38 protein-coding genes and 1 tRNA gene are annotated in these 41,951 nt (G+C 70.3%); 29 read left to right on the top strand and 10 right to left on the bottom strand.

Features of this window, described 5'->3' with window-relative positions; all coding sequences use genetic code 11:
- The first annotated feature begins 313 nt into the window (after positions 1–313).
- Together ABZ622_RS35765 and ABZ622_RS35770 are read left to right on the top strand one after the other, a co-directional pair.
- Positions 314–547, top strand: a complete 234-nt coding sequence (locus ABZ622_RS35765; protein WP_360550544.1) for a hypothetical protein — start codon at positions 314–316, stop codon at positions 545–547.
- Positions 548–681: 134 nt separating this feature from the next.
- Positions 682–993: a hypothetical protein gene (locus ABZ622_RS35770; protein ID WP_360550546.1), complete on the top strand. Its 312-nt coding sequence runs from the start codon at positions 682–684 to the stop codon at positions 991–993.
- A 35-nt stretch (positions 994–1,028) separates the two neighbouring features.
- Here ABZ622_RS35770 and ABZ622_RS35775 read toward each other — a convergent pair whose 3' ends face one another.
- Positions 1,029–4,121, bottom strand: a complete 3,093-nt coding sequence (locus ABZ622_RS35775; RefSeq protein ID WP_360550548.1) for a BTAD domain-containing putative transcriptional regulator — start codon at positions 4,119–4,121, stop codon at positions 1,029–1,031.
- 406 nt (positions 4,122–4,527) lie between these two features.
- Here ABZ622_RS35775 and ABZ622_RS35780 point away from each other — a divergent pair, with 406 nt between their 5' ends.
- Entirely contained in the window at positions 4,528–5,781 is a 1,254-nt protein-coding gene (locus ABZ622_RS35780; RefSeq protein WP_360550550.1) for a hypothetical protein, read from the top strand.
- Positions 5,782–6,202: 421 nt separating this feature from the next.
- Here the strand turns inward: ABZ622_RS35780 and ABZ622_RS35785 are convergent, their stop codons facing one another.
- Positions 6,203–8,413, bottom strand: a complete 2,211-nt coding sequence (locus tag ABZ622_RS35785) for an NB-ARC domain-containing protein (RefSeq protein WP_360550552.1) — start codon at positions 8,411–8,413, stop codon at positions 6,203–6,205.
- Positions 8,414–8,679: 266 nt separating this feature from the next.
- On the opposite strand from ABZ622_RS35785, the gene ABZ622_RS35790 reads away from it, so the two are divergent.
- Complete coding sequence (locus ABZ622_RS35790; protein WP_360550554.1) at positions 8,680–9,072, top strand: hypothetical protein; 393 nt, start codon at positions 8,680–8,682, stop codon at positions 9,070–9,072.
- A gap of 120 nt (positions 9,073–9,192) precedes the next feature.
- Here the strand turns inward: ABZ622_RS35790 and ABZ622_RS35795 are convergent, their stop codons facing one another.
- The 7 genes from ABZ622_RS35795 to ABZ622_RS35825 form a co-directional block, all read right to left on the bottom strand.
- A complete protein-coding gene (locus ABZ622_RS35795; protein WP_360550556.1) occupies positions 9,193–10,617 on the bottom strand; it encodes an MFS transporter in 1,425 nt (474 codons plus the stop codon).
- A gap of 3 nt (positions 10,618–10,620) precedes the next feature.
- The gene (locus tag ABZ622_RS35800; RefSeq protein ID WP_360550561.1) at positions 10,621–11,478 is read right to left on the bottom strand and encodes an ABC transporter ATP-binding protein; all 858 of its coding nucleotides are present in this window, start codon (positions 11,476–11,478) and stop codon (positions 10,621–10,623) included.
- Positions 11,468–12,073 (bottom strand): iron ABC transporter permease, encoded by a 606-nt coding sequence (locus ABZ622_RS35805; RefSeq protein WP_360550563.1) that lies wholly within the window; start codon positions 12,071–12,073, stop codon positions 11,468–11,470. The genes ABZ622_RS35800 and ABZ622_RS35805 overlap by 11 nt, the downstream gene beginning before the upstream one ends.
- Positions 12,034–12,657, bottom strand: a complete 624-nt coding sequence (locus tag ABZ622_RS35810; RefSeq protein ID WP_360550565.1) for an iron chelate uptake ABC transporter family permease subunit — start codon at positions 12,655–12,657, stop codon at positions 12,034–12,036. Before ABZ622_RS35810 ends, ABZ622_RS35805 begins: the two co-directional genes overlap by 40 nt.
- A complete protein-coding gene (locus tag ABZ622_RS35815; protein WP_360550567.1) occupies positions 12,654–13,682 on the bottom strand; it encodes an ABC transporter substrate-binding protein in 1,029 nt (342 codons plus the stop codon). The genes ABZ622_RS35810 and ABZ622_RS35815 overlap by 4 nt, the downstream gene beginning before the upstream one ends.
- Positions 13,683–13,829: 147 nt before the next feature.
- Positions 13,830–14,870 (bottom strand): AraC family transcriptional regulator, encoded by a 1,041-nt coding sequence (locus ABZ622_RS35820; RefSeq protein WP_360550569.1) that lies wholly within the window; start codon positions 14,868–14,870, stop codon positions 13,830–13,832.
- 182 nt (positions 14,871–15,052) lie between these two features.
- Positions 15,053–15,124: transfer RNA gene (locus tag ABZ622_RS35825), tRNA-Arg, on the bottom strand.
- A gap of 240 nt (positions 15,125–15,364) precedes the next feature.
- On the opposite strand from ABZ622_RS35825, the gene ABZ622_RS35830 reads away from it, so the two are divergent.
- From ABZ622_RS35830 to ABZ622_RS35950, 25 genes are all read left to right on the top strand, one after another.
- Entirely contained in the window at positions 15,365–15,778 is a 414-nt protein-coding gene (locus tag ABZ622_RS35830; protein WP_360550571.1) for a response regulator, read from the top strand.
- A 55-nt stretch (positions 15,779–15,833) separates the two neighbouring features.
- The gene (gene nrtL, locus ABZ622_RS35835; RefSeq protein WP_360550573.1) at positions 15,834–16,832 is read left to right on the top strand and encodes an ArgS-related anticodon-binding protein NrtL; all 999 of its coding nucleotides are present in this window, start codon (positions 15,834–15,836) and stop codon (positions 16,830–16,832) included.
- Between the two features lie 24 nt (positions 16,833–16,856).
- Positions 16,857–18,248, top strand: coding sequence for a diaminopimelate decarboxylase (gene lysA, locus ABZ622_RS35840; protein WP_360550575.1), 1,392 nt, complete (start codon positions 16,857–16,859; stop codon positions 18,246–18,248).
- Positions 18,249–18,343: 95 nt separating this feature from the next.
- The gene (locus ABZ622_RS35845) at positions 18,344–19,699 is read left to right on the top strand and encodes a homoserine dehydrogenase (RefSeq protein ID WP_360550577.1); all 1,356 of its coding nucleotides are present in this window, start codon (positions 18,344–18,346) and stop codon (positions 19,697–19,699) included.
- Between the two features lie 6 nt (positions 19,700–19,705).
- Positions 19,706–20,776, top strand: a complete 1,071-nt coding sequence (gene thrC / locus ABZ622_RS35850; protein ID WP_360550579.1) for a threonine synthase — start codon at positions 19,706–19,708, stop codon at positions 20,774–20,776.
- Between the two features lie 306 nt (positions 20,777–21,082).
- Complete coding sequence (thrB, locus tag ABZ622_RS35855) at positions 21,083–22,000, top strand: homoserine kinase (protein WP_360550581.1); 918 nt, start codon at positions 21,083–21,085, stop codon at positions 21,998–22,000.
- Positions 22,001–22,384: 384 nt separating this feature from the next.
- Positions 22,385–24,412: a transcription termination factor Rho gene (rho, locus tag ABZ622_RS35860; RefSeq protein ID WP_360550583.1), complete on the top strand. Its 2,028-nt coding sequence runs from the start codon at positions 22,385–22,387 to the stop codon at positions 24,410–24,412.
- Positions 24,413–24,783: 371 nt separating this feature from the next.
- Complete coding sequence (locus ABZ622_RS35865; RefSeq protein WP_360550585.1) at positions 24,784–25,887, top strand: LCP family protein; 1,104 nt, start codon at positions 24,784–24,786, stop codon at positions 25,885–25,887.
- A 142-nt stretch (positions 25,888–26,029) separates the two neighbouring features.
- Positions 26,030–26,254: a 50S ribosomal protein L31 gene (gene rpmE / locus ABZ622_RS35870; protein WP_003966263.1), complete on the top strand. Its 225-nt coding sequence runs from the start codon at positions 26,030–26,032 to the stop codon at positions 26,252–26,254.
- A 317-nt stretch (positions 26,255–26,571) separates the two neighbouring features.
- Positions 26,572–27,648: a peptide chain release factor 1 gene (gene prfA, locus ABZ622_RS35875; protein WP_360550588.1), complete on the top strand. Its 1,077-nt coding sequence runs from the start codon at positions 26,572–26,574 to the stop codon at positions 27,646–27,648.
- 41 nt (positions 27,649–27,689) lie between these two features.
- Positions 27,690–28,535 carry a peptide chain release factor N(5)-glutamine methyltransferase gene (prmC, locus tag ABZ622_RS35880; RefSeq protein ID WP_266912138.1) on the top strand — a complete coding sequence of 282 codons (846 nt, stop codon included), beginning with the start codon at positions 27,690–27,692 and terminating at the stop codon, positions 28,533–28,535.
- Between the two features lie 64 nt (positions 28,536–28,599).
- A complete protein-coding gene (locus ABZ622_RS35885; protein WP_360550590.1) occupies positions 28,600–29,247 on the top strand; it encodes an L-threonylcarbamoyladenylate synthase in 648 nt (215 codons plus the stop codon).
- Positions 29,244–29,885, top strand: coding sequence for a protein-tyrosine-phosphatase (locus tag ABZ622_RS35890; protein WP_360550592.1), 642 nt, complete (start codon positions 29,244–29,246; stop codon positions 29,883–29,885). The genes ABZ622_RS35885 and ABZ622_RS35890 overlap by 4 nt, the downstream gene beginning before the upstream one ends.
- Positions 29,886–30,196: 311 nt before the next feature.
- Positions 30,197–31,462 carry a serine hydroxymethyltransferase gene (gene glyA / locus ABZ622_RS35895; protein ID WP_360550594.1) on the top strand — a complete coding sequence of 422 codons (1,266 nt, stop codon included), beginning with the start codon at positions 30,197–30,199 and terminating at the stop codon, positions 31,460–31,462.
- Between the two features lie 119 nt (positions 31,463–31,581).
- Positions 31,582–32,967, top strand: a complete 1,386-nt coding sequence (locus tag ABZ622_RS35900; protein ID WP_360550596.1) for an MraY family glycosyltransferase — start codon at positions 31,582–31,584, stop codon at positions 32,965–32,967.
- A gap of 264 nt (positions 32,968–33,231) precedes the next feature.
- Positions 33,232–33,669, top strand: a complete 438-nt coding sequence (locus ABZ622_RS35905) for a hypothetical protein (RefSeq protein ID WP_360550598.1) — start codon at positions 33,232–33,234, stop codon at positions 33,667–33,669.
- A 210-nt stretch (positions 33,670–33,879) separates the two neighbouring features.
- Positions 33,880–34,716, top strand: a complete 837-nt coding sequence (gene atpB / locus ABZ622_RS35910; protein ID WP_360550605.1) for a F0F1 ATP synthase subunit A — start codon at positions 33,880–33,882, stop codon at positions 34,714–34,716.
- Between the two features lie 72 nt (positions 34,717–34,788).
- Positions 34,789–35,016 carry an ATP synthase F0 subunit C gene (atpE, locus tag ABZ622_RS35915; protein ID WP_030386954.1) on the top strand — a complete coding sequence of 76 codons (228 nt, stop codon included), beginning with the start codon at positions 34,789–34,791 and terminating at the stop codon, positions 35,014–35,016.
- Between the two features lie 38 nt (positions 35,017–35,054).
- A complete protein-coding gene (locus tag ABZ622_RS35920; protein WP_259931890.1) occupies positions 35,055–35,603 on the top strand; it encodes a F0F1 ATP synthase subunit B in 549 nt (182 codons plus the stop codon).
- Positions 35,600–36,415, top strand: coding sequence for a F0F1 ATP synthase subunit delta (locus tag ABZ622_RS35925; RefSeq protein ID WP_360550600.1), 816 nt, complete (start codon positions 35,600–35,602; stop codon positions 36,413–36,415). The genes ABZ622_RS35920 and ABZ622_RS35925 overlap by 4 nt, the downstream gene beginning before the upstream one ends.
- Positions 36,416–36,553: 138 nt before the next feature.
- Positions 36,554–38,125, top strand: coding sequence for a F0F1 ATP synthase subunit alpha (atpA, locus tag ABZ622_RS35930; RefSeq protein WP_360550601.1), 1,572 nt, complete (start codon positions 36,554–36,556; stop codon positions 38,123–38,125).
- A gap of 3 nt (positions 38,126–38,128) precedes the next feature.
- Positions 38,129–39,043: a F0F1 ATP synthase subunit gamma gene (locus tag ABZ622_RS35935; protein WP_360550602.1), complete on the top strand. Its 915-nt coding sequence runs from the start codon at positions 38,129–38,131 to the stop codon at positions 39,041–39,043.
- Positions 39,043–40,485 carry a F0F1 ATP synthase subunit beta gene (gene atpD, locus ABZ622_RS35940; RefSeq protein WP_360550603.1) on the top strand — a complete coding sequence of 481 codons (1,443 nt, stop codon included), beginning with the start codon at positions 39,043–39,045 and terminating at the stop codon, positions 40,483–40,485. The genes ABZ622_RS35935 and atpD overlap by 1 nt, the downstream gene beginning before the upstream one ends.
- Positions 40,486–40,595: 110 nt before the next feature.
- Positions 40,596–40,970 carry a F0F1 ATP synthase subunit epsilon gene (locus ABZ622_RS35945; RefSeq protein ID WP_148839239.1) on the top strand — a complete coding sequence of 125 codons (375 nt, stop codon included), beginning with the start codon at positions 40,596–40,598 and terminating at the stop codon, positions 40,968–40,970.
- A gap of 141 nt (positions 40,971–41,111) precedes the next feature.
- A complete protein-coding gene (locus tag ABZ622_RS35950; RefSeq protein WP_360550606.1) occupies positions 41,112–41,558 on the top strand; it encodes a DUF2550 domain-containing protein in 447 nt (148 codons plus the stop codon).
- A 144-nt stretch (positions 41,559–41,702) separates the two neighbouring features.
- Here ABZ622_RS35950 and ABZ622_RS35955 read toward each other — a convergent pair.
- The coding region (locus ABZ622_RS35955; protein ID WP_360550604.1) for a glycosyl hydrolase family 18 protein at positions 41,703–41,951 on the bottom strand (249 nt) is incomplete at its 5' end.

Below are 41,951 nucleotides of genomic sequence, written 5' to 3' on the forward strand. Positions count from 1 at the left end.
GCACCCCGCTACGACGTCGGCAAAACCGTCAAACGTCCCGAGACCCTCAAGGCCATCGGCAGGCCTGGCCGTTCTTGGTAGATAAAGAACAAGCTAAGAGCGTCACCATGTGCCTGATCGTAGGGGAAGTGCTGCCTACGAGCCCGGGCATTGCTTCGTGTAAGCCGCAATTAACGCCGACACGACCATGCGCAGTTGGTGGTGTGCGTCGGACTCGGGACCGGCAACCTTGCTTCCCAAGGTGCCTTCCAGATGTACTCGGTGGGTGCACCTTGAGCTATGCCAGAATTGAAAACAGCGGTACGTCTGCCGATTGATCACCGCGCGCTCGGCTGCGCGCCTATGCTCGCCGGATGGAGCAGGGCGAAGTGGTGAAGCGGGTGGTGGCATCCTCCCGGAGGCGGTCGAGGTATGTCGGCTGCTCGAAGAGAACGTCGACTGCGACGGCCTGGAGACAGATCCCGACGTGGTGACCATGCTTCAGGACCTGGCACTGCGGGCCGAACAGACCGGCTCCGACGAGCCGGACGATCTGGGGTCGAAGTAGCCCGCATATACCACGTTCCGCACCTCCATGAATTCGAATGGTCTGCCGTGCATCTGACCTACTAAGGTCACCTCTGTGAACAAGGCATTCAAGAATGCCTGGTCGAAAACACCTAGCGTATGAGGAGTTTGCACGTGCTCAAGCTCAAGGCTGTCGTTGCATTAGCAACGCTTGCCTCCGCCGCTATTGCCGCCAACGTCGGAGAGTCGGTGTCGACGGCCCCCCGTGCCGTCGAATCGCCTCGCGCGACGCCTTCGGCCCTGATCGCCACCCCGGTGCGGGAGGCGGTCGCTCGTCCGGTCGTCGCGCAGCCGACGATCGGGCGTCCGACCGCTGTCATACCTGTACGCACCGGAACGGATCAGTGGATGTGGATAGTCCCGGCGGTTGCCGGTAGCGGCCCGGCGGCGCCGGAAGGTGCCGCGGACGTCCTGGTCGAGGTCTGACAAGACCCGCCGCGCCGACTCCGGGGTGCATGCGCTCAGGAGTCGGCCACCTGTTGATGGTCCCGCAGCAGGCGCCGCAGGTCATCTGCCTCCTCCCACATCTCAAGCCGTGAGTACAACGCCACGCCCAGCCTCGCGTGACGTCCCGCCGATCGCCGGTCGCCCGTGCTCAGAGCCGTGCGGGCCAGCCCCGCGGCCGCTTGGGCGCAGCCTGTTAGCGAGCCGGCCTTTCGGGCGACCGCCAGGGTTTCCTCGTATGCCTGCCTTGCGGCGGCGAACTGCCCTGACGCGTACTGGACGTCGGCCGCACCGAGCAGGGCGCGCTGGTACTCGTAGGGGCTGTCGATCCTGCGGGCCACTTCCACCGCCGCGAGGAGATGCGACAGCCCTTCGTCACGACGCCCCATCTCCGCGTATGCCTTGCCCAGTTGGACGAGAGCGTTGGCCTCACCCAGGGAATCACCGTGGCCTCTGTGCGATGCTAACGCGCGCCGGAAGCAGGCCAGGGCCCGCGCGGTCTGCCCGGTCGCCTGGTACACCGCCCCCATGTTCGTGTCCAGGATGTCCAGTTCCTGTCGGCCGCCGTGCCGTTCCGCCAGCGCCCGGGAGCGTTCGTAGTGGGCGAGGGCCTCCCCGTACCGACCCTGGCTCTGATAGAACTCGCCCAGATTGTTCTGGGCGTAGATCTGCCCGAGCAGGTTCCCGGTCTCCTCGTAGATGCCGAGAATCGCCCGAGCCCTGTCCAGCGCCTCCCCGTGACGGCCTGCCTGGAAGAAGGCCGCGCCCTGGACGTTCAGCGCGCCCGCCTCGCCCTCGCGGTCCCCGACCTTCCGGTACCCGGTCAGGGCCTCGTCGATGACGCGCAGGGACGCCCCGCCGCGCCCCGCTGCCAGATGTGCCCGGCCCGCCTGGAAGAGGGCGTCCGCGCAGCCGTGCGGATGGCCGAGACCGCGGAACAGCTCCAGTGCCTCGCCCGCACAGTTCAACGCCTCGTCGGGACGGGTCTGCGCCAGTACGTCGGCGGCCTCGGCCAGCGTCTGCGCGAGGGCGTACGGGGTGCCGAGGGCGCGCAGGGCGTGCACGGCCGCTCCGTAGAGCTCGTTGGTGACGGCCCAGGTGCCCCAACGCTTGAGTACGGGGGCGAGCACGTGCGGGAAGAGAGCCGCGTACGCGGGAGCCTCGTCGGCTGCCGTACGGGCGACCGCGAGGAGGTTGGCGTGCTCCTGGACCAGCCACGCCGAAGCGCTGTCGGCGTCGCTGAATCCGGGGGCGTACGCCGAGGCGCACTCCGGCCCCGCGGGCAGTCTCCGGCGGTGCGGCCGGGTGTGCAGGTCGGCGCGGTGCGCCGTTGTGAGGTAGTGGCCGAACAGCCTGCCGACCGCCTGGGCCCGGGACTCCTCCGGCTCGGCCCGGCCGAACATGCGCAGCGCGAAGGCCCTGGTGAGATCGTGCAGCCGGAACCGGCCGGGGGTGGGCTCCTCAAGGAGGTGGAAATCGTGGAGTTCGTCCAGACCGCGGCGGATCCGGGTGCCGTCCGGGGGCGCGCCGACCAGTGCCGTGGCGGCGGTGGCCGTGATGTCCGGACCGGGATGCAGCGCCAGGTGACGGAGCAACTTCTGGGTGGGGGTCGTCAGTTCGTTGTACGAGAAGCGGAACGCGGAGACGAGTTCGCCGTCGTCGAACTCGTCCAGCGGGTCGGCCGCCGCGGCCAGCCGGTCCAGCAGATGGCGCAGGGTCCAGGACTCCCGGTGCCGGAAGCGGCTGGCGAACCAGTGGAGGAGCAGGGGGTGGCAGCCGCCGGCCCGGACCACGAGCGCGAGCGCCTCGGGGTCGGCGGAGACCCGGTCGGCGCCCGCGATCCGGGTGAAGAGGACGGCGGCCTCCTCTTCGGACAGCCCCTCCACCAGGAGCGAGGAGGCGCCGTCCAGCCCGGCGAGCCGGCTCCGGCTGGTCACGATCGCCCGGCAGGTCGCGGCGCCGGGCAACAGCGGACGCACCTGGGTGGCGTCCCGCGCGTTGTCCAGCACCACGAGCACCCGGTGGCGGGCCGTCCACTCACGCCACCGAGCCGCCCGCGCGTCCAGTGAGTCCGGCAGGTCGCCGCCGGCCCCGGCCGCGTGCAGCAGCACCGCGAGGGCCTCGGCGGGGTCGTACGGCGCCTGCCCGCCGAACCCGTGCAGATCGACGTAGAGCCGGCCTCCCGGATAGGCGTCGTGGAGGCGGTGGGCGGCGTGCACCGCGAGCGTGGTCTTGCCGATGCCGGGCATGCCGTGGATGACGGTGAGCGGCATGGCGTACGTGGCGGAGCCGTCCGGCCGTGCCGATTCGCCTAGCAGCAGCCGGAGTTCGGCGGCGCGGCCGGTGAAGTCGCGGCTGTCGCGCGGAAGGTTGCTGCGCGGCCCGGGGCCCGCCGGCCGGTCGACGCGTACCGCCGTCTCCAGGAGCGTACGGTCCTGTTCGAGGATGCGCTGGTGGAGCTCCCGAAGGTCCGAACCCGGTTCGATGCCGAGCTCCGTGCGCAGCCGGGTCCGCGTGGTGCGGAAGACGGCGAGTGCCTCGTCGTGCCGCCCGGACCGGTACAGCGCCAGCATCAGATCGGCGATCACCCGCTGGGCCAGCGGATTCTCCGAAGCCAGCCCCTGCAGTTCACCGACGACATCGGCGTGCCGCCCCAACTCCAGCTCCAACCCGATGCGTTCCTCCCGCACCCGGCGCAGGTCCTCGACCAGGCGGCCCCGTACCGAGGTGGCCCAGTCGCTCCTGGACTCGGGCAGCGGATCGCCGCGCCATCGGTCCTCGGCCGTGCGCAGCAGACCGATCGCCAGCTCCCGCTTGCCCTGCCCGGCCGCCGCGCGGGCCTCCTTGCGCAGCCGCTGGAAGTGCGAGACATCGACCTCGGTACGGGCGTCGACGCTGAGCTTGTACTGACGCGGCGACGGGCGGTCCACCTGGATGAGGTCGCCGACCGAGTCGTACAGCAGCCTGCGCAGCTTCGATACGTAGCTCTGCATGGTGTCCACCGGCGACTTGGGCTGATCATCGCCCCAGACCCGGTCGATCAACGCGTCCATGGAGACCGGCTCACCGAGCGAATGCACCAGAACGGCCAGTACGCAGCGCGTTTTCACCGATCCGAGCCCGCACTGCTGTCCTTGATGCCATAGTTCAAGAGGTCCCAGAGCAAGAAGTTCCACATCGCCCCCGCTGGGTGCGCTGCTTCCTGCCGTCGACGGCAGCGCCCGCACCTGTGTGCAGGACCTTCCACTGTCACCCCGGGGGCGGGTAGCAGACAGGGGCGCACGGGCGCGTACCGGGCGCACCTCCCCACTGCCGTTCCGAACGCCCGGGAGCCGCTCGGGAGATGTCGGCAATCGGCCCCCGGAGCCGGCCCGGAACCGCCCGCACCCGGAGTGCAGGATTCCTGCAAGCGACCCGTCAAGCGCGTCGGGCATGACTTCGGCGTGCGCCGCGAAACGACGCGGCGTCTCGGACGGGGCCACCGGTCCGAGGACGAGGAATCGGGGGAACGATTCTATGAGTCTGACATTGGCCGAAACGCATCGGCCGCATGTGCCGATGCGTCTGGACGTGGACCGCTGGGCCACCCGGCAGATCCGCCGGAGGGTGCTGGCCGTCGTGCATACGGTGACTGCCGGACAACGGCTGCTGGACGCGGTACGGCTGCTGGAGGGCGACGCCCGGGTACAGGTCTTCTTCACCTCGGCGCCCGACGTGTTCAGTCACGGGGTGGACTCCTTCCTGGAAGAGCTGGGCGGGCTGGTCCTGCCCTGGCACCAGGCGGTCCAGATGCCCTTCGACCTGGCGCTGTCCGCAGCCCACGGCGGGCTGAACGACCTGCACGCCCCGGTGATCGTGCTGCCGCACGGTGCCGGGCACAACAAGCTGGTGCCGGCCGGGCAGCGCGGACGCCAGGTCGCGGAGCGCGGGGTGTACGGGCTGAACCGGCAGTGGCTGGTCCAGGACGGCAGGCTGGTGCCCGAGTCGATCGTGCTGGCGCACCACGAGGAGCTGACTCGGCTCGGCCGCGAGTGCCCCGAGGCGCTGCCCGCGGCGGAGGTGGTGGGCGACCCCTGCTTCGACCGCATCGCCGCGAGCCTGCCGCTGCGGGCGCTCTACCGCGAGGCACTGCACACCACGGCCCGGCAGCGGCTGGTGCTCGCCTGCTCCACCTGGGGGCCGCGCTCCCTGTTCGGGCAGAGCCCGGAAGTCCTGGAACGGCTGGTCACCGAACTTCCCCGGGACGACCACCGGATCGCGCTCCTGCTCCACCCCAACGTCTGGAACGCCCACGGGGAATGGCAGATCCGCAGCTGGCTGGCGCACCTGGGCAGGACGGGCCTCACGGTGATCAGCCAGCACGCGGACTGGGTCGGTGCCCTCGTCGCCGCCGACTACATCGTCGGTGACCACGGATCCGTCTCGCTCTACGGATCGATGACCGGCGTCCCCGTCCTGATGGCGGGCGCGCCGGAGGCGGACGTGGACCCGGGATCCCCGGTGGCCGAACTGGCCTCCCTCGTCCCCAGGCTGCACCGCGACCGGCCGCTCGGCCGCCAGCTCGCCCGCTCCTCGGCGCTCTACCGGCGGCAGCGGTACGAGCGGATCGCGGACCGCATCACCTCCGAACCCGGCCGGTTCGCCACCCGGATGCGCACGCTGATCTACCGCAAGCTGCGCCTGCGGGCCCCCGCGGTGCGACTCGCCGCCGAGCACGCGCCGCTGCCGTTCGGCGTGCGGTACGACGAACGTGGCGGGGCAGTGCGATGACCGCGCTCACCGTGGCGCTGTACGAGGATCCCCGGGCCCGGGGGCCGGTCCGCCGCACCGAGGTCATCCTGCTGCACCCGGCCGCCGGCGCCCCGGTCGTGGACGAACACGTACGCGTCCGGCTGCCCGCCCCGTCCCCGCTGCCGCTGCTCGCCGATGTGCTGGTGGCCGGGGGAGACGGGCCCCGGTCCGCGACGGCGCTGGCGGGCCGTCACCCCGGAGCCCTGGTGGTGGCCGTGCACCGCGGCCCCCGGTGCTGGCTGCTCCTCGGCGGTGCGGGCCGCCCGGTGACGCTGGACGCGCGCCGGACGGACGCGCCGTGGGCGATCTGGGCCTCGGTCGCCCACGCCTGGCTGGTGGCCGGGCTGCCCGTCGCGGAGTTCGGCACGACGGCGCTACGGATCGTCGGGAGCACGCGCACTCAGCCGGCGGCGCCGCCGTCGTCCGCGGTGCCGTTCTCCCGGGCCTCCGGTCCCAGCGCGTCCAGCCTGTCCCGCACCTCCTGCGCGTCGGCCGAGTCCGGCCCACCGACGCCGGAGTACAGGACCAGCGCCTCCCGGTAGCACTGCCGGGCGAGTCCGGGCTGCCCGCGCCGTTCGGAGACCAGGGCCAGACCTCCCAGCGCGCGGGCCGTCTCGTGGTCGGCGGACATGGGCCGAAGTGTGTCCAGCGCCCCCCCCCGCAGACCGGCCTCGGCCCGGTCGAGCAGTCCCAGGCCGAGGTACGCCCGCCCGGCCAGCGCGTCGGCGCGGGCGGTGTTGTACGTGTCACCGGCCTCCAGCAACACGGCTCGGGCGGCCTCGGTTTCACGGGCGGCGTCCTCGTACAGCCCGCGCGACAGCGCGACATCCGCGAGGTTTAACCGCGCCAGCGCACCGGCCCTGCGGTCCCCGCAGTCCGGCAGCTCGGCGGCCGCCCGGCCGAAGAACTCGGCGGCCCGGTCCGGCTCACCGAGCCGCTGGTGGGCCAGACCCCGGTAGTTGAGCGTCCGGGCGTGCCCGAGCGCATTGTCGGTGCGCAGGAAGGAATCGGCGGCCCGCTCGAACATCACCAGCGCCTGTTCCGGGCAGCCCATGTCGAGTTCGCCCAGGCCGCCCGAGGTGAGCATCCGGCACGCCGCCGCCGCGTCGTTGCACTCCTCCGCCGCGAGCAGCCCCTCCCGGTGCGCCTCGCGCCACTCCGCGTAGAACTTCCGCCGCAGGAACAGCGGCCACAGGGCGTCGGCCAACTGCCAGCCCAGCGCCGGAATCCCGGCCGGACGGGCGATCCGGAGCACCGCCATGAGGTTGGGCAGCTCGTGTTCGAGCCAGTCCAGCGCGGCGTCCGCCGCACCCGTGCCGTCACCCGTGCCGCCGTCACCGAACTCCGCGACCACGACCGGGTCGGGGCCGTAGTCCCGGGCCATGGTGCGGTGCTGGGGGTCGATGACCTCCTCCGCGTGGGTGGCGTTGGCCAGGTAGTGGTAGCCGATGCGGCGCAGCGCCGCGGCCCGAGCCCCGGGGGACTCCTCCCGGTCCGCCTGCGCCACCGCGTGCAGCCGTACCAGGTCGTGGAAGCGGTAGCGCTCGGTCCCGGCCGCCTGGCCGGCGTCGATGAGCAGACTCGCGTCGTACAGCACATCGAGCGCATCGGCGGCGTCCGAGCCCAGGACCGCGTCGGCCACCGGTCCGCCGAACTCCCGCCCGGGGTGCAGCCCCAGCAGCCGGTAGAGGTGGGCGGCCCCGGCCGGCAGACCCTGGTAGGAGAGGTCCAGCGCCGCCCGCACATCGTGGTCGCCGTCGATCGCCAACGCCTCCAGCCGGTCGTGCTCCTCGGTCAGTGCCCGGACCATCGTGGTGATGCCGTGCCGGGGGCGCGCCGCAAGCCGGGCCCCGGCGATACGCACCGCGAGCGGCAGCCCCGCACACAGATCGACCAGGGCCCGCGCCTCCTCGGGCTGCTCGGCCACCCGGCCGTCCGCCAGGGTCGAATCCAGCAGCTCCACCGCGGCTTCCCGGCCGAGCGGCTCCAGATGGATGACATGGCCCCCGTCGACGCTCAGCCCCGGCAGCCGCCGCCGGCTGGTCACCGCGGTCACGCACTGCCCCGCCGGTAACAGCGGCCGGACCTGTGCCGCGGTCGCCGCGTCGTCCAGCATGACCACGAGCCGCCGGTCCGCGGTCAACGACCGGTACAGCGCGACCCGTTCGGCCAGGACCGGGGGCACCTGCGGGGTTGGCACACCCAGGGCCCGCAGGAACCGCCCGACCACTTCTCCCGGGTCGACCGGGCCGCCGGGCGACTGGGCCCCCAGATCCGCGTACAGCTGGCCGCCGGGAAAGTGCGGGCGGATGGTGTGCAGCCAGGCCAGCGCGACCGCCGTCTTGCCGACGCCCCCCAGCCCGCTGACCGCGGCCAGCGTCGGATGCCCCTCCCTGGTGGCACGGGCGCGGTGCCCCTCCAGCGTGCTCACCTCCGCCGAACGGCCGGTGATCCGGATCGAGGGCGGGAGCTGCCAGGGCGGCCTCGGCCCGCGGGCCTCCGGCGCGGCCTCCCCGTGGAAGTGAATGCCGCCGTACACCTTGCCCGACTGGATCGCGGGGCCGTGCACCGTACCGCTCAAGTCGTTGCCACTGTGCTCGTGCCCCAGCACCGGTCCCCCTCCGGACGGTCACCCGGCCGTCTCCTGGAGAACATCCTTTCCGCACAGGCGAGCGAAAAATCCGGCTCGCCGGGGGTCGGACCCTCCCGCATGTCCTGATATTGCCCAGGGTGCCGTTCACGGATGTGTCGGAGGCATATTCCAGACAGCCCGCGACGCCCCCCGGAGCCGCGGCGAACGCCCCCGTCCGGCCCGGACCGCCGACGGGAAGCGTCGATTGATCACCACCCGCACAGCTGCGCGCCTATGCTCGCCGGATGGAGCAGAGCGAAGTGGTGAAGCGGGTGGTGGGCATCCTCACGGAGGCGGGCGAGATCCGTCGGCTGCTCGAAGAGAATGTCGACCGCGACGACCTGGAGACCGATCCCAGCGTGGTGACCGTGCTCCTCAACGAGACGATGCCCCGGATCTCCGTCCCCGAGGACGCCTCGATCGAGGAGATCGCGACGCTCGTCGGCCGGGAGGTCGGCGGTGCGGTGGAGCAGCTGGTCGGCGCGTTCACCCTGGCCTTCGCGATGCTGGCCCAGGTGCACGACTCCGGGCAGACGGACGTGACCTCCGCCGATGTGCTCCAGGACCTGGCGCTGCGGGCCGAACAGATCGGCTCCTCCGGCCCGGACGACACGGGACCGGAGGAAGCGGGCGCGTAGGCCGCGCGGATTTCGCCCGGCGACACTGGATCCTCGGAACACTGGCCTGCACTTCATCGGCCTACGGCTCGGCTCACCGGTCTGAGGCTCACCGGCTTACGGCTCGGGTGACTTCCTGGCTTACGACTCACCGACCTGCGTTTCACCGGCTCCCACCCCGGAACGGGCCCCGCGCGCCCCGCGCACGCCCGCGTTCGCCCGCCGCAGCAGTACCACCGCCACCACCGCAGCGGCGAGCGCGACCAGTGCCGCGACGGCACCGACCTCGCCGACCGCCGTCGTGTACTCCCGTCGCCCGGGGGCGGAGAGGCCGATGAACAGCCCGCCGCACACCGCGGTGCCCAGCGCGAGGCCCACCTGGCGGGCGGTGTTGGCCACGGCCGCGGCCGTGCCCGCGCGGGCCGGGTCGGCGTCCCGCATGGCCGCGGACGGAAGCACCGGCGACACCATGCCCGCACCGATCCCGGTCAGCAGCAGCGACGGCACGAGCGCCGCCGGCCCGTAGGAGACGCCCAGCAGCGCGAAACCCGCACACCCCGCGGCGCAGAGCGCGGTGCCGGCACCCAGCGGGATCCACAGCGGTACGCGCTGGAGCACCGCCCCGCACGTGGCGGAGACGACGAAGAAGACCGCGGGCTGGAGGGCCAGCAGCAGCGAGGTGTCGACCGCGCCCAGGCCCGCACCGTCCTGGAACCACGACGACACCACCGTCAGCGGCCCGAACGCGGCGAAGTAGTAGCCGAACGCCACCACGACCACGGCCAGGAACCTGGGATGGCGGAACAGTGCCGGATCGATGACGGGATCCGGCGTACGGCGCTCGTACGCGACGAAGGCGAGCACCGCCACGGCCGCCACGACGGCGGCGAGCCTCGGACCCGCCCCCGCCCCGTGCTCGCCGAAGAGGAGCGTCCCGACGACCAGGGCGGCGATGCCCGTGCTCAGCAGGGCCGACCCCGGCACGTCCATCCGCCCGGCCGCGCGCTCCGGGTCGCGGGGCAGGAACACGAGGGCGAGCACCATCCCGGCCGCCCCGACCGGCACCGCGAGCAGAAAGATCCAGCGCCAGCCCAGGGCCTCGGCGAGCAGCCCGCCGCAGACATTGCCGACCGCGGCGGCCAGCCCGGCCACGGCGCCCCACACGGCGAAGGCCCGGTGCTGTTCCCGGCCCTGGTACGACGCCTTGATCAGCGGCAGCGTGGTCGCGAACATGGCCGCCCCGCCGACCCCCTGCGCACCCCGGAACACGATGAGTTCCCGCACCCCGGGTGCCAGCCCGCAGGCCAGCGAGGACACCGTGAAGAGAGCGAACCCGGCCAGGAAGACCCTGCGCCGGCCGATCGCGTCGCCCACCGCCCCGCAGACGATCAGGAGCGCCGCGAGCGCCAGCGTGTAGAGGTCCACGACCCACTGCAACGCCGCGAAGTCGGTGTGCAGATCGGCGGCGATCGCCGGAATGGCGACGGTGACGACCGTGGCGTAGGCGAGCAGCAGAAAGGTGGCCGTGCAGGCGACGACCAGGGGAGCGAAGTGACGCAGTTTCACGGTTCAGTTCCTTCCGGACGGCCGGGCGTACGCGTCCAGGCAGCGGTTGCGTTCATCGAGGTAGGCGATGGCGAGGCGGCCCGTCACCGGGTTCCGGTAGGTCTCGCACTCGACCTCGTACACCTCGTGGATGAGATCTCGCGTGAGCACCTCGTCCAGCGGCCCGTGGGTCACCACGGCACCTTCCTTGAGGACGTACAGCTCGTCGCAGTAGCCCGCCGCCATCGGCAGGTCGTGCAGCGCGGCGAGCACCCCGATGCCGAGTTCCTTGACGATCGAGAAGATCTCCAACTGGTGCTTGATGTCCAGGTGGTTGGTGGGTTCGTCGAGGATGAGGAAGGCCGGTTCCTGGGCAAGTGCCCGCGCGAGTACCACGCGCTGGCGCTCGCCGCCGGACAGGGTCCGGAAGCTCCGTTGCGCGTACTCGCCCATGTGCACCCGGCGCAGCGCCCGCCGGACGATCTCCCGGTCCCGTTCGCCGGTCGTCTCCAGCAGCCGCTTGTGCGGGGTGCGCCCCATCGCGACCATCTCCGCCACCGTGAAGTCGAAGCTCAGGTCGTTGAACTGGGCGACCACCGCGAGCCGGGTGAAGACCGCGCCGGGACGGCTCGCGAGCAGGTCCAGTCCGTCGAGCACCGCGGTCCCGGAGTCGGGGGTGACGACCTTGTAGACGCTCTTGAGGAACGTGGATTTGCCGCACCCGTTCGGCCCGACCACACCGACGAACCGGCCGTCGGCCACTTTCAGGCTCAGGTCGCGCACGACCCGTGCGCCGCCGAGCGTGACCGAGATGTGCTCCGCGCTCAGTCCGCGGTGGCCCGAGGCGCCGTCATGTGCCCTCGCGGCACGGTCATTTGTCACCGAACCCGTACTCCTTACGGATCAGCATGTGCAGGAAGAGAGGGGCGCCGAGAACGGACGTCACGATGCCGATCGGCAACTCGGCGTTCGGGACCGCGACGCGTGCGGCCACATCCGCCCAGATCAGGAAGAGCGCTCCGGACAGCACTGCGACGGGGAGCAGCCCGCGATGGTCCGGCCCGATCACACTGCGCACCACATGCGGGACGATCAGGCCGACGAAGCCGATGATTCCGCAGGTGGCGACCAGCATTCCGGTGACCACGGCGGCCAGCACCAGATGGATCCGCCGGTGCAGCCCGGGATCGATGCCCAGGGTGACCGCGGCCTCGTCGCCCATGAGCAACGCGTTCAGGACCCTGCTCCGGAAGAGGAAGAAGGCCGTGGCGATCAGCACCACGGTGCTGACGGCGGGCAGCGAGGCCCATTCCGCGGAGGCGAGGCTGCCCATGCTCCAGAACGTGACCGAGCGGACCCCCTCGGAGCTGTCGGCGAAGTACACCAGCGCACTGGAGGCCGCACCGCACAGGGCGTTGACCGCGGTACCGGCGAGGATCAGCTTGACCGGTGACGTACGGGAGCCTCCGCTGCCCACACCCAGTACCAGGGCGGCGGCGGCCAGTGCCCCGATGAACGCCCAGAACGGCACGCCGAGTCCGGCGACGGCCCCACGGCCCCGGCTGCCCCGAACCCGGTCAGGATCGCGAACGCGGCGCCGAGGGACGCCCCCGAGGAGATGCCGAGGACGAAGGGATCGGCGAGCGGGTTCTGGAGGGTGGCCTGCATGACGGTGCCGCACAGCGCGAGCCCGCCACCGACGACCGCGGCCAGCAGAACCCGCGGGAGGCGGATGTTCCAGATCACGTCCACGAACATGGGGTCACCGGGACCGCCGATCCCGGTCAGCCCGTCGAGCAGCACCCGCGCGGACTCACGCACCGGGACGTCGACCTGACTGATCGAGACCGACAGGACGGCTGAGCCGGCCAGCAGGAGCAGGAGAGCGGCCACCAGGGCGGACGGCGCCACCCGCCATGCCCTTCCGCCCCGGCCCGCCCGCGTCGCCCGCCGTTCCTCCTGTCGTTCCCTGCGCCGCTCCCCTCGCCGCTCCCCTCGCCGCTCCTCCCGCCGCTCCTCCCGCCGTTCCTTCCGTTCCGGCGCGATCATGTCCTGGCTCATGAGGCCGGGAAGAGGTCGGGGTGGACGAACTCCGCGACGTCCTCGCACAGGTCCGCGAGCGCGAGCGAGCCCCGGATCGAGGTCGTGTAGTCGGCGATCATCACATCGCCGTTCCTGATCGCGGTGACGTTCTTCAGGCGCGGGTCGCGCAGCAGGCGGTCGCGCGACTTCTCGCCGTCCGACTTCTGGAACTCGGTGACGATGATCTTGTCCGGGTCCGCCGCGACGATCGATTCGAGCGAGAGCTGCGCGTAACTGTCGTCGGTCAGTTCCATGTGCGTCCCGCCGGCGCCGTTCACCATCTCGTCCACCAGGCCCAGGGAAGGCGCGTAGTAGTCGTAGGTGTCGCGCCCGCCACTGGCGACCAGGAGAACCTCGGGGGAGTCGGTGGCCTTCTTCGCCCGGCGTCCGATCGTCGCGATCCGGCTCTTCTGCTCCCGTGTGTAGGCCTCGGTCCGCTCCGTCCGGCCGAAGACCTCGCCCACGTGCCGGACGTCCTCGTAGTAGCTGTCCAGATCACGGCCCGTGGTGTAGTTGACGGCCGGAAGCACGTCCACTCCCCGCGCGTTCCAGAACGGGATCTCACCGATCTTGTCCGGCTTCAGCGCGAACGACATGGTGAGGACGAGGTCGGGTCGCAGGGCGAGGACCGCCTCCCTGGAGGGGAGCTGGTCGGAGATCTTCGGCAGCTTCGCGATCCGGTCCGCGTACTTCGAGTACGAGTTGTCGAGGTAGCCCACCCCCACGATCCGGTCGTCGAGCCCGAACTCGACCATCAGCTCGGCCAGGGCCTGCCCGATCACGACGACACGCTTCGGCTCGGCCCCGACGGTCTGCTTCAGCTTCTTGCCTGCGTCGTCCATGACGTCCACGGTGACCGGGTAGCGGCCCTGCCCGGACGCCTCGTCGCCACCGCGCACGGCAGCGGGTTGCGCGGTATTCGCACAGCCGGCGAGCAGGAGGGCCGAACCGGCGGCGAGAGCCGCGCGGACGCGTATCGGGATCCGGAGCGGGGAGGCGTTCACGATGTCCTTTCGGGGAGGGCGTGGCGTCGGCCACCCGGCCATCCTCGAAAGGAACGCGGCGGAACGTGTACGGAGAGCGGGGCCGGGAAATGTGGAGCGGGCGCCCCCGACGAGGACGCCCGCTCCACCCTCCGCGACCCCGCGGGATCAGGAAACGGCCTCCCGGACACCGGCCACTGCCCGGCCCGCCCGGTACTGCCGGGGCGTCCGCCCGTAGTGCTTCTTGAATGCGTGACAGAAGTTGCTGGGACTGGAGTAGCCGCTTCTGAGCGCGACGGCGGCGACGCTGAGATCGGTCTCCACGAGCAGCAGCGAGGCCCGGCGCAGGCAGGCGTTGCGATGGTGGTTGAAGACCGTGTCGCCGTAGAGCTGCTTGAAGCCCTCGTTCAGCCGCTTGGGAGTCATCCCCAAGCTTCGCGCGAGCGACTCCCCGGTGTGCTGCTCGTGGAGGTTCTCCATCAAAAGCTCCGGAACCCTCCGGATCCGCTCGATCTCGTACTCCGCCATGGGCGGCCGGACCGGACCGTGCGGGGACTCGGTGCCCGCGACGATCCGGGCGAGGATCTCCATGACCTTCGACTCCAGATACAGCGCGCGGAACCGGGCCGGCAGCGCGCACGTGAACAAGTCGGCGAACGCGGCCGCGAGTTCGGGCGGAGCCTGCCGGCCGAGATAGTGCGCGTCGCGCAGCTCGGCCGGCATCCCCTCGACGCTCTCCTCCCAGGCCGCCGTCCCCAGACTCCCGAAGAAGACGCCGGTCGCCTCCCGGCGGGCCGCGATCGACACACCCCGGTAGCGCTGCCCGGCGGGCCGGACGAGCCGCCCCGCCGAAGCCCGCGAATGCGATATCGACAGCTCGTTCGCCCCGAAGACCGTCGCCCCGGTCGCCCGCTCCTCCAGATGCATCAGCCCGTCGACGCAGTACTCCAGCTCGAAGTAGTCGCCGGCGAGATCGAAGTCCAGGATCAGCTCGTCGTGGAACGTCAGGTCGTACAACGTGAGCGTGACCCCGTGGAGCAGCTCATGGACGGTGATGCTCCCGGTCCCGGTCTCCGGCCGCAGGTCGTACACCCGGGCCCCCTCCACACCACCGCTGCGGCAGGTCGCGATCGCCGTGTAGAACTCCCGGTACTGCCGCCCGAGATCCGCGTACCCACGCGCGGACGTGAGAGAGAAGCGCCTGGTCACACCGCCTCCAGAGAAGTGGGCATCGACCCTCTTATTTTAAGTAAGGGTAACCTAAGTTCTCTTGTCGGGGTTGGCCCCGGTGTCTGTGATGGCGGAGTGCCCCGACCCTTCGAGACACGAAAAAGACCTCCTGCTCAGTGTCTCCACTGATCAGAAGGTCTCTTCTGGCGCTTCTTCCGAAGTGCCCTCGGCAGGATTCGAACCTGCGCACACGGCTCCGGAGGCCGATGCTCTATCCCCTGAGCTACGAGGGCGTATCGCTGTGTTGCTCGGCGACGGGTGAAACACTACCAGCTTCCGCAGGGTGTCCGTGAACAGGTATTTCCCGGCTCGCCGGAGCGGCGGCGGGGGGCCGGACGGAGGGGGTGTGCGGTGTGCTGCGGACGCATCCGGCCACCTCTCGCGCCACCCGTCCGGGGTCGGAAATGGGCAAAACCCGGACGCAGCCCCTACGCCCCACCTACTCTCGAAGTGTGTCAGGGGCGTGTGGCCGCGTGCTTGTTGTCGACGACAACAAGGTCATCCGGCATTTGATCAGGGTCAACCTGGAGCTTGAGGGCTTCGAGGTCGTGACCGCGGCCGATGGTGTCGAGTGTCTTGATCTGGTGCATCGGGTCCGTCCCGATGTGATCACGCTCGATGTCGTCATGCCCAGGCTGGACGGTCTGCAGACCGCCACCAGACTGCGCTCCGATCCCCGGACCAGACATCTGCCCGTGGCGATCATCAGCGCCTGCACGCCGTACGAGGTGGACAGCGGGGTCGCCGCGGGGGTCGACGCGTTTCTCGCGAAGCCCTTCGAGCCGACCGAGCTGGTGCGGCTGGTGCGGGAGTTGATGGAGCGGAAGGAACGGCCGTCGCTCGACGGCAGGCGGAACGCCGGGACCGCGGAGCGCGCCGCGGGGTGACCGCATGGCGAAACGGGGTCGCGAGGTGCCCCCCTTCCTCCCATACGCTTGTCCTGTGACCCCCGCCGATCTCTCCAGGACCGTGCTGCACGCCGTGCGCCGCGCGGTCGACGAGAACGTCCTGCGCGCTCCCGTGCCCGCGCGCGTGCGGGTGGAGCGGACCAGGCCCGGCGGGCGCGGGGAGTACGCCTGTGCCGTCGCCCTCCAGCTGGCCGGACCCGCCGGGCTGCCGGCCAGGGACGTGGCCGAGATCCTCCGGGCGCGCGTGCTGGAGGCACCGGGGATCGGGGACGTGGAGGTCACCGGACCCGGATTTCTGAACTTCACGCTGCAGGCCGGCGCGCGCGGCCTCGGCACCCTGGTGCGCGACATCGCCGAGCACGGCACGGCGTACGGACACGGGGACGCCCTCGCCGGTACGGCGGTCTCCTTCGCACCCGTCGAGGAGCTCCGCGCCCGGATCGTCACCGAGGCCGCCGAACGGCTGCTCCGGGCCCAGGGCGCCCGGGTCGGGGAGCGGACGGCGGGCGGGGAGGCGCTGCACGTGCTGCCGGTGCCGGCCGCCGACCGGGATCTCTTCGAGCGGCTCGGGAGCGACGCCGCGCGCTGGGCGCTGCTGCGGGCCGCCCCGCACGACCGGCCCCGGGGCACCGGGAGCGACGAACTGCTCGTACAGCAGGAGAGTAATCCGCTGTTCCGGGTGCGGTACGCGCACGCCCGGATCCGCGCACTGGGCCACAACGCCCGGCAGCTCGGCTTCGGCGCGGCCTACGAGGAGAGCGTGGCCGCGCCCGCGCTCGGCGCGCTGCTCGCCGACCACCCCGGGGTGCTCACCGCCGCCGCCCGGCACCGGGAGCCCGACCGGGTCGCCCGGCAGCTGGAAGCTCTCGCGCAGGCCTTCTTCGACTTCCACGACAGTGCTTCGCCGCTGCCCGTCGGTGACGAGAAACCCTCGGCCGCCCACCGTTCCCGGCTCGCTCTTGCCGAAGCCGCCGGGACGGTGCTGGCAGGCGGCCTGTCCCTGCTCGGCATCAGCGCACCCGAAGTCCTCTGAGACCCGAGAGAACAGAGCAACACGATGAGCCGATCCGCACACCCCGCCGGGCCCCGTCACGCCGACGTCATGACGGAGGGGCACTACACCGCCCCGCCCGCCGATCTCAACGCCCTGGACGCGAAGGTCTGGGCCCGTACCGTCACCCGCGCCGAGGACGGCACGGTCACCGTCGGCGGGATCGAAGTGACGCGGCTGGCCGAGGAGTTCGGCACACCCGCCTACTTCCTCGACGAGAGCGACTTCCGGGCCCGCTGCCGCGCCTGGGCGGACGCCTTCGGACCCGGCGCCGACGTGTTCTACGCCGGAAAGGCCTTCCTGTCGCGCGCCGTCGTGCGCTGGCTCCAGGAGGAGGGGCTCAACCTCGACGTCTGCTCCGGCGGCGAGCTGACCACCGCGCTGGACGCCGGGATGCCTGCCGAGCGCATCGCCTTCCACGGCAACAACAAGACCGTCGCGGAGATCGAGCGGGCCGTCGAGGCCGGCGTGGGCCGGATCGTGCTCGACTCCTTCCAGGAGATCGCCCGCGTCGCGCACGTCGCGCAGCGGCTCGGCAAGCGGCAGCGGGTGCAGATCCGGGTGACCGTCGGCGTCGAGGCGCACACCCACGAGTTCATCGCCACCGCGCACGAGGACCAGAAGTTCGGGATCGCGCTGGCCGGAGGACAGGCCGCCGAGGCGGTGCGCCGGGCGCTCACCCTCGACGGCCTGGAGCTCATCGGAATCCACTCGCACATCGGCTCGCAGATCTTCGACATGGCTGGCTTCGAGGTCTCGGCCCGCCGCGTGGTCCAGCTGCTCGCCGAGGTGCGCGACGAGCACGGGGTGGAGCTGCCCGAGATCGACCTCGGCGGCGGGCTCGGCATCGCGTACACCTCCGAGGACGACCCCCGCGAGCCGCACGAGATCGCCAAGGCGCTCGGCGACATCGTGACCCGCGAGTGCGAGGCCGCCGGGCTCGCCACCCCGCGGATCTCCGTCGAGCCGGGGCGCGCCATCGTCGGACCGACCGCCTTCACGCTGTACGAGGTCGGCACCATCAAGCCCCTGGAGGGGCTGCGTACGTACGTCAGCGTCGACGGCGGCATGTCGGACAACATCCGCACCGCGCTGTACGACGCCGAGTACACCGTCGCGCTCGTCTCGCGCACCTCCGACGCCGAGCCGATGCTCGTCCGGGTCGTCGGCAAGCACTGCGAGAGCGGCGACATCGTGGTCAAGGACGCGTTCCTGCCGTCCGACCTCGCCCCCGGCGACCTGATCGCCGTGCCCGCCACCGGCGCGTACTGCCGCTCCATGGCGAGCAACTACAACCACGCCCTGCGTCCGCCGGTCGTCGCCGTGCGCGACGGGCGGGCGCGTGTCATCGTCAGGCGCGAGACGGAGGAAGATCTCCTGCGTCTCGATGTCGGCTGATGAAATACATATCTCAGGATCCGGACGAGTGGCAGAATCCCCCGTCCGGTGAGTGAGACTGGTCCACACATCAGATGTAAAGGAAACGAGGTCGGATGATGCGTACGCGTCCGCTGAAGGTGGCGCTGCTGGGCTGTGGAGTGGTCGGCTCAGAGGTGGCGCGCATCATGACGACGCACGCCGACGACCTCGCCGCGCGCATCGGCGCGCCGGTCGAGCTCGCCGGTGTCGCCGTGCGCCGGCCCTCCAAGGTGCGCGAGGGCATCGACCCCGCACTGATCACCACCGATGCGACGGCCCTGGTCAAACGGGGCGACATCGACGTCGTCATCGAGGTCATCGGGGGCATCGAGCCCGCCCGCACCCTCATCACCACCGCCTTCGAGCACGGCGCGAGCGTCGTTTCCGCGAACAAGGCACTGCTGGCCGAGGACGGCGCCGCGCTGCACGCCGCCGCCGAGCAGCACGGCCGGGACCTCTACTACGAGGCCGCCGTGGCCGGTGCCATCCCGCTCGTCCGGCCGCTGCGCGAATCGCTCGCCGGTGACAAGGTCAACCGGGTCCTCGGCATCGTGAACGGCACCACCAATTTCATCCTCGACAAGATGGACACCAGTGGCGCCGGGTACTCCGAGGCGCTCGACGAGGCCACCGCCCTCGGATACGCCGAGGCCGACCCGACCGCCGACGTGGAGGGCTTCGACGCCGCCGCCAAGGCCGCCATCCTGGCCGGAATCGCCTTCCACACCCGGGTGAGGATCGGCGATGTGCACCGCGAGGGCATCACCGAGGTCACCGCCGCCGACATCGCGTCCGCCCGCCGCATGGGCTGCACCGTCAAGCTCCTCGCCATCTGCGAGCGCGCCGCCGACGGACAGTCGGTCACCGCCCGGGTCCACCCCGCGATGATCCCGCTGAGCCACCCGCTGGCCTCCGTCCGCGAGGCGTACAACGCGGTGTTCGTCGAGGCCGAGGCGGCCGGCCAGCTCATGTTCTACGGCCCCGGCGCCGGTGGCTCGCCGACCGCTTCGGCGGTCCTCGGCGACCTGGTCGCGGTCTGCCGCAACAAGCTCAACGAGGCCACCGGCCCCGGTGAGTCCGCGTACACGCGTCTGCCGGTCAGCCCCATGGGCGACGTGGTCACGCGGTACCACATCAGTCTCGACGTGGCCGACAAGCCTGGCGTGCTCGCCCAGGTCGCGACGGTCTTCGCCGAAAAGGGCGTATCGATCGACACGGTGCGCCAGCAAGGCCGACATTCAGGCAGCGGCGACGAAGTCGCCATCGAGCAGGGTGGCGGCGGGCGACGGGCGGGCGGAGGCGGCGAGGCTTCTCTCGTCGTCGTCACCCACCGCGCGTCCGACGCCGCCCTCTCGGCGACCGTCGAGGCGCTGCGCAAGCTCGACACCGTGCGCGGTGTCGCCAGCATCATGCGTGTTGAAGGGGAGTAAGGACCCATGACCAGCAAGGGCACCCACCAGTGGCGCGGCATCATCGAGGAGTACCGGGACCGCCTTCCGGTCACGAGCGCGACGCCTGTCGTCACGCTCCGTGAGGGCGGTACGCCGCTCGTCCCCGCTCAGGTCCTCTCCGAGCGCACGGGCTGCGAGGTGCACCTCAAGGTCGAGGGCGCCAACCCCACCGGGTCGTTCAAGGACCGCGGCATGACGATGGCCATCACCCGGGCCAAGGAGGAGGGTGCGAAGGCGGTCATCTGCGCCTCCACCGGCAACACCTCCGCCTCCGCCGCCGCGTACGCGGTGCGGGCCGGCATGGTCTGCGCCGTCCTCGTGCCGCAGGGCAAGATCGCGCTCGGCAAGATGGGCCAGGCGCTGGTGCACGGCGCCAAGATCCTCCAGGTCGACGGCAACTTCGACGACTGTCTGACGCTGGCCCGCTCGCTCTCGGACAACTACCCGGTGGCGCTGGTCAATTCGGTCAACCCGGCCCGTATCGAGGGCCAGAAGACCGCCGCGTTCGAGATCGTCGACGCGCTCGGCGACGCCCCGGACATCCATGTCCTCCCGGTCGGCAACGCGGGCAACATCACCGCGTACTGGAAGGGGTACAAGGAGTACGCGGGCGACAGCATGTCCACGCACACCCCGCGGATGTGGGGCTTCCAGGCCTCCGGCTCCGCGCCCATCGTCCGCGGCGAGATCGTCAAGGACCCGTCGACCGTCGCCACCGCGATCCGGATCGGCAACCCGGCCTCCTGGCAGTACGCGCTGGACGCCCGGGACGAATCGGGCGGTTTCATCGATGAGGTGACGGACCGACAGATTCTGTCCGCCTACCGGCTGTTGGCCTCCCAGGAGGGCGTCTTCGTCGAGCCCGCCTCGGCCGCCTCCGTCGCCGGCCTGCTGAAGGCCGCCGAGGAGGGCAAGGTCGACCGCGGCCAGAAGATCGTCTGCACGGTCACCGGCAACGGCCTCAAGGACCCCGACTGGGCCGTCGCGGGCGCACCGCAGCCGGTCACGGTGCCGGTCGACGCGGCCACCGCCGCCGAGAAGCTCGGCCTGGTCTAGGGTCTGCCCCGGTCCGCCGGCCAGGCCCGGCGGACCGGGCAAGAACCCAGCTCAACCGCCCCTTTTCGGGGCGGAGAGCGCATAGGTGGCGTGCGACACGCATCGTGCGCCTCCTGTGCGCCCTATGTCGCCACAGAACCTTCCTTCGATAAGCTGTACCCAACCCGCCCCGCCGCATCTGCCGCGGTGCATGGGCCGTTGTGGCCATCGGGTTCCCCGGAACACCACTCCCCGCCGCCACGACCTCCTGCCGCCAGGAAAACGCTTCACCACCCCCGCCGCCTCACAAGGAGAGTCGTCCAACCGATGGCCGGTCCTGCTTTCCGAGCCGCCGCCGTCCGGGTGCGCGTCCCCGCGACCAGCGCCAACCTGGGCCCGGGTTACGACGCCTTCGGCCTGTCGCTGGGGCTGTACGACGACGTCGTCGTCCGCGTCGCCGACTCCGGACTGCACATCGACATCGCGGGTGAGGGCGCCGAGACGCTGCCCCGCGACGAACGCCACCTCCTCGTACGCTCCCTGCGCACGGCCTTCGACCTGCTCGGCGGACAGCCCCGGGGTCTGGAGATCGTCTGCGCCAACCGCATCCCGCACGGACGCGGCCTCGGCTCCTCGTCCGCCGCCATCTGCGCCGGAATCGTCGCCGCCCGTGCCGTGACGACCGGCGGCGACGCCCGGCTCGACGAGGCGGCACTGCTGGAACTGGCCACCGAGATCGAGGGCCATCCCGACAACGTCGCGGCCTGTCTGCTCGGCGGATTCACCCTCGCGTGGATGGACGGCGGATCGGCGCGCGCGATCAGGATGGATCCCGCAGAATCCATCGTTCCGGTGGTTTTCGTACCCGGCAAGCCGGTCCTCACCGAGACCGCCCGCGGACTGCTCCCACGCGCCGTCCCGCACGTCGACGCCGCCTTCAACACCGGCCGTGCCGCACTCCTCGTCGAGGCCCTGACCAGGCGCCCCGAGCTGCTGCTCACCGCCACCGAGGACCGGCTGCACCAGGAGTACCGCGGACCGGCGATGCCCGAGAGCGTGGAACTCGTCAACCGACTGCGCGCGGACGGCGTCCCCGCGGTCATCTCCGGTGCCGGGCCCACCGTGCTCGCACTGGTCGAGGTCGGTGCGGCCGACAAGGTCGCACAGCTGGCGGGCGAGGGATGGGCGGCCAACCGTCTCGCTCTCGACGCCCCGGGCGCGAGTGTGCTGCCGCTCGCCCCGTAGCCGAGAAGTGATTGCCGGTGAGTGAGAGGGGGAATGTTTGTTGGAGCCGGTAGTGTTAACCTCAAGTCTGCAACCGACGTCTATGTGGCGCGTTGCTTCGTGTCCCTTTCCGGGACCACCAATTCTTCCGGGAGCCTCCCCAACTGCCTGAGCAGCCTGCCTGAGCAGTTTCGTGCACGCTCCGGAACCGGCACGACACCCCTCGCTTGTCCAGGAGTGGGCCGAGCAGGGGGATGCTCGCGCCGGGCCCATGCACACCTTCATCTCTCCGCCGTACCCGGCGGACCACCGCCCCGGCACGGTCCGCAAGAAAAGACCGCAGTCGGACAGCACAACCGGTCGCCGAGCCAGAAGGCCGACGTCCGCTCCAGGGAAGGACCCTTCGTGAGCGACACCACCGATCTGATGGGCGTGACTGCCGACAAGAGCGTCGACAGCGCCGCGCCCGCCGAAGGTGCTGCCACTGGCACCACCGCACGGCGCCGCCGCTCCGGCACCGGCCTTGACGGCATGGTCCTGGCCGAGCTGCAGCAGGTCGCGTCCGGCCTCGGCATCAAGGGCACTGCGCGGATGCGCAAGGGCCAGCTGATCGAGGTCATCAAGGAGGCGCAGGCCGGTAGCTCCGCCGCGCCCAAGGCCGCCGCGCCCGCCGCGACGTCCGAGACCAAGCCGAAGCGCCGCGCCACCTCCAAGGCGCGCACCGGGGACCAGCCCGCCGCCGACGCTCCCGCCGACAAGGCCGCGGCCCAGCAGCAGATCGACATCCCCGGCCAGCCGGCCAGCGACGACCAGCCCGCGGGCGAGCGTCGCCGGCGCCGTGCGACCGCGCAGGCGGGCAGCCCGGAGACCAAGGCGGACAGCAAGCCCGCCGAGGCCAAGGCGGACACGCAGGCCGAGCCCAAGGGCGAAGACCGCGCCGACGCCAAGGCCGAAGCCGCCGCCGACACGGCCGAGGGCCGCCGGGGTGACCGCCAGGACCGCGGCCAGCGCGGCGACCGCGGCGACCGTCAGGAGCGTGGTGAGCGCGGGGAGCGCCGCGACCGTCAGCGCGACCGCCGGGGCAAGGGCGACGAGCAGGGCGGTGGCCAGGGCCAGCAGGGCGGCCAGCGTCAGCAGCGCCAGGGCCAGCCGCAGGGCGGCGGCCCGCAGGACGACGGGTACGACGACGAGGCGGGCGGCCGTCGTGGCCGTCGCGGCCGCTACCGCGACCGCCGTGGCCGCCGTGGCCGCGACGACTTCGCCAGCGACGCGCCGCCGGTCTCCGACGACGACGTCCTGATTCCCGTCGCGGGCATCCTGGACATCCTCGACAACTACGCGTTCATCCGGACCTCCGGCTACCTGCCGGGCCCGAACGACGTGTACGTGTCGCTCGCCCAGGTCCGCAAGAACGGCCTGCGCAAGGGTGACCACGTCACCGGTGCGGTGCGCCAGCCCAAGGACGGCGAGCGCCGCGAGAAGTTCAACGCGCTGGTCCGCCTGGACTCGGTCAACGCCGGGGCGCCCGAATCCGGCCGCGGCCGCCCGGAGTTCCAGAAGCTGACCCCGCTCTACCCGCAGGACCGGCTCCGTCTGGAGACCGACTCCAACGTCCTGACGACGCGGATCATCGACCTGGTCGCCCCCATCGGCAAGGGCCAGCGAGGGCTGATCGTGGCCCCGCCGAAGACCGGCAAGACCATGATCCTGCAGGCGATTGCCAACGCGATCACCGTCAACAGCCCCGAGTGCCACCTGATGGTCGTCCTGGTCGACGAGCGTCCGGAAGAGGTCACCGACATGCAGCGGTCGGTGAAGGGCGAGGTCATCTCCTCGACCTTCGACCGCCCCGCCGAGGACCACACCACCGTCGCCGAGCTGGCCATCGAGCGCGCCAAGCGTCTCGTCGAGCTGGGTCACGACGTGGTCGTGCTGCTGGACTCCATCACCCGCCTCGGCCGCGCGTACAACCTCGCGGCCCCCGCCTCCGGCCGCATCCTGTCCGGTGGTGTCGACTCGACCGCGCTCTACCCGCCGAAGCGCTTCTTCGGTGCCGCGCGCAACATCGAGGACGGCGGTTCGCTGACCATCCTGGCCACCGCGCTCGTCGAGACCGGCTCGCGCATGGACGAGGTGATCTTCGAGGAGTTCAAGGGCACCGGCAACATGGAGCTCAAGCTCGACCGGAAGCTCTCGGACAAGCGCATCTTCCCGGCGGTGGACGTCGACGCGTCCAGCACCCGCAAGGAGGAAATCCTGCTCGGCAGCGACGAGTTGGCGATCGTCTGGAAGCTCCGCCGGGTGCTGCACGCGCTCGACCAGCAGCAGGCGATCGAGCTCCTCCTGGACCGGATGAAGAAGACCCAGTCCAACGCGGAGTTCCTGCTCCAGATCCAGAAGACGACGCCGGCTCCGGGCAACGGCAACGACTGACGTCGCCCCGGATCCGTCGCACCACAGGGCCGCCCCCGTCACTTCGGTGACGGGGGCGGCCCTGTGCCGTGGGCCGTGCGAATGTGACGCAGTCGACCCGGAGCCCGTGGCCGAACCGAGACCTTTGCCACATGCCGGACGGGCCGCCGGGGCCGCCGCGATGCCTGTAGCGGGCAAGAAACCGCAGGTGAGCGCGGGATCACCGGCTGTTGAACCGTGTCGGGTGCCCGTTTCGTCCTCACACGGAAACAACAGGTGGCTGTGCAACCCTTCTTCGTGCCACGACGTCGTACGCAGTACCGACATGTCGACGATCCCGTACCCGAACACCGCTGGGGGTAGCCGGGGAAGCTGACGACCGAAGGAGACCCATGACCGAGCAGAACGGGAGCGGCGGCCGAATACGCCCCACCGGCAAACGCCGGAAGAAGCCCTCCCGTCGTCGCAGGGCGACGGTGATCGCCGCCTGGACCCTGGCCGGTGCCGTGGTCGTCGGCGGAGCCGGACTGGGATACGCGTACGTCAAGCTCAACGGCAACCTCAAGGCCGTCGACATCAACGCGGCGCTGGGCAAGGACCGCCCCGACAACATCGACAACGGCTCCGAGGACATCCTCGTGCTCGGCTCGGACTCCCGGTCCGGCGCGAACTCCGCGTACGGCGCCGACGAGGGCACGGCCCGCTCGGACACCGCGATGGTGCTGCACATCAACAAGGGCCACAAGACCGCCTCCGTCGTCTCCATCCCGCGCGACACCCTCGTCACCCGCCCCGACTGCACCAGCGACACGAACGGGAAGCCCGTCGCGGGCGAGCAGCGCGCGATGTTCAACACGGCGTACGAGGTCGGCGGGCCGGCCTGCGCGGTCAAGACCGTCGAGGCCATGTCCGGCATCCGCATGGACCACTACCTCGAAGTCGACTTCACCGGCTTCAAGAAGCTCATCGACGAGCTGGGCGGCGTGGAGATCACCACCACCACGGCGATCGACGACCCCAAGAGCCATCTGAAGCTCGAACCCGGCACCCACACCCTGGACGGCGAGCAGTCGCTGGGCCTGGTCCGTACCCGCAAGAGCGTCGGCGACGGCAGCGACCTCGGCCGCATCCAGCTCCAGCAGGCGTTCATCAAGGCGCTGATGGAGCAGGTCAAGAGCGTCGGGGTGTTCACCAACCCGAAGACCCTGTTCGACCTCGCGGACACGGCCACCAAGACCATCACCACCGACTCCGACCTGGGCTCGGTCGAGAAGCTCACCGGCTTCGCGAACGGCCTCAAGGGGCTCGGCTCGAAGAACGTCCACATGGTCACCCTGCCCGTCGAGTACGACCCGGCCGACCCGAACCGCGTCGTACCGCTGGAGGAGTCCGCCCAGCAGGTCTGGTCCGCGCTCGCGCACGACAAGGCGATCCCCGCCTCCGCCACCGAGAAGTCGGCGGGCGACAAGGGCACCGCGGGCGACGTCGTACGGTGACCGGGCGGGCCGGGAATAGTTGCGGCCCGCCCCCGGTTTTGGGAGATACGGCCGGTCCTGGCAGACTGGTACGTCGGCCCCGGTTCACGGACGCGCAATCCGCGCGTACGACCCGGCGCCCTCCCGAACCTAGGAGAAACCCTTGAAGCGCGACATCCACCCCGAGTACGTCGAGACGCAGGTCAGCTGCACCTGTGGCGCGTCGTTCACCACCCGGAGCACCATCGACAACGGCACCATCCGTGCCGACGTCTGCTCCGAGTGCCACCCGTTCTACACGGGCAAGCAGAAGATCCTCGACACCGGTGGCCGTGTGGCCCGCTTCGAGGCCCGCTTCGGCAAGGCTGCCGGCTCCGCCAGCAAGTAGCGAGCCACTGCGCCGGTTCTCGGCGCCCCCAGGGCCTCTCGTTTGGATCATGCCGGGCTCGCGTGCCCCGGTGCCGCACCTCGCCGCGTTGTCGTCGGTCGCCATGGCTCCGCCATGGCTCCCTCCTCCGCCTTGCGATGCACGGCACCGGACCCCGCTCCCTGATCCGGCCTGATCCAAACGAAAGACCCTAGCGGGGGCGTCGGGACCGGCGTTTTTTCCGGCCCGGGGGTACGCGGCCCCGTCACGTACCCCCGCCCGGCCGGCATCACGCCGTCCAGCAGGCACGCACGAGTGAAGAAACCAGGAGCCCGAAGATGTTCGAGGCGGTCGAGGAACTGATCGGCGAACAGACCGATCTGGAGAAGAAGCTCGCGGACCCCGCGGTCCACGCCGACCAGGCGAACGCGCGCAAGCTCAACAAGCGCTACGCCGAGCTGTCCCCGATCGTCGCGACGTACCGCTCCTGGAAGCAGACCGGGGACGACATCGAGACGGCCCGCGAGTTCGCCGCCGACGACCCCGACTTCGCCGCCGAGGTCAAGGACCTGGAGAAGCAGCGCGAGGGGCTCACCGAGAAGCTCCGCCTCCTCCTGGTCCCGCGCGACCCCAGCGACGACAAGGACGTGCTCCTGGAGATCAAGGCCGGCGCGGGCGGCGACGAGTCCGCCCTGTTCGCCGGCGATCTGCTGCGCATGTACCTGCGCTACGCCGAGCGCGTCGGCTGGAAGACCGAGATCATCGACTCCACCGAGTCCGAGCTCGGCGGCTACAAGGACGTCCAGGTCGCCGTGAAGACCAAGGGCGGCAACGGCGCCACCGAGCCCGGCCAGGGCGTGTGGGCCCGGCTGAAGTACGAGGGCGGCGTGCACCGCGTGCAGCGCGTCCCGTCCACCGAGTCGCAGGGCCGCATCCACACCTCCGCCGCCGGCGTGCTCGTCACGCCCGAGGCCGAGGAGGTCGACGTGGAGATCCACGCCAACGACCTGCGCATCGACGTCTACCGCTCCTCGGGCCCCGGCGGCCAGTCCGTCAACACCACGGACTCGGCGGTCCGCATCACCCATCTGCCGACCGGCGTCGTCGCCTCCTGCCAGAACGAGAAGAGCCAGCTCCAGAACAAGGAGCAGGCCATGCGCATCCTGCGTTCGCGCCTGCTCGCGGCCGCCCAGGAGGCCGCCGAGCAGGAAGCCTCGGACGTACGGCGCAGCCAGGTGCGTACGGTCGACCGTTCCGAGAAGATCCGTACGTACAACTTCCCGGAAAACCGGATCTCGGACCACCGGGTCGGCTTCAAGGCGTACAACTTGGACCAGGTGCTCGACGGCGACCTGGATTCCGTGATCCAGGCGTGTGTCGACGCCGACTCCGCCGCCAAGCTCGCCGCCGCCTGAGCAAAACCCCGCCCCGCCCGTAAACCGTACGGAGAACCGCGATGAACCTGCTGCTCGCCGAGGTGGCCCAGGCCACCCAGCGGCTGGCCGACGCCGGTGTGCCCTCGCCGCGATTCGACGCGGAGGAACTCGCCGCGTTCGTCCACGGCGTCAAGCGGGGCGAGCTGCACCGGGTGCCGGACGCGGAGTTCGACGCCCGCTACTGGGAGGCCATCGCCCGCCGCGAGGCCCGCGAACCGCTCCAGCACATCACCGGCCGCGCCTTCTTCCGCTACCTGGAGCTCCAGGTCGGACCCGGGGTCTTCGTCCCCCGCCCGGAGACCGAATCGGTCGTCGGCTGGGCGATAGACGCCGTGCGCGCGATGGACGTCGTCGAGCCCACCGTCGTCGACCTGTGCAGCGGATCGGGCGCCATCGCCCTGGCCATGGCCCAGGAGGTGCCGCGCTCGCGCGTGCACGCCGTCGAGCTCTCCGACGACGCCATCGAGTGGACCCGGAAGAACGCCGACGGATCCCGGGTCACCGTCCACCAGGGAGACGCGCTGACCGCCCTCCCCGAGCTGGACGGCCAGGTCGACCTGGTCATCTCCAACCCGCCGTACATCCCGCTCACCGAATGGGAGTACGTGGCGCCCGAGGCCCGCGACCACGACCCGGAGATGGCCCTCTTCTCCGGCGAGGACGGCCTCGACACCATCCGCGGCATCGAACGCACCGCACACCGCCTGCTGCGCCCCGGCGGCCTCGTCGTCATCGAGCACGCCGACACCCAGGGCGGCCAGGTGCCGTGGATCTTCACCGAGGAGCGCGGCTGGGCGGACGCGGCCGACCACCCCGACCTGAACAACCGGCCGCGGTTCGCCACGGCCCGCAAGGCCATGCCGTGACCGGCGGCCACCACCCGCACGACCCGTACCCGCGACACCCGTACACGCTTGAGGAGGCCGGCTGATGGCACGGCGATACGACTGCAACGACGCGACCGACCGTACGACGGGTCTGCGTGAGGCCGCGTCTGCCGTCCGCCGCGGCGAACTGGTCGTGCTGCCCACCGACACCGTGTACGGCATCGGTGCCGACGCCTTCAGCGCCGAGGGCGTCGGCGACCTGCTGGAGGCCAAGGGCCGCGGCCGCAACATGCCGAGCCCTGTCCTGATCGGCTCCCCGAACACCCTGCACGGCCTGGTCACCGACTTCTCCGAGCAGGCCTGGGAGCTCGTCGACGCCTTCTGGCCCGGCGCCCTCACGCTCGTCGCCAAGCACCAGCCGTCGCTCCAGTGGGACCTCGGGGACACCCGCGGCACCGTCGCCATCCGTATGCCGCTGCACCCGGTCGCCATCGAACTGCTCACGGAGGTCGGCCCGATGGCCGTCTCCAGCGCCAACCTCACCGGCCACCCGGCTCCCGAGGACTGCGACGCCGCCCAGGAGATGCTCGGCGACTCCATCTCCGTGTACCTGGACGGCGGCCCGACGCCCGGCATCGTGCCCTCGTCGATCGTCGACGTGACCGGCAAGGTCCCGGTGCTGCTGCGGGCCGGCGCGCTCTCCGCCGAGGAGCTCCGCAAGGTGGTACCCGACCTCGAGGTGGCCAATTGACCGCCCCTGAGGGGCGTGGCATAGCGGGGCGGGCCGACACTTTCCGCATCCTCCACGTCAGCACCGGCAACGTCTGCCGCTCGCCCATCACCGAGCGGCTGACCCGCCATGCCCTGGTGGACCGCCTCGGCGATCCGCTCAGCGGCGGACTGATCGTGGAGAGCGCGGGCACCTGGGGCCACGAGGGCGCCCCCATGGAGGCCAACGCCGAGACCGTCCTCGCCGACTTCGGCGCCGACACCACCGGCTTCGTCGGCCGGGAACTGCTCGACGAGCACGTGATCCGCGCCGACCTGGTGCTCACCGCCACCCGCGACCACCGCGCGCAGGTGATCTCGATGGGTCACTCGGCCGGCCTGCGCACGTTCACCCTCAAGGAATTCACCCGGCTGGTCCGGGCGATAGACCCCGCCACGCTGCCCGACGCGCGGGACGAGGGCGTCGTCGAGCGCGCCCGCGCACTGGTCCGCGCCGCGGCCGCGCTGCGCGGCTGGCTGCTGGCCCCCACCGCCGAGGCGGACGAGGTGTACGACCCGTACGGCGCCCCGATCACGTTCTTCCGCTCCATCGGCGACGAGATCAACCAGGCCCTCGACCCGGTCGTCACCGCGCTCACGGGCATCACCACCCACCACTGAGGGCGCGGCCCCGACGGCCGGAGGCCGGCGCAGCGCGCCGAAGCCCGGGAGGCCCCCCGGGGCCGAGCGGTGCGAGGGACGCGTCGGGAACGGGGCTCAACCAGGCCCTCGACCCGGTCGTCACCGCGCGGGCGTACCCGTGGAGCACTGGCGGGCGCACCGTCCGCGCCACTCTGACGGGCGTACGCACCGCCCGGGCAGGGGAGGGCCCAATGGGTGCACGACGGCGCCGTACAGCGGGCAGGAGGCCCGTCGCGGGCCTACATTGGATCCGACGCCAGCGCACCCCTCCCCAGGTCCGGAGCCCATCGATGCCGGTCACCACTCCAGCCGCACCGCCCTCCGCCCCCGGGGCCGCCCTGCCGCAGGACTTCGAGGCCCTGCGCCGGGAGGACCCGGAGATCGCCGCCGTGCTGCTGGGGGAGCTGCACCGCCAGTCCAGCACCCTGCAGCTGACCGCCGCCGAGAACTTCACCTCGCCCGCGGTGCTCGCCGCCCTCGGCTCACCGCTCGCCAACAAGTACGCCGAGGGCTATCCCGGCGCCCGCCACCACGGCGGCTGCGAGCAGGCCGACGCCGCCGAACGCATCGCCTGCCGCCGCGCCACCTCGCTCTTCGGCGCCGAGCACGCCAACGTCCAGGCGCACTCCGGCTCCTCCGCGGTCCTCGCCACCTACGCAGCGCTGCTGCGCCCCGGCGACACGGTGCTGGCGATGGGTCTCCCGTACGGGGGACACCTCACCCATGGTTCGCCCGCCAACTTCTCCGGCCGCTGGTTCGAGTTCGTCGGGTACGGGGTGGACCCGGAGAGCGGTCTGATCGACTACGAGCAGGTGCGTGCCCTGGCCCGCGCCCACCGCCCGAAGGCGATCGTGAGCGGCTCGATCTCGTACCCCCGCCATCCCGACCACGAGCTGTTCCGGGAGATCGCCGACGAGGTGGGCGCGTATCTCATCGCCGACTCCGCGCACCCGATGGGGCTGATCGCCGGGGAAGCGGCGCCGAGCCCGGTGCCGTACGCCGATGTGGTCTGCGCGACCACCCACAAGGTGCTGCGCGGGCCGCGCGGCGGGATGATCCTGTGCGGCGCGGAGCTGGCGGAGCGGATCGACCGGGCGGTCTTCCCCTTCACCCAGGGCGGTGCGCAGATGCACACGGTCGCCGCGAAGGCCGTCGCGTTCGGCGAGGCGTCCACCCCGGCGTTCACCACGTACGCACATCGGGTGGTGGCCCATGCCCGGGTGCTGGCGGCCGGTCTGGAGGCGGAGGGCTTCGAGGTCACCACGGGCGGCACGGACACCCACCTGATCGTCGCGGACCCGGCCCCGCTGGGCGTCGACGGGCCGGCCGCCCGCGCCCGGCTGGCGGCGGCGGGCGTGGTGCTCGACACCTGCGCGCTGCCGTACGGGGACGCCCGGGGCATCCGGCTCGGCACCGCGGCCGTCACCACCCAGGGCATGGATGACGCGGACATGGCCAGGCTGGCGGTGCTCTTCGGGACGGCGGTGCGCGCGGGGGGCGACGTCCGGGCCGAGGTCCGGGAGCTGGCGGAGCGGTATCCGCCCTATCCGGGGTAGACGACCGTGTGGAACCGATCGGCCCGCTCGCTGTGTCCTCGGTCATGAGGCCCGTGCAGCGCGACCGTCAGTGATTGCCGGACGGTTTAAGGTGTGGGCTGAGATGGCCGGCGAAATCTATGGGGCAGCCCGTGCGTGATTACCTGCTGACGCTCTGTGTCACGGCCGCGGTGACCTATCTGCTGACCGGTCCGGTGCGTAAGTTCGCCATCGCGATCGGGGCGATGCCCGCGATCCGTGCGCGTGACGTCCACCGAGAACCGACACCGAGGCTCGGTGGCATCGCCATGTTCGGCGGGCTGTGCGCCGGACTGATCGTCGCGGCCCATCTCCACAACCTCGACTGGGTCTTCCAACTCTCCACCGAGCCGCGGGCGCTGCTCTCCGGCGCGGCGCTGATCTGGCTGATCGGCGTGCTGGACGACAAGTTCGAGATCGACGCCCTGATCAAGCTCGGCGGGCAGATGATCGCCGCCGCGGTCATGGTCATCCAGGGTCTGACGATCCTGTGGCTGCCGATCCCCGGCGTCGGCACCGTCGCGCTCACCCAGTGGCAGGGCACGCTGCTCACGGTCGCCCTGGTCGTCATCACCATCAACGCGGTCAACTTCGTCGACGGTCTGGACGGCCTCGCGGCGGGCATGGTGTGCATCGCCGCCGCCGCGTTCTTCCTGTACACGTACCGGCTCTGGTACGGGCACATGATCGAGGCGGCGGCCCCGGCGACGCTCTTCGCGGTGATCCTGATGGGGATGTGCCTGGGCTTCCTGCCGCACAACATGCATCCCGCGCGGATCTTCATGGGCGACTCGGGTTCGATGCTGATCGGGCTGGTCCTCGCGGCCGGCGCGATCTCCGTGACGGGCCGGGTCGACCCGGACACGATGAAGCTCTTCGCGGGCAGCGAACGCGAGGTCACCCACGCGATGCTGCCCGTCTTCATCCCGCTGCTGCTGCCGCTGACGATCATCGCGATCCCGGCCGCCGACCTGGTGCTGGCGATCGTGCGGCGGACCTGGAACGGCCAGTCGCCGTTCGCCGCGGACCGCGGCCATCTGCACCACCGGCTGCTGGAGATCGGCCACTCGCACAGCAGGTCCGTGCTGATCATGTATTTCTGGTCGGCTCTGATCGCCTTCGGCGCGGTGGGCTACTCGGTGCACTCGACGTCCCTGTGGATCGTGCTGGTGATCATGGGGATGAGCACGATCGGCCTCGTACTGCTGCTGATGCCCCGCTTCACCCCGCGGGCCCCTTACTGGGCGGAACGCTTCGTACCGCCCCGCTACCGCCGGCACCGGGGCAAGGGCGGGACACCCGGGGCGGAGTCCTCGGCGGAGGCCGGGGCCCAACAGGGGCCCCTGGAAGCCCCGATGGGACGGAAGGGGCCCGAGTCGCAGGAGCGCACTCCGGTGGTCGTGGGAGTCTCCGGCGTCAACGGGGCGACTGCGATCGGCCCTCGTTCGCGTTTTTCGGACAGAGACAGGGCCGAATCCGCACGTTGAGAATTCGGGCACCAAGGGGCAATACCAGACAAGCAATTGAGTTGTCTTGCTCACATGCGCGAATTCACTCTCACGTGTGACTGTAAGCACACTTTCTTGGTAAAGACCTCATCAAATAGTTTGTGATACCGTTCACGAAGCCCGGTGACAGAGCCGAAGGACCTGAGTAGCACGGTCCATTGGCCCGAGGCATCGACTCGGACCGGGCACCTACGCTCGTCCATGACGACACACTGCCCACCCCCTGCAAGCGGAGCTGCCGCCATGCCGTCCAACGACGTCCGGACTCTCCTTCAAGCCGCCGTACCCACCGCTGCCGCCGGCGCTGTCGCCGTTGCCGTCAGCGCTGGTGTCGCGGGCGGCAAGGGAGCCCTCGGCGCGGGTGTTGCGACGATCGTGGTGATCCTCTTCATGGGAATCGGCCTGCTGGTCCTGCAGCGGACCGCGCGGTCCTTGCCCCACCTGTTCCAGGCGATGGGGCTGATGCTGTATACGGCTCAGCTTCTTCTGTTGTTCATCTTTGTTGCCGCCTTCAAGAACACGACGATGTTCAACCCGAAGGCGTTCGCGATCACCCTGGTCGCGATGACCCTCGTGTGGATCGGCGCACAGACCCGTGCACACATGAAGGCCAAGATCCTTTACGTCGAACCCGAGTCCGACAAGGCGGAAAAGCCCAAGAACACGGGCTCGAAGTCGTGAAGGGTAGGGGCGGGATAAGTGCAGGTTCAAGACCCTGCTATCGTCCGGTTCCAACTGCGGCACTGCGGGCGCGGGCATGTGAGCTGACGCCTGCTCGATCGCGAGGCTCAATGCCTGACTGCCGCTCACACATCCGTAACACCAGTCCAGTGCCGAACCGCGGCTGCGCGCCGCGCCGACACAACGAGGTTGCCGTACCTATGCGCCACGCTGAAGGAGCCCGCGGTGAGTGCTGACCCGACACAGGTGCTCGCCTTCGAGACCGATTGCCACATCTTCTCCGGTTGTGGTTTCCCGGGTCCCGGCTTGCACTCTTTCCTGTTCGAGCCGATCTTCGGTGACGCGGACAGCAACGTCTACTTCAACAAGACGATGCTGCTGGCGCTCCTCGGTACGGTCATCATCGTTGGCTTCTTCTGGGCCGCCTTCCGTAAGCCGAAGGTCGTTCCGGGCAAGCTGCAGATGGTCGCCGAGGCCGGCTACGACTTCGTCCGCCGGGGAATCGTCTACGAGACGCTCGGCAAGCGCGAGGGCGAGAAGTACGTCCCGCTGATGGTCTCCATCTTCTTCTTCGTGTGGATGATGAACCTCTGGTCGATCATCCCGCTCGCCCAGTTCCCGGTGACGTCGGTCATTGCCTACCCGGCCGGGCTGGCCCTGATCGTCTACGTCCTCTGGATGAGCATCACCTTCAAGCGCCACGGCTTCGTCGGCGGCTTCAAGAACCTGACGGGCTACGACAAGTCGCTCGGCCCGGTGCTCCCGATGGTCATGGTCATCGAGTTCTTCTCGAACGTCGTGGTCCGGCCCTTCACGCACGCGGTCCGACTCTTCGCGAACATGTTCGCCGGTCACACGCTGCTGCTGCTCTTCACCATCGCCAGCTGGTACCTGCTCAACGGCATCGGTATCGCCTACGCGGGCGTCTCGTTCGTGATGGTCATCGTGATGACGGCCTTCGAGCTCTTCATCCAGGCTGTTCAGGCGTACGTCTTCGTGCTCCTGGCGTGCAGCTTCATCCAGGGCGCTGTCGCCGAACACCACTGATCGCGCCTCCCCACCCCCCAGTCGTCCGGTGGCCAACCCCCACCGGTCCGTGAAAGAGAAGGAAGAACTGGCATGTCCCAGACCCTTGCCGCCGTCACCGGTTCCCTCAGCTCTGTCGGTTACGGCCTGGCCGCCATCGGCCCCGGCGTCGGCGTCGGCATCATCTTCGGTAACGGCACCCAGGCTCTCGCCCGTCAGCCCGAGGCTGCCGGCCTGATCCGCGCCAACCAGATTCTCGGCTTCGCCTTCTGTGAGGCGCTCGCCCTCATCGGTCTGGTCATGCCGTTCGTCTACAGCTGACGAACCGCGACTAGTCCGTTCCGACGAAAGGCACTGATGTGAACCCCCTGGTTCAGCTCGCGGCCGAAGCCGAGGTGGAGAACCCCCTCATTCCGCCGATCCCTGAGCTCGTCATCGGTCTGATCGCCTTCGTCATCGTCTTCGGCTTCCTCGCCAAGAAGCTCCTCCCGAACATCAACAAGGTTCTGGAAGAGCGCCGCGAGGCCATCGAAGGCGGTATCGAAAAGGCCGATGCGGCCCAGACCGAGGCCCAGAGCGTTCTTGAGCAGTACAAGGCTCAGCTCGCCGAGGCCCGTCACGAGGCCGCGCGCCTGCGCCAGGAGGCGCAGGAGCAGGGCGCTGTGATCCTGCAGGAGATGCGGGCGGAAGGCCAGCGGCAGCGCGAAGAGATCATCGCTGCCGGCCACGCCCAGATCGAGGCCGACCGCAAGGCCGCGGCCTCTGCGCTGCGTCAGGACGTGGGCAAGCTCGCCACCGACCTGGCCGGCAAGCTCGTCGGCGAGTCCCTTGAGGACCACGCCCGGCAGAGCGGCACCGTCGACCGTTTCCTCGACGAGCTCGAGGCGAAGGCCGAGGCTGTCCGATGAACGGCGCGAGCCGCGAGGCACTGGCCGCCGCACGTGAGTCGCTCGACGCGCTGACCGACAACACGTCGGTCGACGCGGCGAAGCTCGCCGAGGAGCTGGCCGCCGTGACGGCGCTGCTCCAGCGCGAGGTCTCACTGCGGCGGGTCCTGACCGACCCGTCGCAGGCCGGCGAGGCCCGGGCGGAGCTGGCCGGACGGCTGCTGCGTGGCCAGGTGGGCGGCGAGACCGTCGACCTGATCTCCGGCATGGTCCGCTCCCGCTGGTCGCAGTCGCGCGACCTGGTCGACTCGACCGAGGAACTGGCGAACATCGCAGACCTCACCGCCGCCCAGCGCAGCGGAGACCTCGACGACGTCGAGGACGAGCTGTTCCGGTTCGGCCGGATCGTCGCCTCCGACAAGGCGCTGCGCGCCGCGCTCACCAACCGGTCCGCGTCCGCGGCCGCCAAGGGGCAGCTGCTGCGCAGCCTGCTCGGCGGCAAGGCGCGGCCCGCCACCGAGCGCCTCGTCACGCGGCTTGTCACCCAGCCGCGTGGACGTAGCCTGGAAGAGGGACTGGAGTCCCTCTCCAAGCTGGCCGCGGAACGCCGGGAGCGCATGGTCGCCGTGGTCATCTCGGCGGTGCCGCTCAGCGATCGGCAGAAGCAGCGCCTCGGCGCCGCGCTGGCGAAGATCTACGGCCGTCCGATGCACCTGAACCTCGATGTGGACCCCACGGTCCTCGGCGGGATCGCGGTGCGGGTCGGTGACGAGGTCATCAACGGCACCATCTCGGAGCGCCTCGAAGAGGCGACCCGACGCATGGCCGGCTGACCGGCGCAGCGCAGCAACAGAACAGAGCAAGACCAGCGGCCCGGTTGGGCCGTGCAGAAATTGCAGAAGATTCCTGGGGGTCGGCCCCCAGACCCCCTTAAGAAACTTCGGGCCCAACAAGGAGAGCAGGGAACCCAGATGGCGGAGCTCACGATCCGGCCGGAGGAGATCCGGGACGCGCTGGAGAACTTTGTCCAGTCGTACAAGCCGGACGCGGCCTCGCGCGAGGAGGTCGGTACGGTCAGCGTTGCCGGCGACGGCATCGCGAAGGTCGAGGGTCTTCCCTCGGCCATGGCGAACGAGCTGCTGAAGTTCGAGGACGGCACCCTCGGTCTCGCCCTCAACCTTGAGGAGCGCGAGATCGGTGCGATCGTCCTCGGCGAGTTCAGCGGCATCGAAGAGGGCCAGCCGGTGCAGCGCACCGGTGAGGTGCTCTCCGTCGGCGTCGGCGAGGGTTACCTCGGCCGCGTCGTCGACCCGCTCGGCAACCCGATCGACGGTCTCGGCGAGATCGCGACCGACAGCCGCCGCGCCCTCGAGCTGCAGGCCCCTGGCGTCATGGTCCGTAAGTCGGTGCACGAGCCGATGCAGACCGGCTACAAGGCCGTCGACGCCATGGTGCCGATCGGCCGCGGCCAGCGTCAGCTGATCATTGGTGACCGTCAGACGGGTAAGACCGCTCTGGCCGTCGACACGATCATCAACCAGCGCGACAACTGGCGCACGGGCGACGTGAACAAGCAGGTGCGCTGCATCTACGTCGCCATCGGTCAGAAGGGCTCCACCATCGCCTCCGTGCGCGGTGCCCTCGAAGAGGCCGGCGCGCTCGAGTACACGACCATCGTCGCCGCCCCGGCGTCCGACCCGGCCGGCTTCAAGTACCTGGCGCCGTACACCGGTTCGGCCATCGGCCAGCACTGGATGTACCAGGGCAAGCACGTCCTGATCATCTTCGACGACCTCTCGAAGCAGGCCGACGCCTACCGCGCCGTGTCGCTTCTGCTGCGCCGTCCGCCGGGCCGTGAGGCCTACCCGGGCGACGTCTTCTACCTCCACTCGCGTCTGCTGGAGCGCTGCGCGAAGCTCTCCGACGACATGGGTGCCGGTTCGATGACGGGCCTCCCGATCGTCGAGACCAAGGCGAACGACGTGTCGGCGTTCATCCCGACCAACGTCATCTCCATCACCGACGGCCAGTGCTTCCTGGAGTCCGACCTGTTCAACGCCGGCCAGCGTCCGGCCCTGAACGTCGGTATCTCGGTCTCGCGTGTCGGTGGTTCCGCCCAGCACAAGGCGATGCGCCAGGTCTCCGGCCGTCTCCGTGTCGACCTCGCCCAGTACCGCGAGCTGGAGGCGTTCGCCGCCTTCGGTTCCGACCTGGACGCGGCCTCGAAGGCGTCGCTGGAGCGCGGTAAGCGCATGGTCGAGCTGCTGAAGCAGCCGCAGTACTCCCCGCTTCCGGTCGAGGAGCAGGTCGTCTCGGTCTGGGCCGGCACCACCGGCAAGATGGACGACGTCCCGGTCGAGGACATCCGTCGCTTCGAGAGCGAGCTGCTGGAGTACCTGCGCCGTGAGCGCAAGGACCTCCTGACCAGCATCGCCGAGGGCGCCAAGATGTCCGACGACACGCTGCAGTCGGTCGCCGACGCGGTCGCCGCCTTCAAGCAGCAGTTCGAGACCTCGGACGGCAAGCTCCTGGGCGAGGGCTGATCGATGGGCGCTCAGCTTCGCGTTTACAAGCGCCGCATTCGCTCCGTCACCGCCACGAAGAAGATCACCAAGGCGATGGAGATGATCGCCGCCTCGCGCATCGTCAAGGCGCAGCGCCAGGTGGCGGCGTCGACGCCGTACGCGACCGAGCTCACCCGTGCGGTGACCGCGGTGGCGGGCGGCTCCACCACCAAGCACCCGCTGACCACCGAGGCCGAGACCCCGGCACGGGCCGCGATCCTGCTCATCACGAGCGACCGCGGTCTGGCCGGCGGTTACTCCTCCAACGCCATCAAGGCCGCGGAGAAGCTGACCGAGCGGCTCCGGGGCGAGGGCAAGGAGGTCGTCACCTATGTGATCGGCCGCAAGGGTGTCGCCTACTACGGCTTCCGTGAGCGCAAGCTCGCGGACTCGTGGACCGGCTTCACCGACAGCCCGACGTACGCGGATGCGAAGCGGGCCGCGGCCCCGCTGATCGAGGCGGTCACCCAGGAGACCGCCGAGGGCGGCGTGGACGAGCTGCACATCGTCTTCACGGAGTTCGTGTCGATGATGACGCAGAACCCGGTCGACGACCGGATGCTGCCGCTCAGTCTCGATGCCACGAAGGACGAGGACGGCAAGGGCGAGATCCTGCCGCTGTTCGACTTCGAGCCGTCGGCGGAGGACGTCCTCGACGCCCTGCTTCCGCGGTACGTCGAGAGCCGGATCTACAACGCGCTGCTGCAGGCCGCTGCTTCCGAGCACGCTGCCCGCCGCCGCGCGATGAAGTCGGCCACCGACAACGCCGGTGAGCTCATCAAGACGCTCTCCCGGCTTGCCAACGCGGCCCGCCAGGCCGAAATCACCCAGGAAATCAGCGAGATCGTCGGTGGTGCCAGTGCGCTGGCCGACGCGACCGCGGGGAGTGACAAGTAATGACGACCACAGTTGAGACGGCCGTTGCCACGGGCCGCGTCGCCCGGGTCATCGGCCCGGTCGTCGACGTGGAGTTCCCCGTCGACGCGATGCCGGAGATCTACAACGCGCTGACCGTCGAGGTGGCCGACCCGGCCGAGGACGGCAAGCTCAAGACGCTGACCCTCGAAGTCGCCCAGCACCTTGGCGACGGCGTGGTCCGCGCGATCTCGATGCAGCCCACCGACGGTCTGGTCCGCCAGGCCGCGGTGACCGACACGGGCACCGGCATCACGGTCCCCGTCGGTGACATCACCAAGGGCAAGGTGTTCAACACCCTCGGCGAGATCCTGAACAAGCCCGAGGCGAACGCCGAGGTCACCGAGCGCTGGCCGATCCACCGCAAGGCGCCCAACTTCGACCAGCTCGAGTCCAAGACCGAGATGTTCGAGACCGGCGTCAAGGTCATCGACCTGCTCACCCCGTACGTCAAGGGTGGAAAGATCGGTCTGTTCGGTGGTGCCGGTGTCGGCAAGACCGTTCTGATCCAGGAAATGATCTACCGCGTGGCCAACAACCACGACGGTGTGTCGGTGTTCGCCGGTGTCGGTGAGCGCACCCGTGAGGGCAACGACCTCATCGAGGAAATGGCCGACTCGGGCGTCATCGACAAGACGGCGCTCGTCTTCGGTCAGATGGACGAGCCGCCGGGCACGCGTCTGCGCGTCGCGCTGGCCGGTCTGACCATGGCGGAGTACTTCCGCGATGTGCAGAAGCAGGACGTGCTCTTCTTCATCGACAACATCTTCCGGTACACCCAGGCCGGCTCCGAGGTGTCCACCCTGCTCGGCCGTATGCCGTCCGCGGTGGGTTACCAGCCGAACCTGGCCGACGAGATGGGTCTGCTGCAGGAGCGCATCACGTCGACCCGTGGACACTCGATCACCTCGATGCAGGCGATCTACGTCCCCGCGGACGACCTGACCGACCCGGCCCCGGCCACCACGTTCGCCCACCTCGACGCGACGACGGTTCTCTCCCGTCCGATCTCCGAGAAGGGCATCTACCCGGCCGTGGACCCGCTGGACTCCACGTCCCGCATCCTGGACCCCCGCTACATCGCGGCGGACCACTACTCGGCCGCCATGCGTGTCAAGGGGATCCTCCAGAAGTACAAGGACCTCCAGGACATCATCGCGATCCTCGGTATCGACGAGCTGGGCGAGGAGGACAAGCTCGTTGTCCACCGTGCCCGTCGTGTCGAGCGCTTCCTGTCGCAGAACACCCACGTCGCCAAGCAGTTCACCGGCGTGGACGGTTCGGACGTGCCGCTCGACGAGTCGATCGCCGCGTTCAACGCGATCTGCGACGGCGAGTACGACCACTTCCCCGAGCAGGCGTTCTTCATGTGCGGTGGCATCGAGGACCTGAAGGCCAACGCCAAGGAGCTCGGCGTCTCCTGAGCCCCTGGCTCACCGAGGGGGGTGGGTGTGTCCCGCCCCCCTCACCACGCCCCGTAGAATTGACCCAACACCCGGCTCGAACGGCCGGGTGGTGACCCGAGGAGCCACCCTTGGCTGCTGAGCTGCACGTCGAGCTGGTCGCCGCGGACCGCAGTGTCTGGTCCGGCGAGGCCACCCTGGTCGTCGCGCGCACCACGTCCGGCGACATCGGCGTCATGCCCGGTCACCAGCCGCTTCTGGGTGTGCTGGAATCGGGCCCGGTGACGATCCGTACGAGCGACGGCCGGACCGTGGTCGCCGCTGTGCACGGCGGTTTCATCTCGTTCGCGGACGACAAGCTCTCGCTGCTCGCCGAGATCGCGGAGCTGGCGGACGAGATCGATGTCCAGCGCGCCGAGCGTGCGCTGGAGCGCGCGAAGTCGGACACGGACGCTGCCTCCGAGCGGCGCGCCGAAGTGCGACTGCGTGCGGTGGCGGTGCGCTAGCGCCCCGCGACCACGTAGCTTTACCCTCAGCCGCGGCCCGAGCTGGAGACCCCTCCAGACCGTGTCGCGGCTGAGGCGATGCAGGTGCGGTTGTAGTTCTGGCGGTATCCGTTACTCGACGACGCGAGGAGGTCGGTGGAGATGTTCCTCGCGCTGTGGGTGGGCGGGCTGGTCGTCGCACTGGTTTTGATTGGACTCTTCGTCTTCGGTCTGCGCCGGCGGCTGATTCAGCGCTCCGGCGGGACCTTCGACTGCAGCCTGCGCTGGAACGTGTCCGAGGAGCCCGATCTGTCGGGCAAGGGCTGGGTGTACGGAGTCGCCCGGTACAGCGGGGACCGGATCAACTGGTTCCGGGTCTTCTCCTACGCTCCTCGACCCCGCCGGGTCCTGGAGCGTTCCGCGATCGAGGTGGTCGCCCGGCGGCTCCCCGAGGGCGAGGAGGAGCTGGCGCTGCTCTCCGACGCCGTGGTGCTCGGCTGTCTCCACGGGGAGACCCGCCTGGAGCTGGCCATGAGCGACGACGCGCTGACCGGATTCCTCGCCTGGCTGGAGGCGGCGCCGCCCGGCCAGCGGGTCAACGTGGCTTAGACCGACCGGCAGTTGCCGGTCGGTCCTGGGCAAAGGGAAAACCGGGGAGACGGGGGGCGGACCCGTCTCCCCGGTTGCTTTCCGGGGTGCCGCACGGTGCTGGTGGGGGGCTCCGGACCGTGCGGCTCGGTCAGACCGTGGGGGTTACTTCAGACCGCTGTTGATGGCGCCGACGAGTTCACCGTTGGCGGTGTCACCGCTGAACTCCCAGAAGAACGCGCCTCCCAGGCCCTGGCCCTTGGCCCAGGTCATCTTGGTGGAGATGGTGGCGGGGGTGTCGTAGCTCCACCAGTTGGTGCCGCAGTGGGCGTACGCGGTGCCGGCGACGGTGCCGGTGGCGGGGCAGCTGGTCTTGAGGACCTTGTAGTCCTCGATGCCGGCCTCGTAGGTGCC

This window comes from Streptomyces sp. NPDC007164, assembly GCF_040634135.1.
Lineage (GTDB): Bacteria > Actinomycetota > Actinomycetes > Streptomycetales > Streptomycetaceae > Streptomyces > Streptomyces sanglieri.

What these genes read in the sequence shown, in the direction of transcription:
- ABZ622_RS35885 (WP_360550590.1), top strand. Translation starts at nt 28,600, where the DNA reads ATGGCACGGCGATACGACTGCAACGACGCGACCGACCGTACGACGGGT.
- ABZ622_RS35810 (WP_360550565.1), bottom strand. Translation starts at nt 12,657, where the DNA reads ATGAGCCAGGACATGATCGCGCCGGAACGGAAGGAACGGCGGGAGGAG.
- ABZ622_RS35900 (WP_360550596.1), top strand. Translation starts at nt 31,582, where the DNA reads ATGGGGCAGCCCGTGCGTGATTACCTGCTGACGCTCTGTGTCACGGCC.
- prfA (WP_360550588.1), top strand. Translation starts at nt 26,572, where the DNA reads ATGTTCGAGGCGGTCGAGGAACTGATCGGCGAACAGACCGATCTGGAG.
- thrC (WP_360550579.1), top strand. Translation starts at nt 19,706, where the DNA reads ATGACCAGCAAGGGCACCCACCAGTGGCGCGGCATCATCGAGGAGTAC.
- prmC (WP_266912138.1), top strand. Translation starts at nt 27,690, where the DNA reads ATGAACCTGCTGCTCGCCGAGGTGGCCCAGGCCACCCAGCGGCTGGCC.
- ABZ622_RS35950 (WP_360550606.1), top strand. Translation starts at nt 41,112, where the DNA reads ATGTTCCTCGCGCTGTGGGTGGGCGGGCTGGTCGTCGCACTGGTTTTG.
- atpD (WP_360550603.1), top strand. Translation starts at nt 39,043, where the DNA reads ATGACGACCACAGTTGAGACGGCCGTTGCCACGGGCCGCGTCGCCCGG.
- ABZ622_RS35780 (WP_360550550.1), top strand. Translation starts at nt 4,528, where the DNA reads ATGAGTCTGACATTGGCCGAAACGCATCGGCCGCATGTGCCGATGCGT.
- thrB (WP_360550581.1), top strand. Translation starts at nt 21,083, where the DNA reads ATGGCCGGTCCTGCTTTCCGAGCCGCCGCCGTCCGGGTGCGCGTCCCC.
- ABZ622_RS35790 (WP_360550554.1), top strand. Translation starts at nt 8,680, where the DNA reads ATGGAGCAGAGCGAAGTGGTGAAGCGGGTGGTGGGCATCCTCACGGAG.
- atpE (WP_030386954.1), top strand. Translation starts at nt 34,789, where the DNA reads ATGTCCCAGACCCTTGCCGCCGTCACCGGTTCCCTCAGCTCTGTCGGT.
- ABZ622_RS35925 (WP_360550600.1), top strand. Translation starts at nt 35,600, where the DNA reads ATGAACGGCGCGAGCCGCGAGGCACTGGCCGCCGCACGTGAGTCGCTC.
- ABZ622_RS35865 (WP_360550585.1), top strand. Translation starts at nt 24,784, where the DNA reads ATGACCGAGCAGAACGGGAGCGGCGGCCGAATACGCCCCACCGGCAAA.
- ABZ622_RS35905 (WP_360550598.1), top strand. Translation starts at nt 33,232, where the DNA reads ATGCCGTCCAACGACGTCCGGACTCTCCTTCAAGCCGCCGTACCCACC.
- ABZ622_RS35935 (WP_360550602.1), top strand. Translation starts at nt 38,129, where the DNA reads ATGGGCGCTCAGCTTCGCGTTTACAAGCGCCGCATTCGCTCCGTCACC.
- atpA (WP_360550601.1), top strand. Translation starts at nt 36,554, where the DNA reads ATGGCGGAGCTCACGATCCGGCCGGAGGAGATCCGGGACGCGCTGGAG.
- glyA (WP_360550594.1), top strand. Translation starts at nt 30,197, where the DNA reads ATGCCGGTCACCACTCCAGCCGCACCGCCCTCCGCCCCCGGGGCCGCC.
- ABZ622_RS35845 (WP_360550577.1), top strand. Translation starts at nt 18,344, where the DNA reads ATGATGCGTACGCGTCCGCTGAAGGTGGCGCTGCTGGGCTGTGGAGTG.
- lysA (WP_360550575.1), top strand. Translation starts at nt 16,857, where the DNA reads ATGAGCCGATCCGCACACCCCGCCGGGCCCCGTCACGCCGACGTCATG.